General features: G+C 70.7%; 54 protein-coding genes and 1 pseudogene (1 of these 55 only partly in view). 34 read left to right on the top strand and 21 right to left on the bottom strand.

What is annotated here, in order from left to right:
- The 5 genes from ASE01_RS04170 to ASE01_RS04150 form a co-directional block, all read left to right on the top strand.
- On the top strand, window positions 1–1696 hold the 3' portion of the coding sequence (locus tag ASE01_RS04170; RefSeq protein WP_056748775.1) for an LpqB family beta-propeller domain-containing protein. Its footprint begins 50 nt before the window's first position; the window shows 1696 of its 1746 coding nt (coding positions 51–1746); the start codon falls outside the window, past its left edge; it ends in the stop codon at window positions 1694–1696.
- 85 nt (window positions 1697–1781) lie between these two features.
- Entirely contained in the window at window positions 1782–2513 is a 732-nt protein-coding gene (locus ASE01_RS04165; protein WP_056748774.1) for a ComF family protein, read from the top strand.
- A gap of 467 nt (window positions 2514–2980) precedes the next feature.
- Window positions 2981–3610 (top strand): ribosome hibernation-promoting factor, HPF/YfiA family, encoded by a 630-nt coding sequence (gene hpf, locus ASE01_RS04160; protein WP_056748773.1) that lies wholly within the window; start codon window positions 2981–2983, stop codon window positions 3608–3610.
- Between the two features lie 98 nt (window positions 3611–3708).
- Entirely contained in the window at window positions 3709–4413 is a 705-nt protein-coding gene (locus ASE01_RS04155) for a response regulator (RefSeq protein WP_056748772.1), read from the top strand.
- A 162-nt stretch (window positions 4414–4575) separates the two neighbouring features.
- A complete protein-coding gene (locus ASE01_RS04150; protein WP_056748771.1) occupies window positions 4576–5790 on the top strand; it encodes a winged helix-turn-helix domain-containing protein in 1215 nt (404 codons plus the stop codon).
- Here ASE01_RS04150 and ASE01_RS04145 read toward each other — a convergent pair.
- From ASE01_RS04145 to ASE01_RS04100, 10 genes are all read right to left on the bottom strand, one after another.
- Window positions 5768–7384 (bottom strand): succinic semialdehyde dehydrogenase, encoded by a 1617-nt coding sequence (locus tag ASE01_RS04145; RefSeq protein WP_056748770.1) that lies wholly within the window; start codon window positions 7382–7384, stop codon window positions 5768–5770. The two genes, ASE01_RS04150 and ASE01_RS04145, sit on opposite strands and share 23 nt — an antisense overlap.
- Window positions 7381–9252: an AMP-dependent synthetase/ligase gene (locus ASE01_RS04140; RefSeq protein WP_056748769.1), complete on the bottom strand. Its 1872-nt coding sequence runs from the start codon at window positions 9250–9252 to the stop codon at window positions 7381–7383. Before ASE01_RS04140 ends, ASE01_RS04145 begins: the two co-directional genes overlap by 4 nt.
- A 90-nt stretch (window positions 9253–9342) precedes the next feature.
- Window positions 9343–10491 (bottom strand): MlaD family protein, encoded by a 1149-nt coding sequence (locus ASE01_RS04135; protein WP_056748768.1) that lies wholly within the window; start codon window positions 10489–10491, stop codon window positions 9343–9345.
- Window positions 10488–11528 carry an MCE family protein gene (locus ASE01_RS04130; RefSeq protein WP_056748767.1) on the bottom strand — a complete coding sequence of 347 codons (1041 nt, stop codon included), beginning with the start codon at window positions 11526–11528 and terminating at the stop codon, window positions 10488–10490. Before ASE01_RS04130 ends, ASE01_RS04135 begins: the two co-directional genes overlap by 4 nt.
- The gene (locus tag ASE01_RS04125) at window positions 11525–12661 is read right to left on the bottom strand and encodes an MCE family protein (RefSeq protein WP_157537080.1); all 1137 of its coding nucleotides are present in this window, start codon (window positions 12659–12661) and stop codon (window positions 11525–11527) included. The genes ASE01_RS04130 and ASE01_RS04125 overlap by 4 nt, the downstream gene beginning before the upstream one ends.
- Window positions 12658–13650, bottom strand: a complete 993-nt coding sequence (locus ASE01_RS04120; protein WP_056748765.1) for an MCE family protein — start codon at window positions 13648–13650, stop codon at window positions 12658–12660. Before ASE01_RS04120 ends, ASE01_RS04125 begins: the two co-directional genes overlap by 4 nt.
- Entirely contained in the window at window positions 13650–14705 is a 1056-nt protein-coding gene (locus tag ASE01_RS04115) for an MCE family protein (protein ID WP_056748764.1), read from the bottom strand. Before ASE01_RS04115 ends, ASE01_RS04120 begins: the two co-directional genes overlap by 1 nt.
- Window positions 14702–15844, bottom strand: coding sequence for an MlaD family protein (locus ASE01_RS04110; RefSeq protein ID WP_056748763.1), 1143 nt, complete (start codon window positions 15842–15844; stop codon window positions 14702–14704). Before ASE01_RS04110 ends, ASE01_RS04115 begins: the two co-directional genes overlap by 4 nt.
- Before the next feature lie 4 nt (window positions 15845–15848).
- Window positions 15849–16697, bottom strand: a complete 849-nt coding sequence (locus tag ASE01_RS04105; RefSeq protein ID WP_082605811.1) for an MlaE family ABC transporter permease — start codon at window positions 16695–16697, stop codon at window positions 15849–15851.
- Window positions 16694–17494, bottom strand: coding sequence for an MlaE family ABC transporter permease (locus ASE01_RS04100; RefSeq protein WP_082605810.1), 801 nt, complete (start codon window positions 17492–17494; stop codon window positions 16694–16696). Before ASE01_RS04100 ends, ASE01_RS04105 begins: the two co-directional genes overlap by 4 nt.
- Before the next feature lie 202 nt (window positions 17495–17696).
- Here ASE01_RS04100 and ASE01_RS24915 point away from each other — a divergent pair, with 202 nt between their 5' ends.
- The 8 genes from ASE01_RS24915 (at window position 17697) to ASE01_RS04060 (ending at window position 25554) form a co-directional block, all read left to right on the top strand.
- A complete protein-coding gene (locus ASE01_RS24915) occupies window positions 17697–18458 on the top strand; it encodes a MerR family transcriptional regulator (RefSeq protein WP_056748762.1) in 762 nt (253 codons plus the stop codon).
- Between the two features lie 32 nt (window positions 18459–18490).
- Window positions 18491–18901 carry a nucleoside-diphosphate kinase gene (gene ndk / locus ASE01_RS04090; RefSeq protein WP_056748761.1) on the top strand — a complete coding sequence of 137 codons (411 nt, stop codon included), beginning with the start codon at window positions 18491–18493 and terminating at the stop codon, window positions 18899–18901.
- 178 nt (window positions 18902–19079) lie between these two features.
- Window positions 19080–20165 carry a rod shape-determining protein gene (locus tag ASE01_RS04085; RefSeq protein ID WP_200958752.1) on the top strand — a complete coding sequence of 362 codons (1086 nt, stop codon included), beginning with the start codon at window positions 19080–19082 and terminating at the stop codon, window positions 20163–20165.
- 6 nt (window positions 20166–20171) lie between these two features.
- Entirely contained in the window at window positions 20172–21134 is a 963-nt protein-coding gene (gene mreC, locus ASE01_RS04080) for a rod shape-determining protein MreC (RefSeq protein ID WP_082605809.1), read from the top strand.
- Window positions 21131–21721, top strand: a complete 591-nt coding sequence (mreD, locus tag ASE01_RS04075) for a rod shape-determining protein MreD (protein ID WP_056748760.1) — start codon at window positions 21131–21133, stop codon at window positions 21719–21721. Before mreC ends, mreD begins: the two co-directional genes overlap by 4 nt.
- The gene (mrdA, locus tag ASE01_RS04070) at window positions 21718–23835 is read left to right on the top strand and encodes a penicillin-binding protein 2 (RefSeq protein ID WP_157537079.1); all 2118 of its coding nucleotides are present in this window, start codon (window positions 21718–21720) and stop codon (window positions 23833–23835) included. Before mreD ends, mrdA begins: the two co-directional genes overlap by 4 nt.
- A 7-nt stretch (window positions 23836–23842) precedes the next feature.
- Window positions 23843–25066, top strand: a complete 1224-nt coding sequence (gene rodA / locus ASE01_RS04065; protein WP_056748758.1) for a rod shape-determining protein RodA — start codon at window positions 23843–23845, stop codon at window positions 25064–25066.
- A complete protein-coding gene (locus tag ASE01_RS04060; RefSeq protein ID WP_056748757.1) occupies window positions 25063–25554 on the top strand; it encodes a hypothetical protein in 492 nt (163 codons plus the stop codon). The genes rodA and ASE01_RS04060 overlap by 4 nt, the downstream gene beginning before the upstream one ends.
- On the opposite strand, the gene ASE01_RS04055 is transcribed toward ASE01_RS04060, so the two are convergent.
- Window positions 25535–26098 carry a GrpB family protein gene (locus ASE01_RS04055; RefSeq protein WP_056748756.1) on the bottom strand — a complete coding sequence of 188 codons (564 nt, stop codon included), beginning with the start codon at window positions 26096–26098 and terminating at the stop codon, window positions 25535–25537. The genes ASE01_RS04060 and ASE01_RS04055 overlap by 20 nt on opposite strands.
- A 103-nt stretch (window positions 26099–26201) precedes the next feature.
- On the opposite strand from ASE01_RS04055, the gene ASE01_RS04050 reads away from it, so the two are divergent.
- Window positions 26202–27095, top strand: coding sequence for a GNAT family N-acetyltransferase (locus ASE01_RS04050; protein WP_056748755.1), 894 nt, complete (start codon window positions 26202–26204; stop codon window positions 27093–27095).
- 9 nt (window positions 27096–27104) lie between these two features.
- Window positions 27105–27998, top strand: a complete 894-nt coding sequence (locus tag ASE01_RS04045) for an alpha/beta hydrolase (RefSeq protein WP_056748754.1) — start codon at window positions 27105–27107, stop codon at window positions 27996–27998.
- A gap of 2 nt (window positions 27999–28000) precedes the next feature.
- On the opposite strand, the gene ASE01_RS04040 is transcribed toward ASE01_RS04045, so the two are convergent.
- Window positions 28001–29212, bottom strand: a complete 1212-nt coding sequence (locus ASE01_RS04040; protein ID WP_082605808.1) for a glycoside hydrolase family 43 protein — start codon at window positions 29210–29212, stop codon at window positions 28001–28003.
- Window positions 29213–29339: 127 nt separating this feature from the next.
- Between ASE01_RS04040 and ASE01_RS04035 the strand changes: the two genes are divergently transcribed.
- Genes ASE01_RS04035 through secA form a run of 7 tightly spaced genes read left to right on the top strand, consistent with a single transcriptional unit; the run spans window position 29340 to window position 37673 of the window.
- Window positions 29340–30431 (top strand): FecCD family ABC transporter permease, encoded by a 1092-nt coding sequence (locus ASE01_RS04035; RefSeq protein ID WP_056748752.1) that lies wholly within the window; start codon window positions 29340–29342, stop codon window positions 30429–30431.
- A 22-nt stretch (window positions 30432–30453) separates the two neighbouring features.
- Entirely contained in the window at window positions 30454–31449 is a 996-nt protein-coding gene (locus ASE01_RS04030) for an ABC transporter substrate-binding protein (RefSeq protein ID WP_056748751.1), read from the top strand.
- A complete protein-coding gene (locus ASE01_RS04025) occupies window positions 31446–32234 on the top strand; it encodes an ABC transporter ATP-binding protein (protein WP_056748750.1) in 789 nt (262 codons plus the stop codon). Before ASE01_RS04030 ends, ASE01_RS04025 begins: the two co-directional genes overlap by 4 nt.
- Window positions 32231–32974 (top strand): class I SAM-dependent methyltransferase, encoded by a 744-nt coding sequence (locus ASE01_RS04020; protein ID WP_056748749.1) that lies wholly within the window; start codon window positions 32231–32233, stop codon window positions 32972–32974. Before ASE01_RS04025 ends, ASE01_RS04020 begins: the two co-directional genes overlap by 4 nt.
- Window positions 32975–33013: 39 nt before the next feature.
- Complete coding sequence (gene folC / locus ASE01_RS04015) at window positions 33014–34366, top strand: bifunctional tetrahydrofolate synthase/dihydrofolate synthase (RefSeq protein ID WP_056748748.1); 1353 nt, start codon at window positions 33014–33016, stop codon at window positions 34364–34366.
- Window positions 34363–34776: a DUF4233 domain-containing protein gene (locus tag ASE01_RS04010; RefSeq protein WP_235535855.1), complete on the top strand. Its 414-nt coding sequence runs from the start codon at window positions 34363–34365 to the stop codon at window positions 34774–34776. Before folC ends, ASE01_RS04010 begins: the two co-directional genes overlap by 4 nt.
- Before the next feature lie 23 nt (window positions 34777–34799).
- Window positions 34800–37673, top strand: coding sequence for a preprotein translocase subunit SecA (gene secA, locus ASE01_RS04005; RefSeq protein WP_056748747.1), 2874 nt, complete (start codon window positions 34800–34802; stop codon window positions 37671–37673).
- A gap of 79 nt (window positions 37674–37752) precedes the next feature.
- Here the strand turns inward: secA and ASE01_RS04000 are convergent, their stop codons facing one another.
- The 3 genes from ASE01_RS04000 to ASE01_RS24250 are packed head-to-tail and all read right to left on the bottom strand — an operon-like array spanning window position 37753 to window position 40210.
- Window positions 37753–38952 (bottom strand): hypothetical protein, encoded by a 1200-nt coding sequence (locus tag ASE01_RS04000; protein WP_056748746.1) that lies wholly within the window; start codon window positions 38950–38952, stop codon window positions 37753–37755.
- Window positions 38953–38997: 45 nt separating this feature from the next.
- Window positions 38998–39516, bottom strand: a complete 519-nt coding sequence (locus tag ASE01_RS03995; RefSeq protein WP_056748745.1) for an Rv3235 family protein — start codon at window positions 39514–39516, stop codon at window positions 38998–39000.
- A 43-nt stretch (window positions 39517–39559) separates the two neighbouring features.
- Window positions 39560–40210: a LysM peptidoglycan-binding domain-containing protein gene (locus ASE01_RS24250; RefSeq protein ID WP_056748744.1), complete on the bottom strand. Its 651-nt coding sequence runs from the start codon at window positions 40208–40210 to the stop codon at window positions 39560–39562.
- 137 nt (window positions 40211–40347) lie between these two features.
- On the opposite strand from ASE01_RS24250, the gene ASE01_RS03985 reads away from it, so the two are divergent.
- The gene (locus tag ASE01_RS03985; RefSeq protein ID WP_056748743.1) at window positions 40348–40884 is read left to right on the top strand and encodes a hypothetical protein; all 537 of its coding nucleotides are present in this window, start codon (window positions 40348–40350) and stop codon (window positions 40882–40884) included.
- Between the two features lie 36 nt (window positions 40885–40920).
- Here ASE01_RS03985 and ASE01_RS03980 read toward each other — a convergent pair whose 3' ends face one another.
- The 4 genes from ASE01_RS03980 to ASE01_RS03965 are packed head-to-tail and all read right to left on the bottom strand — an operon-like array spanning window position 40921 to window position 44303.
- Window positions 40921–41271 carry a sec-independent translocase gene (locus ASE01_RS03980; RefSeq protein ID WP_056748742.1) on the bottom strand — a complete coding sequence of 117 codons (351 nt, stop codon included), beginning with the start codon at window positions 41269–41271 and terminating at the stop codon, window positions 40921–40923.
- 19 nt (window positions 41272–41290) lie between these two features.
- Window positions 41291–42436, bottom strand: coding sequence for an Mrp/NBP35 family ATP-binding protein (locus ASE01_RS03975; RefSeq protein WP_056748741.1), 1146 nt, complete (start codon window positions 42434–42436; stop codon window positions 41291–41293).
- Window positions 42437–42486: 50 nt separating this feature from the next.
- Window positions 42487–43044, bottom strand: a complete 558-nt coding sequence (locus ASE01_RS03970) for a DUF1003 domain-containing protein (protein ID WP_056748740.1) — start codon at window positions 43042–43044, stop codon at window positions 42487–42489.
- A complete protein-coding gene (locus tag ASE01_RS03965) occupies window positions 43041–44303 on the bottom strand; it encodes a magnesium transporter MgtE N-terminal domain-containing protein (protein WP_056748739.1) in 1263 nt (420 codons plus the stop codon). The genes ASE01_RS03970 and ASE01_RS03965 overlap by 4 nt, the downstream gene beginning before the upstream one ends.
- A gap of 104 nt (window positions 44304–44407) precedes the next feature.
- On the opposite strand from ASE01_RS03965, the gene ASE01_RS03960 reads away from it, so the two are divergent.
- The 5 genes from ASE01_RS03960 to ASE01_RS03940 all read left to right on the top strand — a co-directional run bounded on the left by ASE01_RS03960 (window position 44408) and on the right by ASE01_RS03940 (window position 49232).
- Window positions 44408–44800 carry a hypothetical protein gene (locus tag ASE01_RS03960; protein ID WP_056748738.1) on the top strand — a complete coding sequence of 131 codons (393 nt, stop codon included), beginning with the start codon at window positions 44408–44410 and terminating at the stop codon, window positions 44798–44800.
- A gap of 160 nt (window positions 44801–44960) precedes the next feature.
- Window positions 44961–46331, top strand: coding sequence for a phospholipase D-like domain-containing protein (locus ASE01_RS03955; RefSeq protein WP_056748737.1), 1371 nt, complete (start codon window positions 44961–44963; stop codon window positions 46329–46331).
- Between the two features lie 80 nt (window positions 46332–46411).
- Complete coding sequence (locus ASE01_RS03950; protein ID WP_157537078.1) at window positions 46412–47920, top strand: class I SAM-dependent methyltransferase; 1509 nt, start codon at window positions 46412–46414, stop codon at window positions 47918–47920.
- Window positions 47917–48120, top strand: coding sequence for a DUF6752 domain-containing protein (locus tag ASE01_RS03945; protein WP_157537077.1), 204 nt, complete (start codon window positions 47917–47919; stop codon window positions 48118–48120). The genes ASE01_RS03950 and ASE01_RS03945 overlap by 4 nt, the downstream gene beginning before the upstream one ends.
- 14 nt (window positions 48121–48134) lie before the next feature.
- Window positions 48135–49232, top strand: coding sequence for a hypothetical protein (locus ASE01_RS03940; protein WP_056748734.1), 1098 nt, complete (start codon window positions 48135–48137; stop codon window positions 49230–49232).
- Here the strand turns inward: ASE01_RS03940 and ASE01_RS24770 are convergent.
- Window positions 49180–50253, bottom strand: a complete 1074-nt coding sequence (locus ASE01_RS24770; protein WP_056748733.1) for an endonuclease/exonuclease/phosphatase family protein — start codon at window positions 50251–50253, stop codon at window positions 49180–49182. The genes ASE01_RS03940 and ASE01_RS24770 overlap by 53 nt on opposite strands.
- Before the next feature lie 81 nt (window positions 50254–50334).
- Between ASE01_RS24770 and ASE01_RS24765 the strand changes: the two genes are divergently transcribed.
- The 3 genes from ASE01_RS24765 (at window position 50335) to ASE01_RS03920 (ending at window position 55132) form a co-directional block, all read left to right on the top strand.
- Window positions 50335–52407 (top strand): acyltransferase family protein, encoded by a 2073-nt coding sequence (locus ASE01_RS24765; protein WP_056748732.1) that lies wholly within the window; start codon window positions 50335–50337, stop codon window positions 52405–52407.
- A gap of 207 nt (window positions 52408–52614) precedes the next feature.
- Window positions 52615–54006 (top strand): endonuclease/exonuclease/phosphatase family protein, encoded by a 1392-nt coding sequence (locus tag ASE01_RS03925; RefSeq protein ID WP_082605805.1) that lies wholly within the window; start codon window positions 52615–52617, stop codon window positions 54004–54006.
- A 10-nt stretch (window positions 54007–54016) separates the two neighbouring features.
- The gene (locus ASE01_RS03920) at window positions 54017–55132 is read left to right on the top strand and encodes a hypothetical protein (RefSeq protein WP_056748730.1); all 1116 of its coding nucleotides are present in this window, start codon (window positions 54017–54019) and stop codon (window positions 55130–55132) included.
- Here ASE01_RS03920 and ASE01_RS24245 read toward each other — a convergent pair.
- On the bottom strand, window positions 55104–55478 hold the full coding sequence (locus ASE01_RS24245; protein ID WP_056748729.1) for a hypothetical protein: 375 nt from the start codon (window positions 55476–55478) through the stop codon (window positions 55104–55106). The two genes, ASE01_RS03920 and ASE01_RS24245, sit on opposite strands and share 29 nt — an antisense overlap.
- On the opposite strand from ASE01_RS24245, the gene ASE01_RS25545 reads away from it, so the two are divergent.
- The 3 genes and pseudogenes from ASE01_RS25545 to ASE01_RS25170 all read left to right on the top strand — a co-directional run.
- On the top strand, window positions 55477–55917 hold the full coding sequence (locus tag ASE01_RS25545) for an acyl-CoA dehydrogenase family protein (protein ID WP_157537076.1): 441 nt from the start codon (window positions 55477–55479) through the stop codon (window positions 55915–55917). The genes ASE01_RS24245 and ASE01_RS25545 overlap by 2 nt on opposite strands.
- 40 nt (window positions 55918–55957) lie before the next feature.
- A pseudogene (locus tag ASE01_RS25540) lies at window positions 55958–56199 on the top strand (acyl-CoA dehydrogenase family protein); the annotation flags it as partial.
- Between the two features lies 1 nt (window position 56200).
- Window positions 56201–56724: acyl-CoA dehydrogenase family protein (locus ASE01_RS25170; protein WP_235535854.1), on the top strand; the 524-nt coding region annotated here is incomplete at both ends.

The following is a 56724-nucleotide window of genomic DNA, read 5'->3' as shown; positions in this document are numbered from 1 at the left end:
TCTGCTCGGGGGATGCGTCTCGCTCCCCACGGACGGCCCGGTGGTCGACGGCCGGGTGAGCGACGCCGACGACACCCGGCGGGCCAGTGACATCGACGCCCGCCCGCCGGCCAGCGGCGCGTCCCGCACCGAGGTCGTCACCGGCTTCCTCGACGCCATGACGGCCTGGCCGATCCAGACCAACGTCGCCAAGAAGTACCTCACCGACGAAGCAGCCGCCGGCTGGAACCCCGAGCAGGAGACGGTCGTCTACAGCGACTCCCTGCCCGCCCGGGAGTCCGGAGGATCGGTCGACGTGCAGCTCAACGGCGCCGACAGCCTCGACGCCGTCGGGGGCTGGCGCGGATCCGTCCCGGGCGACGAGCTCGTCATGTCCTTCCGGGTCACCGTCGAGGACGGCGAGTACCGCATCACCGACCCCCGCGACGCCCTGGTCGTGCCCGCCACCTGGTTCCAGCAGCGCTACCGCCAGGTCTCGCTCTACTACTTCGACCCGATCGCGCAGATCCTCGTGCCCGAGCCGGTCTTCGTGCCCCAGGGCGACCAGCTCGCCACCAGCCTGGTCTCCAGCCTGCTGGCCGGGCCTCCTCCCCGGGCCAGCGGCGTGGTCCGCTCCTTCATCCCGCCGGGGTTGTCGGTCGGCCTGTCCGTCCCGGTCAACGACGCCGGTGTCGCCGACGTCGACCTGGTCGGCGACGCGCCACGCCTGACGGCCGAGGAGGCCGAGCTGATGCTCGCGCAGCTGGCGTGGACGCTGCGCCAGGACGGCAGCATCACTGCCATCCGCGTGACCGTCGGCGGTGCCGACCTCCCGATCCCGGGCGGGGCCTCCCAGTACCCCGTCGAGGCGGCCCAGGAGTTCGACCCCGCGGGCGACAAGACGACGACCCTCCTCTTCGGACTCAGCGCCGGGCGCCTGGTGTGGGGCGGTCCGGGCAAGCTCGTGGCGGCCTCCGGAGCGTTCGGCGCCCCGGACGCGGGCCTCGAGGCGGTCGCGGCCCGGCCCGACGCCGAGCTTGTCGCCGCCGTCGACCGCGACGGCGGGCGGGTCCGGATCGGACCGATCCGGGACGATCCCGACGCGGACCCGACGCCGCGCACGGTTCTCAGCGGGGGCAGCTATGCCCGACCCACCTGGGACGTCGCCGGGCGGCTGTGGGTGCTCGAGCGACGTACGGCGGGAGCGCGGGTCTGGTTGGTCGAGGGGGAGCAGGTCCGGGAGATCGAGGTCCCCGGGATCAGCGGCACGGGCGCCCAGCAACTGGTCGTGTCCCGCGACGGGACCCGCCTGGTGGCCGTCGTCCGCACGATCGCGGGTGACGAGGTCCTCGGCGCCCGGGTCGCGATCAACGGCCGCGGCCGGGTCGACCAGGTGCGTGCGCCGTTCCTCGTCCGTGCGGCCGAGGCCGCCCGCATCGACGACATCGTGTGGACCAGCCCCATCCGGATCGGCATCCTCACCCCGACCGCACCCGGCAAGCTGTACGAGGTGGACGTCGTGGCCGCCGACGGCGCCTCCTTCGGCATCGACGTGCTGTCCACGATCGTGACCGGTCGCCTGGTCGGGCTCGCCGCCGCCCCGACCGCTGAGTCACCGATGTTCGCCGTGTACGCCGACCACTACGTCGACCTCGTCGACCAGCGCGAGTACCGCAGCGGCACCACGGTCCTGACCCAGCTGCACTTCGCCGGCTGATTCCGGCTGGCTGATTCACTGCGGGTTCTCCACAGCCCCGGTCCCGACCGTTGCGTCGGGCAGCCCGGGTTGCTGGAGTGGAGCGGTGCCCCTGCTCGCCGACCTCGCCGACGGCTTCGTCGACCTCGTGCTCGGCTCCTCCTGCGTCGTGTGCGGACGTCCGGGCCGGGCGCTGTGCGTCCGGTGCTGCCACGAGCTGCCTGTCGAGGCCGGGCTGCGTCGACCGACGCCGTGCCCGCCGGGCCTCGCGCCGTCGTACTCCGCCGGGCCGTACGATGGGGTGCTGCGCGCCCTCGTCCTGGCCCACAAGGAGCACGGGGTGCACGCGCTGGCCGGCCCCCTCGGCACGGTCCTCGCCGTCGTGGCGGACGCCGCCCTGAGCGGGGCCGGGATCGGCCCGGACGAGGCGGTCGTGCTCGTCCCCGTGCCCTCCCGACCCGCCGCCGTCCGCGCCCGGGGACACGACCCGACCACCGCCATGACCCGCGCCGCCGCGTCCGGGCTGCGCAGTCGCGGCCACCCGGTCGGGGTCGCCGGCCTGCTCCGGGTGCGGCCCGGTGTCGTGGACCAGGCCGGGCTCGACGCCGCCAGCCGGGCCGCCAACCTCGCCGGTTCGATGGCGACCTCGACGAGCGCCGTACGCCGCCTGGCGCGCCGCCGTCCCACCGCCCACGTCCTGCTCTGCGACGACGTCCTGACCACCGGAGCGACCCTGCGGGAGGCGCAGCGCGCCCTCGAGTCCGTCGGCATCCGGGTGCTCGCCGCAGCCACCGTGGCCGCGACCCGGCGCAAGATCGACCCGCCGAACTTGGGATGAAGGCTTTCGTCGTCACCGGCGACGGACTAACGTCTCTGCATGGAGTCCGCCCGGGTCCGTGGTTGCGCTGTACAGGCTGGGCAGAAGCCCGGCCAGGTGCGGCAAGCCGATGCCAGTCGCAGGCGAAACGGTCCACGTAAGTCGACCTCCGGGTCGACGATCACGGTGCGGCTTAGTCGTCAGTCCTGCCTCGAACCGGACGTCAGATGCGTCCGACTTCGGGAGAAGGTCAGTAGTGGCACCAAGCTGCGGGAGCCTCAGCAGGCGGGTGTGGGGGAGAAGACCAGGTCGGCCGGGCGGATTCCACCCTTCCACGGCGGCCGTAGGTCGAGGAGGTCGCGCAGCGACCGTCTCGAGACCTCGGCACCCGCGCACCCACCGTTCCCTGCTGGTCGAGCAACGTGCCAGCCCCAGACGTCCCGCCTCGCGCGGGAGAACCCATCACCGAAACCCCTTGGAGGTAACTGATGGATGTTGTGGTCACCGGACGGCACTGCGAGATCTCGGACAGGTTCCGAGAGCACGCCACCGAGAAGCTCGCGAAGCTGGAGAAGCACGATCACCACATCATGCGTGTGCATGTGGAGGTCGATTCCGAACCCAATCCGCGCCAGCACGACCAGGGCGTCCACGTCGAGCTCACCGCCTACTCCAAGGGCCCGGTGATCCGCGCCGAGGCCGCGGCCGGCGACAAGATGGGCGCGCTCGACCTCGCTCTCGACAAGATGGCCTCCCAGATGCGCAAGGCCGCTGACCGGCGGCGCGTGCACCGCGGCCGCCGTGCCCCCGTGTCCGTCGGACGTGCGCTCTCCGACATCCCCCTCGACGACCTCGAGACGCCCACCGAGCAGGAGGAGTCGATCGAGCGCAAGGTCGGTCCGATCACGGTGACCGGCGACGGCCCGCTCGTCGTACGCGAGAAGACGCACCCGGCCAGCCCGATGACCCTCGACCAGGCCCTCTACGAGATGGAGCTGGTCGGCCACGACTTCTACCTGTACGTCGACAAGGAGAGCGAGCGCCCTGCGGTCGTCTACCGCCGCCGTGGCTACGACTACGGCGTCATCTCGCTCGACGTCGACACCCAGGGAGGGTGAGGACCTGATGGGTGGGCAGCCGCTCGGGCGGCTGGCCGACACCACCGGCATCTGGTCGCTGCCGACACTCCGACCTCGGGCCATGCCATGATGCGCATGTGGCGACTGGGAATTCGCCGGCGGCCGCAGGGACTGGACAGCCTGTGAGCGAACCGGTTCGTGTGGTGGTGGTCGATGACCAGGAGCTCTTTCGACGCGGCATGACGATGCTGCTCGGGATCGAGCAGGGCATCGAGGTCGTCGGTGAGGCGAGCAACGGCGCCGAGGGCGTCGACCTCGTCGTCAGCGCCGCCCCCGACGTCGTCCTCCTCGACGTGCGGATGCCGAAGCAGTCCGGCATCGAGGCCTGCGTCGCGATCAAGGAAGCGGTCCCGACCACCAAGATCATCATGCTGACCGTCTCCGACGACGAGGCCGACCTGTACGAAGCGGTCAAGAGCGGCGCCTCGGGCTACCTCCTCAAGGACTCCTCCATCGAGGAGGTGGCCCAGGGCATCCGCGTCGTCGCCGACGGGCAGTCGCTGATCAGTCCGTCGATGGCGGCCAAGCTGATCGACGAGTTCAAGACGATGTCGAAGCCGGACCGCAACTCGGGGACGGCGCTCAAGTTGACCGAGCGCGAGCTCGAGGTCCTGCGCCTCGTCGCGCGCGGCCTCAGCAACCGTGACGTCGCCGGCCACCTCGCGATCAGCGAGAACACGGTGAAGAACCACGTCCGCAACATCCTGGAGAAGCTGCAGCTGCACTCCCGGATGGAAGCGGTGATGTACGCCGTGCGCGCCAAGCTCGTGCAGCTCGACTGATCGGTGGTCGAGGAGGTCGCCCAGCGACCGTCTCGAGACCCGGTGCGACGGTGCCGGAACTGTCCGTGGAGAGTCCCGGCACCGGAGCGGGAGGTCTCGAGACGGCCGCGGACGGCCCTCCTCGACCAACGGCGTGTCGGTCCGGGTGTCTAGCCTGACGGCGTGAGCAGCACCCAGACCCTGTCGCGCGCCCAGGCACGCCGGATCGCGCTGGCGGCCCAGGGCTTCCTGGACCCGGTGCACGCCGTCCCGACGCTGCGCACCTTCGACCGCACGCTGGCGCGCACCGGACTGCTCCAGGTCGACAGCGTCAACGTGCTCCAGCGCGCCCACTACATGCCGCTCTACTCGCGCATGGGTGCCTACGACGTCGACCTGCTCCGGCGGGCGTCCGCGGGGCGCCAGCGACGCGTGGTGGAGTACTGGGCGCACGTCCAGGCGTTCATGCCGGTTGAGCTGTGGCCGGCGATGAGGCACCGGATGGACCACCACCGCAGCCGCCGCGGCAAGTGGTTCAGCGTGGCCGAGGACGATGCCCTGGAGGCCGCTCTGCTGGCGGAGATCGCCGACCGCGGGCCGAGCACGGCCCGTGAGCTGGACGACGGCCTGCCCAGGTCCAGGGACCACTGGGGCTGGAACTGGTCGCGGACGCGGCAGATGCTCGACTTCCTCTTCACGACAGGTGACCTGGCGATCGAGGGGCGCAACAGCCAGTTCGAGATCCGGTACGACCTGGCCGAGCGGGTGGTGGGCAGCGAGCTCGCCCATGCCCCGGCGCTGTCCGCGACCGATGCCCACGTCGAGCTGGTGCGCCGGGCCGCCCGTTCCCACGGTGTCGCCAGCGCCCACTGCCTGGCCGACTACTACCGCCTCAACATCCACCAGGCCCGAACGGCGATCGAGGTGCTCCTCGAGGCGGGCGAGCTCGAACCGGTCCAGGTGGAGGGATGGGCACGCCCGGCCTACCTGCACCACGAGGCGCGGGTGCCACGCCGGGTCGCGGCCCGGACGTTGCTGAGCCCGTTCGACCCGGTCGTGTGGGAGCGTGCCCGTGCGGAGGCGATCTTCGACTTCCGCTACCGCATCGAGATCTACGTCCCGGCGGCGCAGCGGGTGCACGGCTACTACGTGCTGCCGTTCCTGCTGGGAGACCGGATCGTGGCGCGGGTCGACCTCAAGGCCGACCGTCCCACCCGACGGCTGCTCGTGCAGGGAGTCTTCGCCGAGCCCGGCGCACCTGCCGCGACGGCGGCGGAGCTCGCCGTGGAGCTGTGGCGGCTCGCCGGCTGGCTGGGCCTGGACGAGATCGAGGTCGCCCCGAAGGGCGACCTCGCTCCCGCGTTGGTGGCCGAGATCAGCGCACGCGCAGCTTCCTGAGCAGCTTCAGCTGGGCGTTGCCGAGTCCGACGAACTTCTCCAGCGCCATCCCGGACGGCGGTCCGAGCGGCACCAGGCGCTGCGTCGCGACGGTCTGGGACTCGGTGTACTTCCGCATCCCCTCCGCACCGTGGCGCCGGCCGAGACCGCTGTCGCCCATGCCGCCCATGCCGGCCTCGATGGAGCCGGCCGCGGCTGCGGCGCCGTCGTTGATGTTGACCGAGCCCGCCCGGACCTGCTGGGCGAGCGCCTCGGCGGCGCGGGTGTTGCGGGACCACACGCTCGCCGACAGGCCGTAGCGACCTTCGTTGGCCTTCGCGACGGCTTCGCTCTCGGAGCCCACCTTGTAGAGCGAGATCACCGGACCGAAGGTCTCCTCGAGGCAGACCGGCATGTCGGCGTCCACGCCCTCCAGGACGGTCGGCTCGTAGACGAGCGGCCCGAGGTCGGGGCGGTGCCGTCCACCGGCGAGCACCGTTGCGCCGCGGGCGACCGCGTCGTCCACGTGGCTGCGAACGGTCTCCAGCTGTGACTCGGAGGCGAGCGACCCGACGTCGACGGAGTAGTCGAACGTCTGGCCCAGCGTGAGCGCCTCGGTCGCTGCCACCACGGCATCCCGGAAGGCGTCGTACACGTCCTCGTGCACGATCACCCGCTCGATGTGGATGCACATCTGACCGGTGTTCGCGAACGCGGCGGCGACGCAGCCGGCGGCCGCCTTCGACACGTCGGCGTCGTCGAGCACGACGAGCGGGTTCTTGCCGCCGAGCTCCAGGGAGGCCGCGATGAGCATCTCGCCGGCACGACGGCCGACGCTGCGGCCGGTGGGCGTCGAGCCGGTGAAGCAGATGTGGTCGACACCCGGGCCGCCGTCGACGGACCCGATCAGGGCGTCGCCGATGATCGCGCCGGGACCGACCACGACGTGCCAGATGTCCGTGGGCAGCCCGGCCTCGGCCATCAGCTCACGCGTCCAGAGCAGCGTCAGCGGAGTCTGCGAGTCGGCCTTGCTGACCACGCCGTTGCCGGCGAGCAGCGCCGGGATCACGTCGCCGACCGCAAGGTAGAGCGGATAGTTCCACGGCGAGATCATCCCGATCACACCCTTGGGGACGCGCACCTCGCGCACCTTGGTGAGGCCGGGCATCGCGCCGCGGACCTTGTTGTCGCCGACGTAGTGGCGACCGTGGCGGGCGTAGTGGCGCGCGATCGTGGCGACCTGCAGGATCTCCTGCCAGGCACTGAACCGGGCCTTGCCCATCTCCCACTGGATCAGGTCGATGACCTCGTCCTGGCGCTCCACCAGCAGGTCGTGGAAGCGCAGGACCATCGCGGAGCGCGTTGCCCACGGCAGCAGCGCCCAGGTGACCTGTGCCGTGCGGGCGCGGGCGATCGCGTCGACGACGTCGCTCGCGCTGCTGACCGGCACGCTGGCCGTCGCGAGTCCGTCGTACGGCGCGGTCGCGGTGCTCGTCTCCGTGCTGGTCGCCGTGCCGGCCGGGTCGCGGGCGACCCAGCCGCTCCAGGCGGCGATCCGCTCGGCGGTGACCCAGGCGGGCTGGACGCTGTTCGTGGTGGTGGTCGTGGCGGTCACGAGTAGAGCCTCTCCAGGACGTCGGCGTACTTGGCGTGGACGACGCGGCGCTTCAGCTTCAGCGTCGGCGTGAGCTCCTCGGACTCGGCGGTCCACTCGACCGGGAGGAGCTCCCACGACTTCACCTGCTCGGGCCGCGAGAGCCGCTCGTTGGCGGCGTCGACGGACTGCTGGGCGACCGCGAGCATCGCCGGGTGCTGGGCCAGCTCCGCGAGCGAGGTCCCGGCGGGGATGCCCAGCTGCTGCGCCACGAGGGGAGCGATCTCCGCGTCGAGGGTGAGCACCGCGACGACGTACGGCTTGCCCTCGCCGAACACCAGGGCGTGCCCGACGATCGGGCTCTCCTTGAGGTAGTTCTCGATGTTGGACGGGGCGATGTTCTTGCCCGAGGAGGTGATGATCATTTCCTTCTTGCGGTCCACGACCTTGAGGAAGCCGTCCTCGTCGAGCTCACCGATGTCGCCGGTGTGGACCCAGCCGTCGACGTCGATCAGCTCGGCGGTCGCCTCGTCCTGCTTGTAGTAGCCCTGCGAGGTGACGGGACCGCGCGCGAGGATCTCCCCGTCCTCGGCGAGCGCGATCTCGATGCCCGGCAGCGCACGCCCGACGGTGCCGAGCCGGAACTGCTCGGGTCCGCAGGCGGTGACGGCCGCGCAGGTCTCGGTCATGCCGTAGACGTCGTAGATCCGCATGCCGAGGCCGGCGAAGAACTTCGCGACCTCCAGCGGCATCGGCGCGGCGGCCGAGGCGGCCCACTCGCAGCGGTCGAGGCCGAGCAGTGCGCGGAGGAAGGAGAGCAGTCCGGCGTCGGCCGCCTGGTACCTCGCCTCGAGCTCGGGGGAGACGGTGCCGCCCTGCTGCAGCGCCTCGACGTACTCCAGGCCGATGGCGAAGGCACCCTCGATCTGGGCCTTCTTCTCGGGGTCGGTCTCGGCGGAGAGCTTGGCGGTGATGCCGGTCTTGATCTTCTCCCAGACCCGCGGCACACCGAAGAAGCGCGTCGGGTGGACCTCGCCGAGAGCGCCGAGGAGCAGCGAGGGATCGGCGATGAGGTGGATGTGGGCACCGTTGACCTGCGGGATGTACATGCCGAGCGTGCGTTCGGCGATGTGGGCGAACGGCAGGTAGGAGATGAAGTCGTTGTGCAGTGTGGGCGCGGAGACCCGCAGCGAGCAGGCGCACTCGTAGAGCACGGCGTGGTGGGTCAGGACCACGCCCTTCGGGTTCCCGGTGGTGCCGGACGTGTAGAGGATGGTCAGCGGGTCCTCGGGGGTGACCTCCGCGGTCCGGCCCTCGAGCTCGGCACCGTGGCCGGCACGCCAGGCGGCACCGGCGGCGAGGAAGGCGTCCCAGGTGATGAAGCGGTCGTCACCCTCGGGGGCGGTCGCGTCGATCAGGACGACCTGGCGGATCGTGTCGCTCTCGGCGAGGGCCTTGGCCCACCGCGCGAGGTGGTCGGCGGACTCCAGGATGACGACGGCCGGCTCGGCATGCCCGGCGACGTAGGCGACCTGCTCGGCCGACAGGGTGTTGTAGACCGACATCGAGACCCCTGCGGCGTGGACGACACCGAGGTCGGCCACGACGTGCTCGATGCGGTTGCTGGCCATCAGCGCGACGCGGTCGCCGTGCACAACGCCGGCCTCGACCAGGGCACCGGCGGCGTCGAGGGCACGCTCGCGCAGGTCGGTCCAGGAGACGGTGCGCCAGCCGGCCGCATAGCCGGCCGACAGGTCGATGCCGACCTTGTCCGAGTACGCCGGCTTGTCGGCCTCGGACGCAACGGTGCGGGCGAAGGCGATCGGCAGGGTCAGCCCGGCGATCTCGGCCTCGATCTCGGCGCGTACGGCCAGGGTGTCGGTGCTCATGGGGACATTCCTTTCGGGGGATGGGTCATGCGGGGAGGAGGTCTGGTGCGACCGGGGCGATCGGCCGGGTCACTGCCGGGTCACTGCCGGTCACTGCTGCGGGACGGTGGCGGAGCCACGTCCCTGGGTGCCGGCCGGCGGGTCGATGCAGCGGACGTCGGTCACCGGAGTGCGGGCCTCGAGGTCCTGGATGTCGCGCTGGACCGACTTGTCGTAGACGCAGTTCTTGAGGATGCGGGGCACGAGGAGCACCCGTCCGCTGCCCTCGCGGGTGCTCCCGGCCATCACGTCGGCCTGGAGGGGGACCCAGTCGAGCCAGTGGTGCAGCCCGCGGAGGTGACCGGCCGCCATCTCGGTGAGAGGGACGCCCGAGCGGAGCAGGCTCCTCAGCTCGGGGGCGAGCTCACGCCACCACCGATCGAGCCGGGGGAGCAGGTCGAGCGAGGTCGTGACCGCGCGCCGGATGTCGGGTGTCGCCTTCGCGAGGGATCGGGCGATCGCCTCCAGGTCGCCGGACATGCTGCGCAGCTGCGGGGCGAGGTCGTCGATCGTCGTCAATGGCGTCTCGGCCGTGGTGACCAGGCGGGTGAGGGTCGGCTCCAGGCGGCGCAGCATGGCGAAGGCGGTCTCCATCTCGATCGCCAGCGCCCGGAGGTCGACGTCCTCGTCGGCGTTGCCGAAGATGGTCGCCGTCTCGTCGGCGATGGTCGCGATGTCGTCGACGTCCAGGGAGGACATCAGTCCCTGCGCATGGGCCAGGACCTCGGGCACGGTGAGCGGGATCGTGGTCTCCGAGACCGGGACGGTGGCGCCGTCGGCCAGGTAGGGGCCGTCGGCCACGCGCGGGCGGATGTCGAGGTACTGCTCGCCGACGGCGGAGAGGTTGCGGACCTCCATCGCGCTGTCGACCGGGATCTCGACGTGCTCCTCGATCTCGAGCTCGGCCAGGGCACCGACCCCGGCCTCGTCGCCCAGCCGGACGTCGATGACCTCGCCGACCCGCTGGCCGCGGTAGGTCACGACGGATCCCACGTGGAGCCCGCCGGCCTGGGGGAGCTGCACCGTGAGGTGGTACGGATCGCGGAACAGCGAGCCCCCGACCACGGTGTCGGTGACGTAGACGACCCCACCGATGAGGATGAGGATGATCAGAGCCTGCGCGGTGCGGATCCGTCGCCGCCACACCTGCGCGCTCGACTCCGTGTTGAAGGGGACCTGGTCCCCGGTCTCCGTCGTCATTCGAGTCCCACTCCCAGCTCGGGAAGGTCCTGCACGTCGTCGTCCGGTCCCTCGAAGTTGAGCAGTGCCTCCGGGTCGAGCAGGAACGTCAGGTCGAAGTTGGCGTAGTCGCCGGGAGCGGCCTCGTCGCTGCCGCCGGCGAAGTCGATCAGGCCCTGCATGACACCGTCGACGTTCGCCCGCTCGTCGAGCAGCGTGCGTACGACGGGACGCATGTCCTTGAGCTGTTCGAGGAGGTCGTCGCGCACCGTCCGGGTCAGCGGCGTCGCGACGGCGTCGAACTGGGTGAGCGACTCCATCGCCAGCACGAGGTCCGAGCGCTGCCGGTCCAGGCTGGTCACCAGGTCGGTCAGGTCCGTGAGCGAGTCGGTGATCTCCGGCAGGTCGTCGACCAGGCGGGTGGTCAGGGTGTCCAGCGCTGCAGTGAGCCTGTCGATCCTGGGGAACTGGCTGTTCAGGTCGGTCACGGCGGTGTCCAGCCTGGCGAACAGGCGTCGTACGTCGCCGGAGTTGCCGGTCAGCGCGACGTTGAGCTGCTTGATGATCGTCGAGATGTCACCGAAGGTGCCGCCGGTCACGACGGTGGACAGGGAGGACAGCAGGTCGGTGACGTCAGGGGCAGTGCCCGTCGCGGCGACCGGCAGCATGCCGCCCTCCGCCAGGAGCTCGCCCTTGCCCCCGGGGAAGAGCTGGACGAACGCGGTGCCCATCGGCGAGGTGAGCCGGATCTCGGCACGCGAGGTGGCGGGCAGCTCGACGGTCGTCGAGAGGGCCAGGTGCACCTCGGCCACGTAGTCGCCCGGCTCGACGGCCGTCACCTGTCCCACGGTCGCGCCCTCGAGCTTGACCGGGGCGTCGACGGGGAGGTTGAGGGCGTCGGTGAACTCGATCGTCACGGCGTACGTCTCACCGTCCACCAGGCTCGGCATGGGGATGTCCTCGAGCTGGAGTCCGCACCCCGAGCCGGCGACCAGGGTGCCCAGTGAGAAGGCCAGGCCTGCAGCAGCGCGCCTCAGCGTGCGCGACCCGGCCGTCACGGGAAGCCTCCGGGCAGGCCGTCGTAGATGCCGTCGAAGAGGCCGTCGAGGGCGCCGGTGCCCTCGGAGTTGAACAGCGCGCCGCAGAGCTTGCCGCCCATCTCGCCGGCCAGGGACTCGGCGAGCACCCGGCAGGTGTGGTCGCGGAACGCCGAGGAGAAGGGGCCGACCGAGAAGGCGAACTGGACCCGCAGCCGGCCGAGCTTCCAGTCGTAGGCGCGGGCGAAGTTCTCGGCCATGGTCGGCATCACGTCGAAGGCCTCCTCGAGCGAGTCCTGGTGGCCGCGGATCACGCCGACGACATCGGCGAGACCCTTGAGGTCATCACCGATCACCTCACCGTTGTCCTTGAGGAACTGGTTGGTCAGGCCGGTCAGCTCGTCCAGGCCCTCCAGCGCGGCGACGAGCTCGTCGCGCTGGTCGTCGATCACGGCGGTGGTGTCGGCGGCCGCGTCGGTGAAGGTCCGGATCCGCCGGTCCCGGGTCGCCAGCACCTTAGTGAGCGTGAGCAGGTTGTCGGTCACAGCCGTGATGTCGGCGTCCTTGGAGTTGATCATCGCGAGGGCGTCGCGGCTCTCGGCGAGCGCCCGGCGCAGGTGGGGGCCGTTGCCGTCGAGGGTTCGCGCGGTGACCTCGAGTGCCTCGCCGAGACCCTTGCGGCCATCGGCGCCACCGAGGTCGGCGTCGAGTGCCAGGACGAGGTCGTCGATGGAGCGCGCGATCTCGTCGACGGTCGCGGGGGAGCGGGTGTGGTCGGCGGCGATGTTCGCCCCGTCGCGGAGCCGGGGACCGCCGGTGTAGGCGGGACCGACCTCGACGAAGCGGTCGGTCACGAGCGAGCCCTGGAGGATCTGGGCGCCGGCGTCCTCGGGGAGCTCGGTGTCCCCTTCCAGCTGCATGACGATCCGCATGGTCGTGCCGTGTGGCTCGACCTCCACGATCTCGCCGACCTTGACGCCGAGATAGGTGACGTCGTTGCCGACGTACACCCCGGTCGTGTCGGCGAAGTCCGCGGTGACGACCAGCGCGTCGTCGTCCTCACCGCCGAGCCAACCGAGCAGACGAACGCCGGAGACGGCCAGGACCAGGGCCAGCACACCGACTGCCGCGAGGACGAGATGGCGGCGGTTCATCGGCACTTCTCCGGGGTGATCGAGCAGAAGAGGTCATCGGGGAGGATCGCCCACGGTGCGTTGACACCGAGCCACGGACCGTCGCCGGTGGCGTTGGTGAACACCCGCATGGTCGGTCCGGCGAGGCGCATCGTCTCGTCGAGGTCGTCCTGGTGGTCGTTGAGGGTCCGGAGCACCGCGCGCAGGTCGCGCAGGGCAGGCTTGAGCTGGGGTGCCGTGGTCCGCACCAGCCCGGTGAGCCCGGTGACGAATCGCTCCGCGTTGACGAGCAGCGAGCGGAGGGTCTCCTTGCGCTGCTGGACCATCGTCATCACCAGCGTGCCGTTGGACATGACCTCGTCGATCTTGTCGGTCTGGCTGAGCACGAGGTCGGTGACCTGCCGGGTGGCGGTCAGCAGGGAGTCGATCTGCTGCTCGCGGTCGTTCGCGATCGCCGAGACACCAGCGATGCCGTCGAGGGCGTCGCGCAGCTGTTCGGGTGCGATGGCCAGGTCGGTGGCGAGCACGTCCACGGCTCCCTGGATCTTCTCCAGGTCGAGGGCCTGCACCTGGGGCGTGGCCTCCAGCCAGAAGCGCTCGATGGTGTACGAGTCACGTGAGTGCTCGACGCCGATGGTCGCGCCGCTCGCGAGGGTCTTCCCGCGGCCGGGAGTGAGGGACAGGAAGCGCTGCCCGAGGATCGAGAGGATCTTGACCTCGGCCGGGCTGTCCGCGGTGAGGCCGAGCTCCTCGGGCGCCTGGTCGAGAGTGAAGGCGACGTCGACCTCGTCGCGGTCCGCCTCCACGCTGGTGACCTTGCCGACCTTGAGACCGGCCACCCGGACGTCGTCACCGGCCTTGATGCCGGCTGCGTGCCGCAGCCGGGCGTGGTACGACGAGTCGCCACTGATCGTCTGGAGGCCGATCACGACCATCCCGACCAGCAGGGCGCCGATCACGACCCGCAGCGGCCAGGCCAGACGTCGCCAGGTGCCCGTCACGGTGCCCATCAGCGACACCTCTCCGTGTGCTTGTTGCCGGTCACGCCGAGGTCGACCTTGGCCGGGACGCCCTTGAACTGGCCGTAGAGGTTGCAGACGTAGACGTTGAGGTAGCTGCCGTAGCCCAGGGTGCGGAGATAGACGCGCAGCTGCTGGGGCAGCGCGGCGCCGGTGTCGGCGAGCAGGTCGGTGCGCGAGCCGAGGTACCTCAGCCACGGCTGGCTCAGGGCCGACACGTCCTCGACGAGGGGACGAGCGTCCTCGACCAGGTCGGCGGTCGTGCGGCTCAACCGGTCGATCCCGTCCAGGCTGGTGGCGATCCGGTCGCGGTCCTTGGCCAGTCCTCTGGTGAGCGAGTCCAGGCCGTCCACGAGGGCGGTGACCTCGTCGCGGTGCTCGTTGGTGGTGTCCATCACGAGCGTCACGTTCTCGACGACGCGGGTGAGGGTGTCCTCGCGATCGACCAGGCCTGAGGTCAGCTCGGCGGTCTGGTCGAGCAGGTGGCGGATGGTCGGTCCCTGGCCCTGCAGGACCTGCACGATGTTGCTCGCGAGCTGGTTGACGTCGCCCGGCTCGAGCAGGTCGAAGATCGGCTCGAAGGCGTTGAACATGGCCGTCAGGTCGAGCGCCGAGCGGGTCCGGGCGAGCGGGATCCGGGCGCCGTCGGCGAGGTCGCCCGCCTCGGCCGCGCGGTCGGGGCGCGAGATGGCGACGTACCGCTGGCCCATGAGGTTGAGGTAGTCCACCGAGGCGGTGATGTCGTCGTGGAGACCCTGGTCGCGGTCGACCCGGAGGGTGACGACGGCGAGCCCGGCGTCCTTGCCCTGGCCCACGTGGGTCTCACCGACCCGACCGATGCGGACCCCGGCAAGGCGTACGTCGTCGCCGGGCCGCAGGCCCGTGGCGTCGCGGAAGACGGCGGTGACGGTGATGGTGTCCGCGCCCGAGCTGCGGGAGAGGGTGCCGGCGACCATCGAGGTCAGGAGGATGGCGACGAGGCTGAACACGGCGACCCCGAGCACGGCGCCCTTGTTGCGGCGCAGCTCGCTGAGCTGGCGACTCATCGGCCACCTCCGGTGCAACGGCCCGTGGCGCCGTAGTACTCGGGGCAGTCCTGCGGGCCGTACTCGCCCACGAAGGTCGGCCCGAGGACACCTTCCATCTGGATGTTGCCGCCCTGGACGGCCTTGGCGCCGTTGCGGAGCAGCTGCGGGACCTTCTGGAGCACGCGGGCGAAGGAGGGGTACCGCGCGGCGAAGACCTCGAGGTTGGCGGCGGTCGCGTTGAGCAGGCGAGCGGTCTCGTCGCCGTGCTCGAGGAGGAACGGGATGACGCCCTCCTTGCCCTCGAGGAGCGTGGTGATCCCCCGGAGCAGGGTGGTCGTGCCCTCCTGCTGCCGCACGAGGGTGCGGGCCAGGGGGCGGGTGTCCCGGAGGGTGCGGACGAGCTGCGGCTCGATGTCGGCGAGCAGGTCGGCGTTGGCCGTCAGCAGGTCGACGTCGCGGCGTACGGTCGGTTGCAGGTCCTCCCACCGACCGAGCACGCCGTTGGCGTCAGCGACCATCGTGGCGATCGTCGCGCCGCGTCCGTCGAGCGAGTCGGCGAGCTGGGAGAGCGCGACGTCCCACTGGGCGGGGTCGATCGAGACGAGCAGGCGCTGGGTGGCCGAGAGCGTGTCCATCAGGCGCAGGGTCTGCTCGGAGGTGTCGGCCTCCACCACGTCGCCGTCGGCGAGGTGGCCGCCGGCCGCGGAGACGGTGGTGCTGGCGGCGGCCGTGGTCTCGGCCTGCCCGGGGCTCGTGGCTGCGACCAGGTCGACGAAGTCGTTGCCGAACAGGGTGCCCGGCAGGACCCGGGCCCGGACGGAGGCCGGGATCAGCTCGGCGTGCTCGGTCTCGACGAGCACGGTCGCCGTCGGACCGTCCCAGCCGGTCTCGGCGGCGCGGACGACCGGGTCGACCTCGATCACGCGACCGACCCGCAGGCCGTTGTACTTCACGTCGGAGTTGATCGCGAGCGTGTCGCCGACGGTCGGGAGCTGGACGGTCACCCGCGCCGCGTCGCTGAGGACACCGAGCGTCTGCAGCCCGAGGACGCCGAGGACGGCAGCGACCATGAGGCCGCCGGCCAGGCCGATCGCGGCCAGACGCAGGCGCAGGGTCCGCGGATCGACCTTGCTGTGCGGGAAGAGGAACTCGCTCATCGGCTCACCCTGAGATCTGGACCTGTGCATCGGCGCCCCAGAGGAGCAGCGTCAAGATGATGTCGACGATCGTGAGCGAGATGATGCTGGCCCGGATCGCGCGGCCCGTCGCGCGGCCCACGCCTTCGGGGCCGCCGCTCGCGGTGAAACCGTGGTAGCAGTGGATCAGGGTGACGACGGTCGTCAGGACCACGACCTTGATCGCGGAGTAGAAGACGTCGATCGGGGCGACGAAGGTGCGGAAGTAGTGGTCGTAGGTGCCGGCGGACTGACCGTAGAACGTCGTCACCATGAAGTCGGTGGCGACGTAGGTGCCGACCAGGCCGATCAGGAACAGCGGCAGGACGATGATCCACGAGGCCACCAGACGGGTGCTGATGAGGTACGGGATCGGGCGGATCGCCATCGCCTCGAGGGCGTCGATCTCCTCGCTGATCCGCATCGCGCCGATCCGTGAGGTGAAGCCGCAGCCGATCCGGGCCGCGAAGCCCAGGGCTGCCACCATCGGGGCGAGCTCGCGGGTGTTGGCGTAGCCGGAGATGAAGCCGGTCAGGGGAGCGAGACCGATGACGTCGAGTCCCTGGTAGCCCTCGAGGCCCACCTCGGTGCCGGTCAGTGTCGAGAGGAGCAGCACGACCCCCACCACGCCGCCGCCGACGAGGAAGATGCCGGAGCCGAGGGTCACCTCCGCGAGGATGCGCGCGATCTCGCCGCGGTAGCGGGTCACGGCGATCGGGAGACCGGCGACGGCACGCCAGGCGAGCACGATCTGCAGGCCGACACCGGCCCACGGACCGACGACGGCACGGTCGACGATCTCGATGGGGTCGATGGCCGAGGAGGACTGGCTCATCCGATCGGCCCCCCGGCGAACGTGCTGTGGATCTGGGAGATCGCGAAGTTGGCGGCGAAGAGGAGGACGAAGTTGGTGACGACCGCGCTGGTGACGGCCTCGCCGACCCCGGTCGGGCCGCGCGCGGCGCCCAGGCCCTTGTACGACGCCACCACCGCGCAGATGATCGCGAAGACCGCGGCCTTGGTGAGCGAGAGCCACAGGTCCGAGACCTGGGCGAGCGTGGTCACCGAGGCGAGGTAGCTGCCGGGCGGGAGGTCCTGGAGCACGACGCTGATCGAGAGGGTGGTCATGATCGTGAAGAACATGACGATGCCGTTGAGGAACACCGCGACGACGACGATCGCGATCAGCCGCGGCACCACCAGTCGCTCCATGACCGAGATCCCCATGACCTCCATCGCGTCGATCTCCTCGCGGATCTTGCGGGAGCCGAGGTCCGCACAGATCGCCGATCCGGCGACGCCGGAGAGCATGAGGGCGGTGATGATGGGCGATGCCTGACGCACGACGGCGAGCGTGTTGCCCGCGCCGGTGAACGCGACGGCGCCGACCTCCTGGGCCAGCACGCCGACCTGCAGCGCGAGGATGATCCCGAACGGGATCGACACGGCGAGCGCCGGCAGTGTGCAGACCCGGATGGCGTACCAGGTCTGGACGACGGCCTCGGCCAGCGGGAAGCGTCGTGCACTGAGGGACCGGCCCATCGCGACGAAGACGCGTCGACCGAAGTCGAGGGTCGCCAGCGTCTCGGCGATCGGTCGGCGCAGAGCCGGCAGGACGCTGCTCGACGCCATCGGCCCTCCTGCGGTCAGTGGTGTCGTGCTGGCACGACGATTTGAGAATGACAGTGACACTGTCACACCCGTACTGTCCACTCACGTGTGACGTACGTCAAGCCCGAACTTCGACGGGCTCGCGACGGCGGCCCATTCCAGCCTGAGATCGGGTGATGCCCCGGCGTTGCGTGATCGAGATGACAGTCGTACTGTGACAGTCATGACCGCCGCAGTGGGAGTTGATCCGGGCAACGATGCTGAAGGCGAGACCCTTCGCACGGTCGACGAGCTCGCCTCGGCGGCGGGGCTGACCGTTCGCACCACGCGCTACTACGCCAGCCTCGGGCTGCTGCCGCCGCCGGCGCGCCGTGGGCGGATGGCGTGGTACGACGACACGCACCTGGCCCGGCTGGAGATGATCCGCGCCCTGCAGGAGCACGGCTTCACCCTGCAGGCCATCGAGAAGTACCTCGCCTCGGTCCCGGTCGACGCGGGCGTCGAGGACCTCGCGGTGCAGCGCGCGATGCTCACCTCGTGGACCGTCGGCGAGCCGCAGGAGCTCACCCGGCGCCAGCTCGACCAGCACGCAGGTCGCAAGCTCACCGACGACGAGGTCACGCTCATCGAGGACTTCGGCCTGCTGCGCCGCGCCGAGGGTGAGGGCGGCGGCGTCCGCTACACGCCCGTCCACGGTTTCGACGTCGCCGTCGAGCTGCTGCAGGTCGACATCCCGGTCGAGGGCATGCGCGCCGCGGGCGAGGCGATCGAGCGTCACATGGCCGCACTCGCCGAGGAGCTCACCCGGGTGCTGCACCACGAGGTCGTCGAGCCGTGGCGCCGTGATCGAAGCCACGGCCGCGAGGACGCCGCCCAGCTGGAGGTCACGATCGGCACCCTGCGCCGGCTCACCCTCGAGGCGATCGTGCGCGGCTTCCAGCGCTCCGCCAACAAGGTCATCACCCGCTCGCTCGACCGCGGCTGACCCGGCGCGGACGGGCCGATAGGGTCAGTCGCGTGACCCAACGCACTCTCGTCCTGCTCAAGCCCGACGCGGTCCGCCGTGGCCTGGTCGGCAACGTGCTCGCCCGGTTCGAGGCGAAGGGGCTGAGCATCGTCGCCCTGGAGCACCGCCACATCGACGGCGCCCAGGCCGACGCGCACTACGCCGAGCACGTCGAGCGCGACTTCTACCCGCCGCTGCGTGCCTTCGTGACCAGCGGTCCGCTCGTCGCGCTCGTCCTCGAGGGCGACGAGGCGATCGAGGTCGTCCGCGCGATCAACGGCTCCACCGACGGTCGCAAGGCCGCCCCCGGCACCATTCGCGGTGACCTGTCGCTCTCCAACCGCGAGAACCTCGTGCACGGCTCCGACTCCCCGGAGTCGGCCGCGCGGGAGATCGCGTTGTGGTTCCCCGCGCTGGGCTGAGCGCAGGAACCACCCTCCGCTGTGACGGATGTGACTGCTGAGGCGCGCCGTACCGGCGTGCCTGCGCGGTTGAGCGACGATTTCTCCTTACGCTCGCAAGCGGAGGTCGTCGGATCGTGCGCCCGGTGGTCTCCCCGACGCACTCCCTGCAGGTAGGGGGAGCGGGTCGGCTTCCCCGATGCGTACGAACGGAGCGGCCGTCAGGCTCTCCGGCGACGCGTTGCGAGGAAGCGTGAGGGCGAACTCCATCATCGGCCGCGACATGGCCGTCGACCTCGGCACCGCCAACACCCTCGTCTACGTGCGCCGTCGAGGGGTGTTGCTGGACGAGCCGAGCGTCGTCGCGCTCAACGACACGACCGGCGAGGTCATCGCCGTCGGCCACCAGGCCAAGCAGATGCTGGGCCGTACGCCGGACAACATCACCGCCCTGCGCCCGCTGCGCGACGGTGTGATCGCCGACTTCGAGGCGACCGAGCAGATGCTGCGCCACTTCATCGCGCGGGTGCACCGGCGCCGCTACTTCGCCAAGCCCCGCATGGTCATCTGCGTCCCGAGCTCCATCACTCCGGTCGAGCAGCGCGCCGTCAAGGAGGCCGGCTACCAGGCCGGTGCCCGACGTGTGTACGTCGTGGAGGAGCCGATGGCGGCCGCGATCGGTGCCGGCCTGCCCGTCCACGAGGCCACGGGCAACATGATCGTCGACGTCGGGGGTGGCACCACCGAGGTCGCCGTGATCTCGCTCGGCGGCATCGTGACCTCGCTGTCGGTGCGCACCGCGGGCGACGACCTCGACACCGCGATCATCGCCTGGATGAAGAAGGAACACGGCGTGATGCTCGGTGAGCGCACGGCCGAGGAGGTCAAGATCGCGCTCGGTTCCGCCTTCCCACGCCCCGGCGAGCCGGAGGGGGAGGTCCGGGGTCGCGACATGGTCACCGGACTGCCCCGCACCATCACCGTGACCAGTGCCGACATCAGGCACGCGCTCGAGGAGCCGCTGCACGCGATCGTCGACGCGGTGCGGGTGACCCTCGACCAGACCCCGCCCGAGCTCGCCGGCGACATCATGGACCGCGGCATCGTGCTGACCGGCGGGGGAGCGCTGATGCGTGGCCTCGACGAGCGGATCCGGCACGAGACCGGGATGCCCGTCCACGTCGCCGACCAGCCGCTGGTGTCGGTCGCCATGGGCGCCGGTCGTTGCGTGGAGGAGTTCGAAGCACTCCAGCAGGTCCTCGTCTCCAACCCGCGGCGGTTCTGAGCGCAGATGGCCATCGACACCCGTCCGGTCCGCTCCCCGAAGCCGGCCTCCACCACGCGTCGTACGCCCGTGCGCCGCGACGGCGACGACCCCGGCGGGCGCCCGCCGAGGGCGCTGGTGGTCGCGCTCGTGCTGGCCTGCGCCTCGCTGATGGTCCTCGACAAGGCCGGCGGCGAGAGCTCCCCGATCGAGCCGGTCCGCCAGGTGATCGGCGAGGTCGTCGGTCCGATCCAGGCCGGTGTGGCCGCCGTCGTACGCCCCGTCGCCGACCTGCCGGGTGCCCTGCGCACCAACGACGCGCTCCGCGACGACATCACGGCGCTCGAGGACGAGAACTCCCGCCTGCGGGCACTCGCCGACAACAACGGGTACGACGCCGCGCGGCTCGAGCAGCTCGACGGACTTCGCCGCGTGGCCGGTGACATCGGCTACGCCCTGCTGCCGGCCCGGGTGATCGCGATCGGCTCCGCCCAGACGTTCTCCAGCACGGTGACCCTGGACGCGGGCTCCGACGACGGCCTCCACGCCGACATGACCGTCGTCGCCGCCGACGGACTGGTCGGCCGGATCACCTCCGTCACCGCGCACACCGCCACCGTCCTGCTGATCGTCGACGAGACCTCGGCGGTCGGTGGCCGCATCGGTGACAGCCTCGAGCTCGGATTCGTCCGCGGCCACGGCACCCTCGGCTCCGACGACCGGCTGGAGATGGAGCTCGCCGACCGCAACGTCGTGCCCAAGGTCGGCCAGCAGATCGTGACGTGGGGCAGCGACAACGGGGTGCCCTACCTCGCGGGCGTGCCGATCGGCAAGGTCGCCAAGGTCTACGAGTCGCTGCGCGAGACCACCTACCGCGCGGTGATCACGCCCGCCGTCGACTTCACCCGGCTCGACCTGGTCGGTGTCGCCATTCCATCGGGCAGCAGCTCGCGCGCCATCGAGGCCGACGGGAGCGTGATCGTGCCGTGAGGACCAGCTCCAGTGGCCGTCTGGTCACCGTGTTCATCGCCGTGCTCACCGCGCTGCTCCTCCAGGTGACCGTCCTGCCGCACTTCGCGTGGCGGGTCGGTGGGCTCGGTGTCGTCCCCGACCTCGTGCTGCTCGTCGTGGTGGCGACGGCGCTGGTGACCGACACCCGCTACGGCATGCTGACCGGTTTCTTCGCCGGTCTCCTGCTCGACCTCGCGCCCCCGGCCGACCACGTCGCCGGTCGCTGGGCGCTGGCGCTGATGGCCGTCGGCTACGTCATCGGGCGCCTCGCGCACGACAACACCGCCGACGTCGGACGGCTCGAACCCGATGGCGTACGACGCCCGCCGATCGGGCTCGTGCTCGTCGCGGCCGCCGGCGGATCCTTCGTCGGGACCTCGGTCTTCGCGCTCAGCGGGATCTTCCTCGCCGACTCCGCGGCCTCGGTGGGCGAGCTGCTGCCGGTCGCACTGATCGCGCTCCTCCTCGACACGGTGGCCGCCCTGGTCGTCGTACCCGCCTCGTTGTGGGTCTTCCGCCGCGTCGGCGGCGAACGCACTCCGCAGGGCCTGTGGGCGCGCACGTGACGGCCGCTGCCTCGCACCGCAGCCGGTTGCGGCTGATCGTCATCCAGACGCTGGTCTTCTCCCTGCTCGCGACGCTCGGTGCGCGGCTCTACTACCTGCAGGTCGTCTCCGGCGAGCAGTACCAGGGCCAGGCGGCCTCCCAGTCGGTCCGCGAGATCGTCGTGCAGCCGCAACGAGGCCTCATCGTCGACGCGATGGGGCGCCCGCTCGTCACCAACCGGCTCACCTGGGTGGTCTCGCTGGACCGCACCCTGCTCGGCAAGATGGCTCCCGAGGTCCGCGCCGAGGTGCTTGCGCGCACCAGCGCGGCGATCGGGATGAAGGTCCCCGCGATCGAGGCGAAGCTGCTGCTGTGCGGCGATGCCGACGCCGTGGCAGGGGAGTGCTGGAACGGCTCGCCCTACCAGGCCGTGCCGGTCGCACTCGACGTCGAGGAGGCAGCCGCGCTGCGCATCCTCGAGCAGCCCGAGGACTACCCCGGCCTGGTCGTGGACCGGCAGAGCGTGCGGCAGTACCCCTCGCCGTACGGCATCAACGCGGCCCACCTGCTCGGCTACCTCAGCCCGATCACCTCCGAGGAGCTCGAGGACGCCGAGGGTTCGGGCGACAGCTCGGTCAACGGTGCCTCGGTCGTCGGGCGCGCCGGCGTGGAGAAGCAGTACGACGAGTGGTTGCGCGGGCAGCCCGGCTACCAGCAGGTCGCGGTGGACTCGAAGGGTCGGGTCCGCCAGGACGTCTCGGACCTCGCGGCGCAGCCGGGCGACACGCTGGTCACCTCGATCGACGCGCGGGTGCAGGGCGTGGTCGAGGCGCAGCTGGCCAGGATGATCAGGACCCAGCGCGCGACGCGGGACCCGGTCACCAAGCGCAACTTCGAGGCGGACTCCGGAGCCGCCGTGGTGCTCGAGGCGAAGACCGGCCGGATCATCGCGATGGCCAGCCAGCCGACGTACGACCCCTCGGTCTGGGTGGGCGGCATCACCGACAAGCAGCTCGACCGGCTCTACTCGGAGGCTGCCGGCACGCCGCTGCTCGCGCGCTCCTTCCAGGGACAGTTCGCACCGGGATCGACGTGGAAGCCGTTCATGACGGCGGGCGCGCTCACCCACGGCTACTCGCGGGACACGATCCTCAGCTGCCCCTCGGCCGTGCAGATCGGCAACCGCCCCTTCCGCAACCACGAGTCCGGCGCCTACGGCTCGATCGGGTTCGCCCGTGCCCTCGAGGTCTCCTGCAACACCTTCTTCTTCCAGGTGGGGATGCACTTCTGGCAGAAGTCGGGCTCGGACGCCGACGACGTCAACGCCAAGGACCCGCTCGTCGAGGAGGCCGAGGCCTTCGGCTTCGGCGACCAGACCGGCGTCGACCTGCCGGGCGAGGCCTCGGGCCGGGTGGCGGACCGCAAGTGGAAGCTCGACTACTACGAGTCGATGAAGGACTACTACTGCGGCATCGCCGACAAGCCGCAGGACAAGAAGACCTCCGACTTCGTCTACAAGTTCTCCCGCGAGTTCTGCATCGAGGGCTGGAAGTACAAGATCTCGGACGCTGCGAACTTCTCCATCGGGCAGGGCGACACGATCGTCACGCCGCTGCAGCTCGCCCGCGCCTACGGCGCGATCGCCAACGGCGGCACCTTGTGGGAGCCGCGGGTGGGCAAGGCGATCGTGTCTCCCGACGGCGAGGTGATCCGCGAGATCGAGCCGACCGTGGGCAGCGAGCTGACGCTGCCCGCGAAGGTGCTGCGCTACATCGACGAGGCACTCCAGGGCGTCGCCTCGCGCGGCACGATGGCCTGGAAGCTCGGCGGGTTCCCGATCGAGGACGTCCGGATCCGGGCGAAGACCGGCTCGGCCGAGGTCTACGGCAAGCAGTCGACCGGCTGGGTCGCGTCGTACACCAAGGACTACGTGGTCGTGATGATGATGAGCCAGGGCGGCACCGGATCCGGCTCGACCGGTGACGGCGTCCGGGCGATCTGGGAGTCGTTGTACGGCGTGGACGGCGACAAGGTTCGTCCTGCCAGGGCCGCGATCCCCGGCATCACCCCGCCCGCGTCGTTGCCGAGCTTCGGCGACGACGGATCGATCCTGCCGCCCGCCCGCGAGGAGTGATGAGCCGATGAGCAACCGGATCCAGGCGTCGCGCGTCACCCGCCGCACGACCGCGTCCCGACGGGTCTCGCTGCTCCACTGGGGCGACATCGACCGGATCCTGCTGGCCGCCGTCGTGGCGCTCTCGCTGATCGGATGCGTCCTGATCTGGTCGGCCACCCTCGAGCGCGATGACCTCACCGGCGGCGACGACCGCGCGTTCCTCGTCAAGCAGGTCATCAACCTGGTGATCGGGCTGGGCCTGATGGCGATGGTGGTGATGACCGATCACCGCTGGGTGCGGATCCTCGCGCCGGTCGCCTACCTGATGGCGATCGGCGGGCTGGTGCTCGTGCTCGTGATGGGCTCCACGATCAACGGCTCCCGCTCGTGGTTGATCATCGGCGGAATGTCCTTCCAGCCCTCCGAGCTGGCCAAGCTCGCCGTCGTCGTCGGCATGGCCCTGGTGGTCGCCGAACGGAGCGAGGGCCGCTGGCGTGACCGGGTGGGCACCACCGACGTGCTCCTGATGCTGGTCGTGGCCGCCGTGCCCGCCGTCCTGATCCTGACCCAGCCGGACCTCGGCACGATGCTCGTCCTGACCGCCACCGTCTTCGGCGTGATCGCGGCCTCGGGCGCCGATCGCCGCTGGCTGGGGCTGCTCGCTGGAGGAGGCGTCTCGCTCGCGGTGTTCGCCGTGGTCAGCGGCTTCCTCAAGGAGTACCAGGTCGATCGCTTCCTCGCGTTCACCAACCCCGACCTCGACCCGAAGGGTGCCGGCTACAACGTCGAGCAGGCCAGGATCGCGGTCGGCAACGGCGGCATCTTCGGGCAGGGGCTCTTCGAGGGATCCCAGACCCAGTCCGGCTTCGTGCCCGAGCAGCACACCGACTTCGTGTTCACCGTCGCCGGCGAGGAGCTGGGTCTGGCCGGCGCGGCGCTGGTCGTCGCCCTGCTCGGCATCGTCCTGTGGCGGACGCTGCTGATCGCGACCCGCACCGATGACGTCTTCGGCCGCATCGCCGCCGCCGGCATCGCCTGCTGGTTCGGCTTCCAGGCCTTCCAGAACATCGGCATGTGCCTGGGCATCATGCCCGTCACCGGCGTCCCGCTGCCGTTCGTGTCGTACGGCGGTTCGTCGATGTTCGCCGGCATGCTCGCCGTCGGACTCCTGCAGAACATCCACCTGCGCACGCTCTCGGCGCCTGCGTCCCGGCTGGCCCCGCAGAAGCGGGTCCTGGTCCGCGGGTGAGCGAGGACTTCCGGCGCGACCGGGTCGGCTCGGCGCTCGCCGGGACCAACCCGACGGTGCTGCGTCGACTGGACGCCGGGTTCGCCGTGATCGGCGACGTGCAGCACCTGCCCGGCTACTGCGTCCTCATCACCGACGACCCGGATGCCGATCAGTTGATCGATCTCCCGACGGAGCGCCAGGAGGCGTTCCTCTCGGACATGGCCCTGCTCGGCCGTGCTGTCGCGGCGGTCTGCGCCCGCCGCGACCCGGCCTTCCGTCGGATCAACCTGGAGATCCAGGGCAACACCGACGCCTTCCTGCACGCCCACGTCACGCCCCGCTACCAGTGGGAACCCGACGACCTCGTCCGATGGCCGGCGGCACTGCACCACTGGGAGCAGCGCGTGGACCTCGCCCGGCACGGGCTCGGCCCCTCCCACGAGGAGCTCCGCGCCGATCTCGTCGCCGAGATCGACCGCGAGGTCGCTATGCGGGCTTCTGGTTGACGGCCAGGATCTGGCCGAGGTCGTCCGGCGAGATCCCCGCAGCGGCGAGGATCCGCTGGAGGACGTCGTTCTTGCCCTCGATGTAGTCCTCGATGCCGTCGAGCTCCTGCGTCGCGAGGTCGAGCTTCACTGCGGCGTAGGCGTCGCGCAGCTGCGCGTCGCCGCGCAGGGTGTCCCTCACGGCGAGGTGGTTGCGCAGCGACAGGGCGCCGTCGACGCAGACGTACACGTGGCGGGTCGCCTCGGCGAGGTCGTCGTCAGGGGAGTGGCGCAGGAAGTGCCGGTCGGGCACGCCCTTGTCGCCCTCGTGGGTGTAGCCGGCGGAGACCAGCGCTGCGATGGCGTCCCCGAGGTGCTCGCGTTGCACCACGACGTCGACGTCGAGGACCGGCTTGGCTGCCAGGCCCGGCACCGACGTGCTGCCGACGTGCTCGATCGCCAGGTGGGGGACGGCGCTGGCGTCGAGCGCGTGGGCGAGGTGGGTCCGGATGGACTCGAAGGTCCGCGGCCACTGGGGGTCGTAGGGCAGGACGGTCACGCGCATGAGCTCATCCTCTCGCGCGTCGTGGGTGCTCCTCGCGCCCGACCGGCGAGGGTGCGGGCGATATCGGCTTGAGTCCACCAGCGGTCGCGCGCGAGGATCGATCATGAGCAGTGAGTACGACGTCTGGTTCACCGACGACGCAGGCGCGTTCCTCGCCGTGGCGGGGGAGCGGCTCGGGGCCGACCCGGTGACGGGCACCGTCGTGGCGACGCTGGCCCGCAGGGCGGCGACGAGCGGGATGCCCGAGGGGGTGCCGGATCCGTGGTTCGCGGTCGTGCGCGACAGTGCCGGGGAGGTCGCGGGCATCGCGATGCGGACCGCGCCGTTCGAGCCGTGGCCGCCGTACCTGCTGGCGATGCCGGACGCGGCCGCGCGGGCACTGGCCGACGCGGTGATCGCGCGGGGGGCGGCCGTCGGTGGCGTCAACGGACTTCGCCCGGCGACGGACGTGTTCGCCGCGACGCTCTCGGCCGCGACGGGACAGGAGGCCGATGTGCAGCTGCACCTGCGCCTGTTCGAGCTCGGCACCCTCGTCGACCCGCGCCCCGTGCCCGGCCGGCTGCGCGCCGTACGTCCTGAGGAGGCGAGGACCGCGCTGGCCTGGATTCGGCAGTTCTTCCTCGACGCCGACGAGCAGGCCGGCCGCGAGGCCGGTCACCTCGACCAGGGCGCCGCCTTCACGCTGCTCGACGTGCAGCGCAAGGTGGAGGAGGGGGTCCTGTGGTTCTGGGTCGACCGGGACGACCGCCCGGTCCACCTGACGGGAGCGAACCCACCGGCGTTCGGCGTGACGCGCATCGGTCCCGTCTACACGCCGAAGCACGAGCGGGGCAACGGATGGGCCGGGGCGGCAGTCGCGGAGGTGTCGCGCCTGCTGCAGGCCCGTGGCGAGCGGGCGATCCTGTTCACCGACCAGGCCAACCCGACGTCCAACGCGCTCTACGTCGCGTTGGGCTACGAACCGGTCGTCGACACGGTGCAGCTCTCCATCTCCTAGGGTTCACGCATGGCGCTCCACCCCCAGGCCCGTCGTGCCCTCGCGAATGCGGCCAAGGCGATGGCGGTCACCGACCCCGAGTTCGACATCGCTGCCACGCGCGCAGCGGACCGCGTGCGTGCGGCCGCGCAGCCGAAGGTGCCGGTCGCCGAGGTCCTCGACGTCGACGCGTACGGCGTGCCGGCGCGGCTCTACCTGCCGGAGGGGTACGACGCCGTCGTGCTCCACGCCCATGGGGGCGGGTTCGTCCTCAACGACGTCGAGGTGCACGACGCCGCCGTGCGGCAGTTCGCCACGATCGCCGGAGCGGCCGTGCTCAGCGTCGACTACCGGCGCCCGCCCGAGCACCGGTTCCCCGCAGCGCCCGACGACATGACCACGGCGACCCGCTGGCTGGGCGACCAGCCGCAGCTGGCCGAGCTCCCCACCTTCGCGCACGGCGACAGTGCCGGTGGCAACCTGGCGCTGGTCACCGCGCTGCGGCACCCGGGCCGGTTCGCCGGGGTGGTGTTGCTCTATCCGTTCCTGGACCCGACGGCGGCGTACGACTCCTACCGGACGGCCGCCGAGGGCTTCGACCTGAGCGAGGCCGCCTGGTACTGGGAGCAGTACGCCGCGACACCGGCCGACCTCGAGCACCCGGACCTCGCCCCGCTGCGTTCGGACCGGCTCGCGACACTGCCGGCGACGCTGGTGACGACGGCCGAGAACGACCCGTTGCGCGACGAGGGGGAGCACCTCGTCGAGCTGCTGGCCGAGGCCGGCGTCGAGGTCGTCGGCACCCGCTACGTCGGTCAGATCCACGGCTACTGGCGGCACGCGTCGGTGTTCGACGCCGCGGAGCCGACCATGCGGCAGGTCGCGGGCTGGATGCGGATGATCGTCGAGCGTCCGCGCCCCTGACCTCAGCCGGGGTCGACGACCTCGAGGGTGCCGTCCTCGCGCTGCCACAGGCCGGCGACGTGCAGGCGGCGCAGGTGACCGACCCGGTCCCATGCGTGGTAGATCAAGCGCAGTGAGGAGCCGTCGACGAAGGCGGTCGCGCCACCGGGGCCGGGATGTCCCGTCGAGGCGGTGGTGAGGAACGGGGCACCGCGGTTCTGGCGCACGCACGGGCCGGTGGGGCCGGCGCAGATCGCGTAGCCGGTCGCGTAGCTCGCGTTCTCCCAGGAGTTGCCGGAGAAGAAGAGGTAGGTGACGCCGCGGAACTGGACCATGCTGGGGTTCTCGATGGTGTCGCCCTCCCAGCTCTCGGCGAGGGTCAGCAGCTCGCGCGTCTCCGAGCCGTCGGCGAACCCGTCGCCGTTGCGGCTGAGCTGCCGGATGAACACGCCGGCCGGCCTCCGGTTCACGACTCCCGAGAACTTCCACAGCAGCCACGGGACGCCCGCGTCGTCGACGAACACGTCGGGATCGATCACGCCGAGCTGGGCCTGGCCGTAGCAGAGCGGCTCACCGACGGGCCGGAACGGACCCGCCGGTGACGCGCCACGGGACAGGCCGATGCAGTTGTGTCGCTCCCCGCCACTCGTGCCGGCCGGAGCGGAGTACGCCGCCGTCCAGCCGTCGCCGACCTTCGCGACCCCGGGGGCCCAGAGGTTCTGGCCACCGCCGCGACCCTGCACCCAGCCCGCGGGCTGGAGCGGGTCGACCTTGCGGCCGGTGCCGTCGGTGAGGGGGGTCCAGGTCCGCAGGTCGCGGGAGACCAGCGTGGGCAGCCGCAGGTGCGAGGTGTTGGTCGCGTAGGCGTACCAGCGCCCGCCGTGGCGCACGATGTCCGGATCGGCGAAGTAGCCGCGGTACGCCGCACCGACCTGCCACTGCTCGCTGCCCGGTGCGACGGCGATCGGCGTCGGTCGGCGTTGAGCGGGCAGCTCCTGGGAGAGGCGCTCGGCGAGCTTGGCGAGGTCCTGCATCTCGCCGGCGAGGACGTCGCTGGGCAACGCGGTGGGGAGCTCGGTCTCCTCGGGAATCAGTGGCGCCGCCGAGGTGGCCACCGCATCGGGCGCGGGCTCCTCGCCACTGCTGCCACTGCCGCCGCCGCTGCAGGCCGACGTCGCGAGCGCCAGCGCAGCAACAGCGCCCATCCAGGCGCGCCACCGTCGTCCCCGAGTCATGTCCGTGTCCCCTCCTGCCCTGAACTCTAGGAGGGTCCGCTCTCTCAGGAGGGTGGGTTCCGACCTCCGGATCAAGGGCGATAGGTTCGCTGTTGCAAGTCATTCGCAACAAGACGGAAGGGGTGACATGGTCACGGTCGCCCCTGAGGTCCGTGCCGAGCGCCCCCGATCGGGAGACGGGGCGGCGCAGGCCCGAGCTCGCCGCTGGATCGCTGGGCTGCTGGTCGGCCTGCTCGTCTCCCTGCTCGCCGGGATCGCCCTCGGCGCCGTCCACGTGCCCCTCGACAGCATCGTGGAGGTCCTCGGGCACCACCTCTTCCTCGTCCCGGGCGAGCAGACGTGGACCGGGCCTCGGGACGCCATCGTCTGGAAGGTCCGGCTGCCGCGTGTGCTGCTGGCCGCACTCGTCGGCGCCGGTCTTGCCGTCTGCGGAATGGCACTGCAGGCGATGGTGCGCAACCTGCTGGCCGACCCCTACCTGCTCGGCGTGAACTCGGGTGCCTCCACCGGTGCTGCTGCCGCGATCCTGTTCGGGGTCACGTTCGGACTCGGCGAGCACGCCCTGTCGGGCAGCGCCTTCCTCGGCGCGGTCGCCGCATCGCTCCTCGTGTACGCCGTCGCCCGCTCTGCCGGTCGAGTCACCTCGACCCGCCTCCTGCTGGCCGGCGTGGCGGTCGGCTACGCGCTCCAGGCGGTCACCAGCTTCCTCATCTTCGCCTCGGACTCCGCGGAGGGCGCCCGGTCGGTGATGTTCTGGCTGCTCGGCTCGCTGGCCCTCGCCGAGTGGGGCCAGCCGCTGGCCCTCGCCGCGGTCGTCGTCCTCCTGACGATCACCGTGCTCGCCGTGCTCGGCCGTCAGCTCGATGCGCTCGCGGTCGGCGACGAGACGGCCCTGGCCCTCGGCGTGCGGCCGGAGCGGCTCCGCACCGCCCTGCTGGTGCTCGTCGCCCTGTGCGTCGCGGTCCTCGTCTCGGCGGCGGGCAGCATCGGCTTCGTCGGTCTCGTCGTCCCCCACCTGGCCCGCCGCGCGGTGGGCGCGGCCCACGTGCGCGCAGTCCCGGTCGCGGCCCTGATGGGCGCGATCCTGCTCGTCTGGGCCGACGTCCTCGCCCGCGTCGTCCTCGCGCCCCAGGAGATCCCGATCGGGATCATCACCTCCGTGGTCGGCGCCCCGTTCCTGCTCGTCCTCGTTCGCCGGCTCCAGGCCGGCGCAGCCTGACCCTCACCGCGAAAGGCCTCCGATGCCCCACGTCCTCTTCCGTCCGATCGCCGCGTCCGGCGTCCTGGCCACCCTGGCTCTCGCCTCCTGCGGCCTTGCGGCCCAGGAGGGCGAGAGCTCCGGTCAGTCCCGTGGCGCCTACCCGCTGACGATCACGAACTGTGGCGCCGAGGTGAGGTTCGACGCTGCGCCCGAGGACGTCGTCCTGCTCAAGAGCTCGGCCGTTCCGTTCCTCGCGACGCTCGGCGTCCTGGACCGGGTGAGCGCCCGGGCCGGCGAGTACCCCCGCGCCTACTACGACGACGCGACCTGGGAGACGCTGGAGAAGATCCCCGCGCTGACTGGCAGGACGGACACCTCCGGTCACCTGCTGATCTCCAAGGAGGTCGTGATCAACCAGGAGCCGGACCTGGTGCTGGGCGAGGTCGACAACCTCAGCCGCGACACCCTCGACGGCGTGGACATCCCGCTCATCGAGGAGCCGGCGATGTGTGCCGAGGGCCTCGACGAGCCCGGCTTCGACGACATCGAGGACCAGCTGACGGCGTACGGCGAGGTCTTCGACCGCCGCGACGAGGCGGCGGCGGCCGTGACGGCCCTCCGGGAGCGGGAGGCCGGGCTCACGGCGACGCCCACCGGCAGGAAGCGCACCGCTGCGGTGCTCTACCCGACCGTCGGCGGTGGCGTGACCTATGCCTACGGCACCCGCAGCATGGCGCACCCGCTCCTGGAGGCGGCCGGCTTCGAGAACGTCTTCGCCGACACCGACGAGCGGGTCTTCGAGGTCACCGCGGAGACCCTGCTGGGCCGCGATCCCGACGTCCTCGTGCTGCTGTACGGCTCGGGTGACACGGAGGCGATCGTCGACGCCGTCGCGTCCCTGCCCGGTGCCGAGACGCTGACCGCGTTGAAGGATGACAACGTGCTGCCCCTGCTCTTCAATTATGTCGAGCCGCCGACGCCGCTGGCGCTCGACGGACTGGAGCAGATCCGTGAGCGTTTCGGGGACGGATCGTGATCGTCGCGGAGGGTCTCCACTTCGGGTACGGCGACCAGTCGGTCCTGCGTGGTCTGGACCTGACGGCGCGACCGGGCCGCGTGCTGGGGTTGCTCGGTCCGAACGGCAGCGGCAAGACCACGGCGCTGCGGATGCTCTACGGCTCGCTGCGCCCGCACGCGGGTCGGGTCAGTCTCGACGGGCGTCCCCTGGCGAGCCTGGGCCCGCGCCAGGTCTCCCGGCGCGTCGCGGTGGTGGTCCAGGAGAACGACGCGGACTCCCTGCTCACGGTGCGCGAGATGGTGACCCTGGGCCGCCTCCCGCGGCTCTCGACCTTCCAGCGCACCGGCGTCGCCGACCATCGGGCCGTCGACCTCGCCCTCGAACGGGTCGGTGCGAGTCACCTGGTCCGGCGCCGCTTCGCCGAGCTGTCCGGAGGCGAGCGGCAGCGGGTGCTCGTGGCCCGTGCGCTCGCCCAGGAGTCCGACTTCCTGCTGCTCGACGAACCGACCAACCACCTCGACGTCCGCTACCAGCACGAGGTGCTCGACCTCGTGCGCACCGTCGCGGGCAGCGCGGTGATCGTGCTGCACGACCTGAACCTGGCCGCCCGCTACTGCGACGACCTGGTGCTGCTCGACCAGGGACGGGTCGTGCGCGCCGGCTCACCCGACCACGTCCTCGACCCGGCGACGGTCGAGTCCGTCTACGGCATCGGTGTCAGCCGCACCGAGCTCGCCGGCCCTCCGCAGCTGCTCTTCCACCCCCTCGCCCCCGCCCGCACCACCGAAAGGCTGCCCGCATGAGCACGACCTCCTCCCCGGTCCAGCGCAACATCGACACCTACTGGACGGGCCGTGCGCCGGAGTACGACGCCTACCAGCAGCGCCCGGAGCGCTTCGCCGCCGACCAGCAGGTGTGGGGCGAGGCCTTCTCCGCCGCCCTGCCGGCCGCCCCTGCCGCTGTGCTCGACGTCGGAACGGGGCCGGGCTACATCGCCCTCCTGCTCGCCTCCCTGGGGTACGACGTCACCGCGACCGACCTCTCCGAGGGCATGCTCGAGCGGGCCCGCGAGCACGCCCGCCAGCACGCCAGCCAGGTTGCCTCACCCCATCCGCCGCCGCGGTTCGAGCTCGGCGACGCCGTTGCTCCCGACGTCGCTCCGGAGTCCTTCGACGCGATCACCAACCGCTACCTCATGTGGACCCTGCGCGAACCGCACCAGGCCCTGTCGGCCTGGCGCAGGACGCTCCGTCCCGGCGGGGTCCTCGCCGTCGTCGACTCGACCTGGTTCCCCGGCGGCCTGGACCGCGACACCTCCACCGACTTCGTCGAGCTGTACGACGACGACGTCCGCCGGGCGCTCCCGCTCGCTGCTGCGGCCTCGATCGAGGCGACCCGGGACCTGGTCGTCGCTGCCGGCTTCGAGGACGTCTCGGTCACCGCACTCACTGGCGTGCTGGAGCTGGATCGTCTCCATGGCGTCGCACCGGACCACGAGGTCCAGCTCCAGTTCCTGGTCCGTGGCGTGCGTCCGGGCTCCTGATTCATCCACGGCCGCACGGGTCCGTAGACTCGGGGAGCCATGAATGAACCCGCAGCGCGCCCTGCCGAGTCCTACGCCGAGGTCGAGGACGCCCTCCTGTCCCGGTGGCCCGAGACCCGTCTGGAGCCGTCGCTGGACCGGATCCTGGCCTTCACCGAGCTCCTCGGTGATCCGCAGCGGTCCTTCCGGTCGATCCACCTGACCGGGACCAACGGCAAGACCTCCACCTCGCGGATGATCGACGCGCTGCTGCGCGCCCTCGACCTGCGCACGGGCCGCTTCACCAGCCCGCACGTGGAGAAGATGAGCGAGCGGATCAGCATCGACAACGAACCCCTCGACGACGAGGCGTTCGTCCGGGCGTTCAACGAGATCGCGCCGTACACCCACCTCGTCGACAGCGCCGAGGCCCACCCGCTGAGCTTCTTCGAGACGGTCGTCGGCATGGCCTACGCGGCGTTCGCGGACGCGCCCGTCGACGTCGCGGTCGTCGAGGTCGGGATGGGTGGCTCGTGGGACGCCACCAACGTCATCGACGCCGACGTCGCCGTGCTCACCCCCATCGCGGTCGACCACGCCTCCTTCCTGGGGACGACGGCTGCCGAGATCGCCCGCGAGAAGGTCGGCATCATCAAGCCCGGTGCCGTCGTGGTCGTGGCGCAGCAGAGCGTCGAGGTCGCCGCGGTGATCCTCGAGCGGGCCAGCGAGGTCGGCGCCACCATCGTGCGCGAGGGCCTCGAGTTCGGTGTCATCACCCGGGCTCCGGCGATCGGCGGCCAGATGCTGGACCTGCAGGGCCTGCGCGGGCGCTACGACGAGATCTTCCTGCCCCTGTACGGCGCCCACCAGGCCCAGAACGCCGTCGCCGCGCTCGCCGCGGTGGAGGCCTTCCTCGGCGGGGAGACGCCGTTGGGCGACGACGTGGTGCGCGCGGCCTTCGCCGAGATCACCTCGCCCGGTCGCCTCGAGATCGTGCGCCGCAGTCCCACAATCGTGCTCGACGCGGCCCACAACCCGCACGGTGCCGAAGCTGTCGCCACCGCGCTGGACGACTCGTTCCAGTTCGACCCCCTCATCGGTGTCATCGGGCTGATGGGGGACAAGGACGCCGAAGGGCTCCTGTCCGCGCTGGAGCCGCACCTCGCCCACGTCGTGATCACCCAGAACTCCACCGCCCGTGCCATGCCCGCCCAGGACCTGGCCGTCACCGCCCGTGAGGTCTTCGGTGAGGACCGCGTCTCGGTGGTCACCTCCCTGGCCGACGCCATCGACGAGGCCGCCGGGCGCGCCGAGTCCGCCGGTTCCGACGCGCTCAGCTCGGGCGCCGTGCTGGTCACCGGGTCGGTCGTGACCGTCGGCGAGGCACGATCCCTGCTGGGGGGCCGCAAGTGACCGATCAGCCCGACCAGCTCGACCAGCTCGATCCCGAGCGCGGCAGGTCACCGCGGCGCGCGATGTGCGCCGCCGTCCTGTCGCTGGAGGCGATCACCCTCGGCCTGACCACGCCGGTCATGATCACGATGTCCGACATCCGGCCGGCCGTTGCCCTGTCCGTGGGCCTGGGGCTCGCCGCGGCCTGCATCCTTCTCGCCGGGATGCTCCGCAAGGAGTCGGCCTACTTCCTGGGCCACCTCATCCAGGTCGCCGCCGTCCTCCTCGGCCTGGTGGTGCCGGTGATGTGGGCCCTCGGGGCGATCTTCGCCCTGTTGTGGGCCACTGCCTACGGCCTCGGACGCAAGATCGAGCGGGAGCGCGAAGCCGCCTTTGCCGACTTCGACCGCCGCCGCGAATCGGGCGCCTAGATCCCGCTGGGTAGAGTGGCGCCGTGCCAGTGATCATCGACAAGCTCCTCCGCATCGGAGAGGGCAAGATCCTCCGCCAGCTCGAGACGATCGCGAAGGCCGTCAACGCCATCGAGGACGACTTCAAGGCGATGTCCGACGACGAGCTGCGGGGCATGACGGACGAGTTCCGCACCCGCCTCACCGAGGGCGAGGACCTCGACGACATCATGCCCGAGGCGTTCGCCACGGTGCGTGAGGCCGCTCGACGCGTTCTCGGCCAGCGCCACTTCGACGTCCAAATCATGGGTGGTGCCGCGCTCCACCTCGGCAACATCGCCGAGATGAAGACCGGTGAGGGCAAGACCCTCGTCTCGACGCTGCCGGCCTACCTCAACGCCCTCGAGGGCAAGGGCGTCCACGTCGTCACGGTCAACGACTACCTCGCCAAGTTCCAGTCCGAGATGATGGGCCGGGTCCACCACTTCCTCGGTCTGTCGGTGGGCGTGATCATGCCGTCCATGCGTCCCGCGGAGCGGCGTGTCGCCTACAACTGCGACATCACCTACGCGACGAACAACGAGCTCGGCTTCGACTACCTGCGCGACAACATGGCCTCCTCGCTCGAGGAGTGCGTCCAGCGCGGTCACAACTACTGCGTGGTCGACGAGGTCGACTCGATCCTCATCGACGAGGCGCGGACCCCGCTGATCATCAGCGGTCCGACCCAGGACGAGGTCAAGTGGTACGGCGAGTTCGCCAAGATCGCCCAGAAGCTGACCAAGGACACCGACTACGAGGTCGATGAGAAGAAGCGCACGATCTCGGTCCTCGAGGCCGGCATCACGCGGGTCGAGGACCACCTCGGCATCGAGAACCTCTACGAGTCGGCGAACACCCCGCTGATCTCGTTCCTGCACAACTCGATCAAGGCCAAGGAGCTCTTCCGCAACGACAAGGAGTACGTCGTCATGGAGGGCGAGGTGCTCATCGTCGACGAGCACACCGGCCGCATGCTCGCGGGACGTCGCTACAACGACGGCCTGCACCAGGCGATCGAGGCCAAGGAAGGAGTGAAGGTCCGCGAGGAGTACCAGACGCTCGCCACCGTCACCCTCCAGAACTACTTCCGCCTCTACTCCAAGCTGTCCGGCATGACCGGTACGGCCATGACCGAGGCCTCCGAGTTCGACAAGATCTACAAGCTCGGCGTGACCCCGATCCCGACGAACAAGCCGATGCTCCGCAAGGACCAGGCCGACCTCGTCTACCGGACCGAAGAGGCGAAGTACGACGCCGTGGTCGAGGACATCGTCGAGCGCAACAAGCTGGGCCAGCCGGTCCTCGTCGGCACCGTCTCGGTCGAGAAGTCCGAGTACCTCTCCAAGGCGCTGACCAAGAAGGGCGTCCCCCACTCCGTCCTCAACGCGAAGGTCCACGCCGAAGAGGCCAAGATCGTCGCGATGGCGGGCCACAAGGGCGCTGTCACCGTCGCCACCAACATGGCCGGTCGAGGCACCGACATCATGCTCGGTGGCTCGGTCGAGTTCCTCGCCGACGCCGAGCTGCGCAAGCAGGGTCTCGAGCCCACCGGTGAGACGGCCGAGGAGTACGACGCCGCCTGGCCCGCGATGGTCGAGCGCTTCAAGGCCGAGGTCACCAAGGAGCACGACGAGGTCCGCGACCTCGGCGGCCTCTACGTCATCGGCACCGAGCGTCACGAGTCGCGACGCATCGACAACCAGCTCCGCGGTCGTTCCGGCCGCCAGGGCGACCCGGGCGAGAGCCGCTTCTACCTCTCCCTGCAGGACGAGCTCATGCGGCTCTTCAAGTCCGACTGGGTCGACCGTGTCCTCCTGCTGCTCAAGATCCCGGACGACGTCCCGATCGAGAACAAGCGGGTCACCAGCGCGATCGCCAACGCCCAGGGCCAGGTCGAGTCGCAGAACTTCGAGTCCCGCAAGAACGTCCTCAAGTACGACGACGTGATGGACCGGCAGCGCAAGGTCATCTACGGCGAGCGGCGCGAGGTCCTCGAGGGCGTCGACCTCGAGGAGCAGGTCCGCACCTTCATCGACGACGTCGTCACCGGCTTCGTCGGCGGATCCCTCGACGAGTTCTCCGAGGAGTGGGACCTCGAGCAGCTGTGGACCGACCTCAAGCAGTTCTGGCCGGTGTCGCTGTCCTGGAAGGACCTCGTCGAGGAGGCCGGCTCCCAGGCGGCCATCGAGAAGTCCGAGCTCATCGAGAAGCTCAAGGAGGACGCCAACAGCGCCTACGACCGCCGCGAGGAGGAGGTCGGCGAGGAGGTCGCCCGCGAGCTCGAGCGTCGCGTGCTCCTCTCCGTGCTCGACCGCAAGTGGCGCGAGCACCTCTACGAGATGGACTACCTCCGCGAGGGCATCTACCTGCGGGCCTACTCCCAGCGCGACCCGCTGGTCGAGTACCAGCGCGAGGGCTTCGACATGTTCGCCGCCATGATGGACGGCATCAAGGAGGAGACGGTCGGCTTCCTGTTCAACCTGGAGGTCCAGGTCGAGGAGGAGCAGGAGTTCCACTACCACGCTGACGGCACCCGTCACGCCGGCCCGATGCACGAGGGTGCACTGGCCGAGCCGCCGGTGGGCGTCGTCCAGGGCGGTCTGAGCCTCGACAAGATCTCGAGCGAGCTGAAGGCGAGCACGCCCAAGGTGACCGCGAAGGGCCTGGACGCTCCCAAGCAGCCGCAGAACCTGTCCTACTCCGCGCCGGACGAGACCGGTCACGAAGAGGTCCGGGGACCGGGCGCCGCCTCCAGCCGCGACGACGAGTTCGCCGGCACCGGTCGCAACTCCCTGTGCCCCTGCGGCTCGGGCGAGAAGTACAAGCGCTGCCACGGCGCGCCCGGCGGCCCGACCGGAGTCGCGCTGCGCGGCTGAGCCCGCACGACACCACGACGCCCCTCCCGGGATGGCCGATCCGGGAGGGGCGTCGTCGTCGTTCGAGGTCAGTGCCGCGTCACTGGAGCGTCATCCGGGGCTCGCCACCGATCAGGCCGGTGCCGGTGCGCACGCAGGCGCCCCCGCGCGGCACCCCGCCGTTCCAGGCCTGGCGCACGCAGTTGCGGACGGCGAGCTGGCCCCAGTGGTTCGGGTGCAGGGACTCCTGGATGTAGTACGGGCTGTCGCCGGCGGTCGTGACGGTGCGGATCTGGTTGACCCACTCGGTGCGGTCGACGGCACCGGCGGAGGTCCAGTTGGCGATCCCGACCTCCTCGTAGAGCCCGACGCCCGTCTCGCAGAGGCGGCGGCCGTTGAAGGAGCTGGCGAGGTTGAGCACCTTGCTGTTGGTGATCCCGGCCTGGGTGATCGCTCCGGTCACCGTGCTGTTGATGGTCGGCAGGGCGGAGTTGTTGGCCCAGTCGGCGTCGGCGTTCCAGAATCCACAGCCGCCCGTGTTCTGGCGGGTGTAGCCGCTCTGGCTGTAGCGGAAGCCGGAGCCTCCGGGGACCGGCGAGGGGTAGGTCTGCACCAGCATCGTCCACTGGCCGTCGGCATAGCCGGCGTTGCGCATCGCGGTGCGGACGTTGGTGAGTGCACCTGCGATCCGCGACTTCACGGCGGCGACGTTGCCGGAGGTGAAGTTGCTGGTCACGCTGCTGTCGTCGTAGCAGTAGTCCTTCCACCACGACGGTGACAGCAGGAAGTCCTGGACGCACTGCTGGACGACACCGGCGAAGTTGAAGTCGTTGCCGCCGATCGAGACCACGACCATCCGGACGTTGCGGGTGCCGGCGAAGTTCTGGAGTGCTCGGGCCTGACCCACACCCTGGCTCCCGCTGTAGAAGTCGAGACCCGGCTTGAACTCCGACCCGGTCGCCGTGGCGGCCTTGGCGCCCGAGCAGGCCAGGTTGAGGCTGCTCACGCCGCCGCCGATGTGGATCTCGGCGCTCTTGGACCGGTGGCAGCGGTTGATCGCCTCCCCGTTGCCCGCGGCGTTGTCGAAGTAGGCGCTCCCGCCGAGGGCATCGGCGCGGGCGCTGCTGCTGTTGGAGGAGCCGGCCCACCGGCCAGCCTCTCCCGAGATGTAGGAGTCGCCGACCGAGACCACCCATGGCGTCCCGGAGCCCGGACCGTCGGCGTACGCGGGGGCAGCGGAGAGGGGAGCGACCAGGGTCGCGCTGACGACGGCGAGGCTCGCCGCGAGTGCTCGGATCATGAAGGCAACGTAGTGACCTGCGTCACAGATGAACAGGGGTCAGGTTCAGGCGAAGTCCAGGGCCGTGCAGATCCAGCGCTGGCCGCGCCGCTCGAAGCGCACCGCCACGGCCCGCGAACGCTCGCCGTGGCGCACGTGCACGCCGCACTCGACGACCTGCTCGGTGACGAAGCACGCATGCACGCTCAGCACGCGGGGGCGAACCGGCTGCACCCGGGCCAGTCCCGGCTGGTGCCCGCCGGCACGAGCCACCAGGTGGGCACGGAGCCGGAGGTCGGCGTACACGTCCGGCGAGGTCCAGCGGACCAGCTGGGTCACCGGCCGGTCGCCGCCCACGATCTCGACGGCGGCCTGGGTGAAGCGGTGGGTCCACTCCTCGATCGTGCGGCGCAGTCGACGATCGATCGGCACGACCGCGGCGCCCGGCCGGGTCGCTCCCGACGAGCGGGGCGGGGTGGCGGGCGGACCCTGTCGGGGGAGCAGGGCCAGGGCGAGGGTGCCCTGGGTGGGTGCGACCGGGACGGACAGGCGCAGGCCGACGAGCTCGGGCGATGAGGCGGACATGGTGGCTCCTGCGGGGTGTGGGTGGGGTGTGGGTGGGGGTGGCTCAGCTCGGTGGCAGCCGGATCAGCTGGCCGGGACGGATCAGGTCGGGGTCCGCGCCGGGGGTGGCGGTGTGGAGTGCCACGACGCGGCGCCAGTACGCCGTCAGGTCGGCCTCGCCGGCGTCCTCGCCCACCGCCGTGGCGGCGATCGACCAGAGGTTGTCGCCCTCCCGAGCGCGCACCACGGCCGTCGTGCGGGAGGGAGCAGGAGCGCCGTCGGCGCGGTCGGGCAACGGCAGTCCGTCGAGGGCGTGGCGGACCTCGGTGCCGGTGGGCGGCTCGTGGCCGTCCGGGGAGGCGGCCAGGGCGGGGGAGGTGCTGGTGAGCACTGCGACGCCGCAGGCGGCCAGCAGCAGGCTCCTGAGGGGTCCTGCAGGCCCGGTCCGTCGAGCCGGCCGTGCCGGGGATCGCCACGCGCCGAGGGCGACCTCGGTGGTCGTGAGCCACAGCAGTGCCGTCGCGGCGAGGGCGGCCGCGGCGCAGCAGGCCACCAACAGGTCGTCGAAGGTCGTGGCCGGGGCGCTCGACCCGGGGCCGGCCAGGGGCGCGAGGAACGGCGCGGCGAGCGTGAGCAGCGTGCCGGCGGCCGCGCTGACGGCCAGCCAGAGCAGTGCTGCGCGTGAGCGGACGGCAGCAGAAGGAGCGTGATTCATCCCGAGAACCTTTGCGTTTGCTTCTGTTTGCCTCAGGATGATGCCGTTCGGGACCGTAGTCAACCGTTTCTCCCCAGGGCGTCGACCGGGACCTGCCCGCTGGCGGGCGCGGCCGGTGAGCGTGCGAGGGTGGAGCCATGGGCTGGGAGCACGACCTGTTTGCGCTGTTCGACGATCTCGAGGGTCAGGCCAGTGCGCTCCACGCGGCGGAGCGGACGGCCGAGGTGGCCGACCGCAGCCGGGCGGAGTACCAGCAGGTCACCCTGGCCGGTCGGCTGATGGCCTCGACCGGCACGACGGTGACGCTCACGATCCGTGGCATCGGACCGGTGGCAGGCGTCATCGAGCGCGTCGCGGACGGCTGGTTGCTCCTCGCGAGCGGTGAGCACGACTGGGTGGTCAGCCTCGGTGCGGTGACGACCGCCGAGGGGGCCTCGATCCGTTCGGTGCCCGAGGTGGCGTGGTCACCGCTGACCCGCCTGGGCCTGGCCTCGGCCCTGCGACGCATCGCCGAGGCCGGCGAGGAGTGCGTCGTGCACCTGGTCGACGGCAGCCGTCACGACGGCGCCCTGCGCCGGGTCGGGGCCGACTTCTGCGAGCTGGTGGAGGGTGAGGACCGGCGCACCGTGCTGATCGCGTTCAGCGCCCTGGCGGCCGCGCAGTCGCGCTCCTAGGGAGCGACGCTCCTCCCCAGGGCTGTCTCGAGCGGGTCAGGTCGCGTCGACGTCGTACGGCGGGCGCTCGCCCAGCTCCAGCGGCTTCTGGGCGGCCGGCTCCGGCACGTCGCCGCGGATGGTGTCCTCGAGCTCGTCCAGCTCGGCCATCGCCTCGGCGATGTGCTTGCGCACGATGGCTCGCGGGTCGAGGTCGGCGAGCTCCAGGTCGGCGAACTCCGGCCCGAGCTCGGAGCGCAGCTCGTCGCGGGCGTTCAGGGCGAACCGGCGCAGCTGACGCACGAAGCGTCCGGCCTGCTGGGCGAGCTCGGGCAGGCGATCGGGCCCGAAGACGAGCACGGCGAGGAAGGCGATGACCACCAGCTCGCCGAAGCCGATCCCGAACACGTCGTCTCCTGCCCGGCGCCTAGAACTTGTTGCTGGGGGTGAGGCCGAGCTGCAGGCCGGCCAGGCCGCGTCCCCGGCCGTCGAGCCGGTCGGCGATGGACGAGAGGGCCTGGGCCGAGAGCGACGTCGGGTCGGACTCGACGATCGGCTTCCCTGCGTCGCCGCCCTCGCGCAGGGACACGTCGAGCGGGATCCGGCCCAGGATCGGGACGTCGTACCCGAACCGCTGGGAGAGCGTCTGGGCGACCCGGTCGCCGCCGCCCGACCCGAAGACCTCGATGCGGTGGTCCTTGCCCTCGGGAGTGCAGTGCGGGCAGGGGAGGTAGCTCATGTTCTCCACGACGCCGACGACGCGCTGGTGCATCATCGAGGCCATCGTGCCGGCGCGCTCGGCGACCTCGGCGGCCGCCTCCTGCGGCGTGGTCACGACAACGACCTCGGCGCCCGGGAGGTGCTGGCCCATCGAGATGGCGACGTCACCGGTGCCCGGCGGCAGGTCGAGCAGGAGGACGTCCAGGTCGCCCCAGTAGACGTCGGCGAGCATCTGGACCAGCGCTCGGTCGAGCATCGGTCCACGCCAGGCCACGACCTGGTCGCGACGGGGCTTGAGCATGCCGATCGAGATGACCGAGACGCCGGAGGCGGTCGGCACCGGCATGATCAGGTCCTCGACCTGGGTCGGCCGGGAGTCGGCGACGCCCAGCATGGCGGGCACGGAGTGGCCGTAGACGTCGGCGTCGACCAGGCCGACCTTGCGGCCCGCCCTGGCCAGCGCGATCGCCAGGTTGACGGTCACCGAGGACTTGCCCACGCCGCCCTTGCCGGAGGCGATCGCGAAGACCTTGGTGAGCGAACCGGGCTGCGCGAACGGGATCTCCCGCTGCGCCTGACCGCCGCGCAGGGTCTCGTGGAGGCCGCCACGCTGCTCGGCCGACATCACGCCGAGCTCGACCTCGACCTGGGTGACGCCGGCCAGGGCGACCACGGCGGCCGTCACGTCGCGGGTGATGGTCTCCTTGAGCGGACAACCGGCCACGGTCAGCAGTGCCTTCACCGTCACGACGGATCCACCGTCGCCGGGAGCGATCACCACTTCGTCGACCATGCCGAGCTCGGTGATGGGGCGCTTGATCTCCGGGTCGTTGACCCGGCTCAGAGCCGTCATGACCTGCTCGACGGACGGGGCCTGCTGCGTACTGCTCACAACAGATGAGTCTAGGCAGTGCCCGGTCGCTCGCCGTCGTCGCCGTCCGCGTGAGACGTCGCACGTCCCTCGGACCACTCCTCGGCGCGGTCGTCCAGCTCGGACAACAGGGTCCGCAGCTCGGAGCGGAGGTAGTCGCGGGTCGCGACCTCGCCGACGGCCATCCGCAGCGATGCCATCTCCCGGGCGAGGAACTCCATGTCGGCGTGGGCCCGGGCATCGGCCTGCCGGTCCTGCTCCGCGATGACGCGGTCGCGTGCCTCCTGACGGTTCTGCGCGAGCAGGATCAGGGGCGCGGCGTACGACGCCTGGAGGCTCAGGATCAGGGTCAGGAAGATGAACGGGTAGTCGTCCCAGCGGGAGCTGTCCGGAGCCAGCAGGTTCCAGCCGATCCACACCAGGACGAACAGCGTCATGTAGATCAGGAAGGTCGCGGTGCCCATGAACCGGGCGAACTGCTCGGCGAAGACACCGAACGCGTCCTTGTTGAGGGTGGGGCGTCGGACCAGCTGGCGTCGCTCCTCGCGCGGGGAGTCGAGGCGGTCGCGGGTGCGCCGGGTGTCGCTCATCGCGGTTCCCCGCCCCGGGCCGCCCGGGCGACGTCACGCCAGTTGGAGGGCAGCATGTGGTCGAGCAGGTCGTCGACGGTGACCGCGCCGAGCAGCCGGCGGTCCTCGTCCACGACCGGAGCGGCGACCAGGTTGTAGGTGGCCAGGTGCGCGGCGACCTCGTCGATGGACGCCTCGGGCCGCAACGGCTCCAGCGAGTCGTCCAGCGCGCCGGCGACCAGTGTCGAGGGCGGCTCCCGCAGCAGGCGCTGGATGTGGGCGACGCCGATGAGCTTCCCGGTCGGTGCCTCGAGCGGAGGGCGGCAGATGTAGACCAGTGCTGCCAGCGCGGGGGTCAGGTCGGGGTTGCGGACGTGCGCGAGGGCGTCGGCGATGGTGGCGTCGGTGCCCAGGATGACCGGCTCGGGCGTCATCATGGCGCCGGCGGTGTCCTCGACGTAGTTGAGGAGTCGCCGCACGTCCTCGGCCTCGTCGGGCTCCATCAGGTCGAGCAGGATCTCGGCGGTCTCGGGCGGGAGGTCGCGCACCAGGTCGGCGGCGTCGTCCGGCGACATCTCCTCGAGCACGTCCGCCGCGCGCTCCGAGTCCAGGCCCTTGAGGATCTCGACCTGGTCGCTGTCGGGCATCTCCTCGAGCACGTCGGCCAGGCGCTCGTCGTCGAGGGCCAGTGCGACGGCGGCCCGTCGGTCGGGCGGCAGGTCGTGGAGCAGGTTGGCCGCATCGGCCGGGCGCATCTCGTTGATCGCCGCGATCAGGTGGGCGGCGCCCTGGGTCTCGTCGCGCCGGGACAGGCCGATCACGTCGCGCCACTCCACGACATGGGTCTGGCCGCGGCGGCGGAAGCCCTTGGAGGCCTCGCGGATGGCGACCCGGCTCAGCACCCAGTCGCGGTTGCGCGCCGGCTCCATGGCGACGTCGTACACGGAGCCGGTGACGTCGGAGCCCGTGATGGTGACGGTGCGGTCGAGCATCTGGCCGATGACGAGGGTCTCGGTCGAGCGCTGCTCGAAGCGGCGCATGTTGAGCAGCCCGGTCGTGTAGACGTGGGCGCTGTCGATGTTGGTCACCCGGGTCATCGGTACGAAGATCCGGCGTCGTCCGAACACCTCGGCGACCATGCCGAGGACCCGGGGCTGGGTGCCTTCGATGCGCATCGCCACGACCAGGTCGCGGACCTTCCCGACCTGATCGCCCTGCGGGTCGAAGATCGGGAGCCCGACCAGCCTGGCCGCGAACACGCGGGACGGGGTGGAGCTCACGATGGGCAACGCTACCGCCGTACGGCTGCCCCGGCCCTCCGACGCCCCGCTGGCACGCCGCCGATCGCAGGACCCGGGGGACCGCGCGGGCCTATCATGACCGCATGAGCCCTCGAAGCCTCCTCGCGCTCGGTGCGCCGGTCCTGTCCGTCGTGCTGCTCGCCGGGTGCGGGTCGGACTCCGGCGACACGGCCGCCGACGACACCGACACCAGCTCGTCCACCTCGACTCCGACGGCCGAGGAGTCCTACGACGGTGGCTTCCCCACCTGCGAGGAGGTCTGGCAGGAGGGCGAGACGCTCGCCGAGGACTACCTGGGGTGCATGGACGGTGCCACGCCCGTGGACCTCGACGGCATCGAGTGCGAGTCGGGCCAGTTCATCATCACCTTCGACGACCGCTTCTGGGCCGTCGCGGACGGCCCGATCGCGGAGGCCGATGGTGCACTGCTGGACGACGCGGACTACCAGGACGTGCTCGCCAGCTGCCGCGGCTGACCGGGCGTCTCGGCGCCACTGACAGGTCCCACCTGTCGCTGATGACGGAATCGACGGGTTCGGTATGTAAAGTGTCCGGACGTCGTGGGGGCCGGTCCGCCCTCGTGGCCGTGGCGAAGACGCCGCTCGGACCCGATCGGACCGAAGGGGTTGTTCTGCCGTGCGTCGAATCCTGCTCTTCCTGCTGGCGCTCGTGTGCTCGCTGTCGGTGTCACAGGTCGTTCCTGCGACCGCCACTGCGCCCGCACCCGCACCCGCGCTCGCCTCGGCCGAGGTGAGGGTCCAGCACTCGGTGCGCTCCGCCGCGCCGCTCAGCTGCTGGCTGTCCTCGAAGCCGACGTGCCGCCTGTCGAACGCCATCACGTTCAACTCCGCCTACGGCTCCAAGGCCGACAAGTTCCGCATCGTCAACAAGATCGTCGGCGCGATCAAGCGGACGCCCCGCGGCGCCCTGATCCAGATCATGTCGTGGAACCTCATGTCCCGCGGCGCGGTCACCGCGCTGCTCGAGGCCCAGCGTCGCGGCGTGAAGATCTACGTCCTCATGGACGCCACCAACCAGAGCCGTGAGGTGCCCAACCCCCACTTCGCGCGCCTGCTCACCGGCCTGAAGCGCTACAACAAGGTGCTGCCGTCGGCCAAGCGCAGCTACGCCAAGAAGTGCCAGGGCGCCTGCCGCCGCGGCAACTCGGCCTCCGCGCACGCCAAGTTCTTCCTGTTTTCCCAGGTCGGCGCGTCCAAGAACGTCGTCATCCAGGGCTCGGCCAACCTGACCCAGGCCTCCGCCGGCAACCAGTGGAACGACATCTACACCTACGTCGACAAGCCGGGCCTCTACAACTTCGCCCGCGGCATCTACACCCAGATGTGGCAGGACAAGGCGGCCTACCCGACCTGGCGCAGCTATGTCGCGCCGACCTACGAGCTCCACTTCTCGCCGCGCATCGCGAACCCGTACGACGCCCACCCGGCGACTCCCAAGGACCCGCTCCTGGAGACGCTGAAGAAGGTCGAGTGCAAGGACCCGACGAACACCTGGACCGGTCGCACCGTGATCCGCTCGGCTCCCGACGTGATCCGTGGCGCGTGGGGCGATGACGTCGCCGTCTGGCTCAAGAGGCTCTGGGACCAGGGCTGCGACATCAAGATGGGCTACACCATCCTCGGTGCCAGCACGGGCGCGATCCTCAAGCGCAAGTCCGGTCGCGGACCGATGCCGGTGCGCCAGCTCGCCGCCGACGTCGACGGCGACAAGGTGCTCGACAAGTACTTCCACCTCAAGGCCTGGACGATCAACGGCATGATCGACGGCAAGCGGTCGTACTGGATGATGAACGGCTCCTCCAACATCTCCGACCTCTCCCGCGTCTCGGACGAGAACATCGGGATCTTCAAGTGGTCGACGCCGGTCCTCGCCTACCAGCGCCACATCGACTACTGGTTCCGCAACCCGCCGCGCAGCCGCGCCGTGGTCCCGAGCCTGGTCCCGAAGAACCTCGACCCCTACGCCAACATGGAGAAGGACTACTGACGGTGGCGGGTGTGGCCTTGCGGGCCGTTGGCGCGGCTCGCTGGGTCTCCGCTCGGATGGGTCGCACGCGGGTCGTGTCCGTGGACGACCGCCAGATCCACCTCATCGTGCACGGCGAGGACCGGGTCGTCGACGTCCTGTTCGACGGTCGCCGGATCTGGTCGTTCTGGTTGATGCGTGACACCGAGCGGGTTCCGCGCCGTCTGGACCACCGCACCGTCGCCTGGCCGGACCGGATGCGGCCCTACTTCAAGGGACGCACCGAGCTGGTCCTCCGCGAGCACGTCGCCGACCGGGACCTGCACCGCGAGGAACGCCAGTTCGGTGAGGCGACCTCCCGGGTCGCCTTCGTCAATGCGCAGGGCCTGGAGATCAGCCTCGACAAGTCCGGCCGGTTCAGCCCGACCTTCGGTGGTCGCACCGAGGAGCAGCTGACCCCGCTCCTCGACGCGATGGATGCCGTGATCGCGATGATGGCCGAGCTCGGGGTCGACGCCTTCCCGGCGTACGGCACGCTGCTCGGCGCGGTCCGTGAGGGCCAGTTCCTCGGGCACGACTCCGACGCCGACCTCGGCTACGTGTCGCGCCACACCACGCCGGCCGACGTGATCACCGAGTCCTACCGGCTCCAGCGGGCCGTCATCGCGCGCGGTTTCGAGACCTACCGCTACAGCGGCGCCGCCTTCCGCATCGACGTGCGTGAGAGCGACGGCTCGGTGCGGGGCCTCGACCTGTTCGGCGGCTTCCTCGACCAGGGCCGCCTCTACCTCATGGGTGAGGTCGGCACGGAGTACGACGAGGCCTGGCTCTTCCCGTTCACGACCTGCACCCTCGCCGGCCGGGAGTACCCCGCCCCGGCGCGCCCCGAGAAGCTGCTCGAGGCGATGTACGGCGCGTCGTGGAAGGTGCCGGACCCGGCCTTCAAGTTCGAGACGCCCAGGTCGACCACCCGGCGCCTCAACGACTGGTTCCGCGGCATGACGGTCTACCGACGCGACTGGGAGCGCCGCCTGATCGGCATGGGTGGGCGCACCCCCAAGGGCGGCCCCTCCGACCTCGCCCGACGTGTCGCTGCCGAGGTGCCCGCGGACGCAGCCGTCCTCGACGTCGGCGCGGGCATCGGCGGGGACTCCCTGTGGCTCGCGGGGGAGGGGCGGGCGGTCATCGCCTACGACTACGTGCCGCGCGGGAGCAGGGGAGCCCTCGCCGCCGCCAGCAAGCGCGGCCTCGACCTGGAGTCGCGCCCGCTGAACCTGACCGACCTGCGCTCTGTGCTCTCCGAGGGTGCCCGTGTCGTGCGGCAGCCGGGGGACCGGGTGATCCTCGCGCGCCACGTCTTCGACGCCACCAACCGCACCGGACGCGAGGGGCTGCTGAGGTTCGCCTCCCTCGCGCTGCGTGGCGGGGGAACGCTCTATGCTGACGTCTGGACGGGCGGCTCCAAGCCGCCCTTCGGCGTTCGGCCACTCGCCGTCGACCGGCTGGTCGAGCTCACCGAACGCCACGGCGGGACCATCCTGTCCGTGGAGGCCGTCGAGGGTGGCGGTCCGGACCAACAGATCCAACGAATGGTGGCGCAGTGGGCATGAGGGGCAACCGGGCGAGTGCGGAGCTCCGGGAGCTGCGCGAGCAGGTCGAGGGCATCGAGGCCTCCATCGCGGAGCTGCGACGTCATCACCTGCGTCTCGCGGAGCTGGCCGACCTGGTCCAGGAGCTGCTCGTGCCGATGGCAGAGCGTGACGAGGACCGGGTCGCCGAGGCGATCACCAAGTTCCAGCACGGTCTCTGAGCCGGGTCCCAGCGATGGCACGCCGGGTCTTCCTCCACATCGGTCTGCCCAAGACCGCGACCAGCTATCTCCAGACCATCCTGTGGTCCTCCCGCGACCAGCTGCGCGCCGAGGGCCTGCTGGTCCCGGGCAGCGAGCGCCGCGACCACCTCTGGGCGAGCCGCGTGGTCCGCGAGGGCGAGGCGATCCTCAAGCGTCCCGAGCGTGAGCAGACCTCGTGGGACCGGATCCGTGCCGAGCTCGCGGACTGGGACGGCGACGGCCTGATCAGCCACGAGTTCTTCGCGGCCGCCAGCAGCGAGCAGGCAGCGGAGATGATCGCGGCCCTGGCCCCTGCCCGGGTCGAGGTGATCGTGACCGCCCGCGAGCCCCTCGGGCTGTTCACCGCGAGCTGGCAGGAGAGCCTGAAGAACAAGGCGACCGCGCCGATGGCCGACTACTCGCGCTCGGTCTCCACCAGCCCCACCTCCATCTGGAACTGGCGCACGCTCGACCTGCGCCTCGTGCTGGAGCGCTGGTCCCGGGCCGTGCCCCACGACCAGATCCACGTGCTCCCGCTCGACCGGACCGCACCCCGAGACGAGATCTGGCACCGGTTCGGCGGTCTGCTCGGCATCACGCCGTCGGCCTACGACCTCTCGCAGTCGTTCCCGAACGAGTCCATGGGTGTGGTGGAGGCCGAGCTGCTGCGCCGCGTCAACGCCCATCTCGGCTCGTTCTCCAAGGCGTTCGACCGGGGCGTCTACATCCGCACCTTCCTGGCCGACGAGCGGCTGGTCCCGCGTCGCGGCGAGCCGTTCTGGCCCTATCCCGACCAGGTCGAGGACTGCCGCGAGCGGTCCCGTGCGGCGATCGAGTACGTCGCCGAGCACGGCGTCGACGTCATCGGCGACATCGAGCACCTCCGGGTGCCCGACGAGCTGCCCGAGCGTCGTACGCCGGACTCCGTGACCGACAGCGAGGTGGCGGCCGCCGCCACCGAGCTGGTCGCCGTGCTCCTGGGCGACGTGCGTGAGCTCCGCCAGAAGGCCGCCGGCAACGGCGGCAGGGGTGGCGGGGTCAGCGGGTCGCGCGGATGGTCGCGGTTGCTGCGACGAAGTGGTGGTCGCTGACCTTGCGCGACACCGGCGACTTGTCGTTGACGAAGTTGCTGAAGTCGATCTGCGAGGTCCCGACGACCCAGTCGACGGGCATGCCGCCCGGCGGACGGCAGCCGCCCGCGGTCGATCCACCGACGGCGGCGACCATGCCGGTCGGCGGCATCACCCGGCAGAAGAACGCTTCGCGGTCGTTCATGTCACCGGTCAGGAAGATCGGGATGCCGTCCTTCTTGAGACGGTTGACCGTCGCCACGGCCGTGTTGTGCCCGGCGGCCCGGCTGCCGGCGTACTTCCCGCCGCCTGCGGACGCGTGCATGTTGAGGAAGTAGAACTCGAGCTTCGTGGCCTTGTGCCGAAGCCGCAGGATCGTCTGCGGACGGACGGAGTTCATGAAGGTGATGTGGAAGGAGTCGCCGGAGACGAAGTCGAAGACCTTCGGGTCCCAGATGATCGAGTTGTCCGGGTCGCCACCACCGGGCCAGGCGCGGAAGCCGGTGCCGGCCGTGATGCCGCTCAGCTGTCCGGACTTCACCTCCTGCAACCCGACCACGTCGACGTCGTGGTTGCGGATGTAGCCGACGGTCTGCGGCGTGCGCCAGCCCGAGCTGGGCCAGGAGCCGTGCTGGCCACCGGCGTCGGTGTGCTGGCTGGCCAGGACGTTGAAGGTCGCCACACGGAACGTCACCTTCGACACCCGGGTGGTCGTGGTCTCGGCTGCGGCACGCAGCTCCGGGTCGACGCCCTGGGTGTCCTGGTCCGCCGACTCGGAGAGCGGCTCGATGATCTCGCCGCTCACCTCGCGCTCGTCCGCGTCGTGGCGCGGACGCGAGGAGTCGCTGGCCTGCTGGATGCTCGTACCGGCCTTGGTGGGGTCGCTCGCAGCCTCGGGGACGCCGCCGTCCCACAGCGTCGCGACGCCCAGCAGGATGGCGCCGAGCACGATCACGGCGATGACCGGAAGGAAGTCCGACCGCGAGGTCCGAAGGGACGTCGCCCCCGCGGCGTGCCGGCGGCGGCCGGAGTGGTCGGACATGGCGGGTATCGTACGCGACGCCCGGGCACCCGCCCGGATCGACGCAGCAGTGGACAGCAGTGGGCAGGAGGAGGATCGCCGGTGGGTGAACCGCGATCCTTCCGCTCCGACATCCAGGGGCTGCGAGCCCTCGCCGTGGGCCTGGTGATCCTGGCGCACGCCGGGTTCCGGACCGCCTCGGGCGGCTTCGTCGGCGTCGACGTCTTCTTCGTGATCTCCGGGTTCCTGATCATCGGACTGCTCCTGCGCGAGGCAGGCGAGACCCGGCGGATCTCGATCCTCGACTTCTACGCCCGCCGCGCCCGCAGGGTCATCCCGGCAGCGACCGTGGTCCTCGTCGTGACGGCGGTCGCCGCCGCGTGGATCCTCCCGCTGGTGCGTGGGGTCGAGGTCATCAAGGACTCGGTCTGGGCCGCGTTCTTCGCCGCCAACATCCGCTTCAGCCTCGTCGAGACCGACTACTTCTCCCAGGGCGAGCCACCCTCGCCGGTGCAGCACTACTGGTCGCTGTCGGTCGAGGAGCAGTTCTACATCGTCATCCCGCTGGTCCTGCTCGCCATCGCGCTGCTGGTGCGTCGCCGGGCACCCTCCGCCGAGGCGCAGGAACGCCAGCGTGCCCTGCGCTCAGCGGTGCTGATCGCGCTCGGCGCGATCACGCTGGCCTCGCTCGCGTGGTCGATCCACGTCACGGTCACGAGCCCGACCGGCGCCTACTTCTCGACCGCGGCACGCGCGTGGGAGCTCGGGATCGGTGGACTCGCCGCGACGCTCGTCTGGGGTCGAGCGCCCCGGCTGGGCCGGTGGGCGACCGAGGCCGCGCTGGCCGTCGGCCTCGCGCTGATCGCCTGGGCGACGTTCCGTTTCGACGAGCAGACCGCGATCCCGGGCAGCCTGGCACTGGTGCCGGTGCTGGGTGCTGCGCTGATGCTCGGTGCGGGCAGCTCGGCGGCCGCGCCGTCGACGTACCTCTACCGGCTGTTCTCCCTCCGCCCGGCGCGAGTGGTGGGGGACTGGTCCTACTCGCTCTACCTCTGGCACTTCCCGGTGTTCCGACTGTGCCAGGAGTACTGGGACGAGCCGCGCCTGTCGCGTCCGCACCTGCTGTTCGCCCTGGTGCTCGTGTTCGTGCTGAGCGCCGCCACCTACCACCTGGTCGAGCAGCCGTTCCGCAAGGGAGTCCGGTGGCGTCCCCGGGCGCGTGCCATCGCGCTCTACCCCGCCAGCCTGGCCCTGGTCGTCGTCACCGCGGTCGGGGCGCACGCCTGGGTGGACGGCCAGCTCGCCGCGCTGGAGGACAACCCGGACATCTCCGTGTCGGACTACGCCGGCGACGACCTCAGCAACGATCCGACCGTCGCCCTCGTGCAGGCCTCCGTGCTGGCCGCCGAGCGGGGCCGCCCCGTGCCCGGTGGCCTGGAGCCGGCGCTGGGCTCGGTCAGGGAGTCGGTGGCGCCCCTGGGGGACTGCGACTACCGGACCGGGACCACCGAGCTGTGCCCCTTCGGTGACCCGGACGCCCAACGCTCCATCGTGATCATGGGGGACTCCCACGCGCGACACTGGAGCGCGGCCGTCTCCGAGATCGGCGAGCGCTACGGCTATGCCGTCTATGTCTTCGTCTACAGCGGATGTCCCGCGATCACCGCGACCCGGGCGACCGACAGCGGCCGTGAGTGGAGCGAGTGCGCCGACTTCAAGGCGTGGGCCATGGACCAGGTCCGCGAGCTCCACCCCGACCTGGTGCTGGTCGCCAACAACGCCTACCGCTCGCCGTTCATGAAGGCCAACCAGGTCCCCGGCCTCAAGGCACAGCTGGAGCTGCTCGCTCCGCTGGCCGGCCGGGTGGCGATGATCGGGAACAGCCCCAAGCTCCCACGCGCCCCCGGCACCTGCCTGTCCTCGCGCGGGGTCGACCTCGGTGACTGCCTCCAGCGTGCCGAGGCGCCCGACGAGCGGATCCAGGGGGAGTTCCGCGACACCGTGGAGTCCCTGGACATGACCTTCGTCGACGTCCAGCGGTGGTTCTGCGCCGCCGGCGGTTGCCCGGCGGTGATCGGCAAGATCGTGCCGTTGCGCGACCGTGAGCACGTGACGGTGGAGTACGCCCGGGCGCTCGCCGACCCGATCGCCACCGCGCTCGGGCTCACTCGCTGAAGGCTGCTCTGCTCAGTTCTGTCGCTGTCGTGCCGATCGGCACGACGGATATTCCTCTGCGCTGAATTCTGCATTGTGAATGACACCGTTGTGATTATCGAATTACACCTTTGTAGTTAATGGAAAGGCCTTGTGTGGCCTCGAGTTACTGATGAGAATCATGTGACTTTTGTTGTTGAAGGTGAATGTGTCGCGAGGGGAAACAACATGACCGACGGGTCGATCAACGGTTCTGGCCGAGTGGGGGTCAGGAGGTTGCGGCGACTCGTGTCGGGCATCGCGCTGGCCGGACTGGTGCTGGCCGTGGCGCCTGCACTCGAGGTCGGTGAGGGCGAGGTTCACCTGGCCGCTGCGGCGACCTGTCCGACGACGCGACCGGTCCAGATGGTCGAGGCCAACATCAAGTCGGGGATGACGAAGTCGCAGACCGCGGCCGACCTGGCCAAGGTGTTCCTCGACCGCCCGGACTTCGTGGCCTTCAACGAGGTCGCAGCTCGCGCCGACAGCGTGCTCGCGCCCAAGGGCTACGCCATCTGGCGCACTCCCGGGCGCTACACCGGGGCCAACCCGGTGGTGTGGCGCACGGACCGCTGGAACGCCGTCGCGCAGGGCACGATGTACGTCTCCAACCAGCCGGGCAAGACCGCGACGCAGACCACCGAGCTCGGCCTCCGGTACGCGAACTGGGTGACCCTGCGCTCGGTCGACGGATGCCAGCGGATCTCGGTCGTCTCCTACCACGTGGCGCCGAAGACGACGCTGACGGCGAACCTCCTGCTCCCCTCCGTGAAGCGCCTGGGCGCCCTGGCGACCTCGCTCGCGGCCGACGGCCCCGTGCTGCTGGCCGGTGACCTCAACCGGCACTACCGGTCCAAGGAGTATCCGCGGAGCACGCTGGCGGCGTACGGCATGACGCCCACCTGGGACATGACCGGCACGATGCTGCCGACCGGGGACCACCAGGGTGCGACGATCGACTTCATCTTCGTGCGCAATGCCGCACAGTTCAGCGTGACCAAGCAGGTGACCCGTGAGCTGAACTCCGACCACGACGCCGTCGTGGCGAACCTCCGGTTCGACACCCGGGTCGCCGTACCCCGCACCGCGGTCTCGTTCGTGCGGGGCCACGTCGTGAACCTCCCGGTCTCACGTCTGTCGGAGGGCCGTCGGGCCGTGATGGGACGGATCATCAAGGCCGTCCAGCTCGCTCCGAAGGGCTCGACGATGCTGATCGGCACCGCCCGGCTCGCGGACGAGACACTGCTCAAGGCACTCGTCGACGCCCACCGGCGCGGGGTCAACGTGCGGGTGGTGTCGTGGAGCGCGAAGCGGTCCTTCCCCGAGAAGGCCCTGATGCAGGCGATCGGCATGAACACCGCGAACCGGTCCTGGGCGATCCGTCGCCCGTACTCGAAGGCCGGCGCACTGCCCCCGAGCGCGCTGGTGTTCAGCACGTCCGCGGGCGTCAAGCTGCTCGCGATCCAGGTGGACCAGCCGCTCGACTACCGGATGGTCGAGCGTCCGGGACGCGGTCAGGTGACCCTGGAAGAGGCGGACTTCGTCCGGCTCCGTACCGGCATCAGCCGCCAGATCCGGTAGACATGCCTGCGTGACGCGGGTCTACCTCCACATCGGTCTCCAGAAGACGGGCACGTCCTACCTCCAGAACATCTGCTGGGGATCGGTCGACCGGCTGCGCGAGCGGGGGGTGACGCTCGTCCCGGAAGGTCGCATCGAGACCTTCTGGCTGGCGCTGGACGTGCGCGAGCGCGTCGACCCGGCGCACGACGGTGACCGGGTGGCACGCTCCCTCTCCTTGTTGCCCGGGCAGCTCGAGGCGGTCACGACGCCCCACGCCCTGATCAGCCACGAGACCCTCGCCCAGGCGAGCTCCGAACAGATCGAACGACTGCTGCAGGCCTGCGCGGGCCACGAGGTCCACGTGGTGCTGACCGTCCGCGACCTCGCCCGACAGGTGCCCTCGCTGTGGCAGGAGGCACTCAAGGCGGGACGCTCCGAGCGCCTCGACGAGTACGTCGGTGCGCTGCGGGCGGCGACCAGACGCACGGACATGGACTGGAAGCGGCTCGACCTCTCGGCGGTGCTGCACCGCTGGGCGCGCCACGTCGCACCCGAGCGGATCCACGTCGTGACCGTCCCGGGCGGCGGCGGGCCGCGCTCTGCTCTCCTCGAGCGGTACTGCGCGGTCCTGGACGTGGCCACCGACGATCTCGAGGAGGCCAGCGGTCCGGGCAACCCGGCCCTGGGCGTCGCCGAGGCCGAGGTGCTGCGCCGGGTCAACGACCTGCTGCCGCAGGCCCACCGCCGACGGGTGCCCTACGGCGAGGTCGGCAAGCGCTACTTCGCGATGGGCATCCTCGCGCGCAGCGACAGCGGGAACGCCCGCCTGGCCCGGGAGCACGCGGAGTGGTGCCGGGAGGTAGCCGAGGAGTCGGTCCGCACGATCGAGGAGCTGGGCTGCAGCGTCTCCGGCGATGTCGCCGACCTGGTTCCCGGACCTGACTCCTTCGGGGAGACGGCCCGCGTCGACGACGCCGCCGCGCTCGAGGTCGCGACCCGTGCCCTCGCGACCATGCTCGAGGAGCGGATGGTCCACCGGCTCGAGGTGCGGGCGCAGGGGAGCACTGATGGGCCGGCCGAGGTTCCCGGCGCGTGGAGGCGCGCTGTGGGTCGGATCAGGAAGGCGTTGCGGCGCGCTGGGTGAGGCCCTTGCCGGCGGCGACGCCGCGCTTGACGGCGGCGGAGGCGACCAGGCCCGCGACCTGACTGGCCGCCTTGATCTGGTCGCCCACCTGCTGCGTCGCGGCGAGCGGCGCCAGCAGTCCCTCGGCCCGACCGAGCAGGCCGTCGGCGCGACCGACGACGGTGTCGAAGTCGGTCACGGTGCCGTTGAAGCCGGCGATGTTGGCGTTGAACTGGTGCAGCGCGACAGTGAAGTCGGCCAGCAGCGCGCCGAGGGTGTCGAGCGTCTCGACGAGCCGGTCGGCGGTGGCGTCCAGGGTGGCGGGGGTCTGGGCGGCGGCCGGGGTGGCGTCGTACACGGAGGTCATGGCGCGATCGTGGCACACGACCCCGGGTGACATGTCTCACGTCCGGGTCCTGCCCCTGTCCGTGGGCCTCTGTCGATGGCTACTCACGGGTAGAGTGCCGCCGGGTACCACCAGCTCGGTACCACTTGCCGAAGGGGAGAAATCGATGTCGCGCCTGTGCCAGACCGAGGGACTCAACGAGGACCAGGTCGAGATCCTCAAGGCTGTTCGTCAGTTCACCGACGAGCAGATCATTCCGGCTGCTCAGGAGCTCGAGCACGCCGATGAGTACCCGACTGAGATCATCGAGGGTCTCAAGGAGCTCGGTGTGTTCGGGCTGACGATCCCTGTGCCAGACCGAGGGACTCAACGAGGACCAGGTCGAGATCCTCAAGGCTGTTCGTCAGTTCACCGACGAGCAGATCATTCCGGCTGCTCAGGAGCTCGAGCACGCCGATGAGTACCCGACYGAGATCATCGAGGGTCTCAAGGAGCTCGGTGTGTTCGGGCTGACGATCCCTGAGGAGTTCGGTGGGCTGGGTGAGTCGTTGCTGACCTACGCCCTGGTCGTGGAGGAGATCGCCCGCGGCTGGATGAGCGTCTCGGGTGTGATCAACACCCACTTCATCGTGGCGTACCTGTTGATGCAGCACGGCACGGACGAGCAGAAGGCCAAGTACCTCCCGCGGATGGCGACCGGTGAGGTCCGGGGCGCGTTCTCGATGTCCGAGCCCGGTCTGGGNATGCAGCACGGCACGGACGAGCAGAAGGCCAAGTACCTCCCGCGGATGGCGACCGGTGAGGTCCGGGGCGCGTTCTCGATGTCCGAGCCCGGTCTGGGTTCCGATGTCTCCGCGGTCTCCACGAAGGCCACCAAGCTCGAGGACGGTTCGTACTCCATCACGGGCCAGAAGATGTGGCTGACCAACGGTGGCACCTCGACCCTGGTCGCGACCCTGGTGAAAAACGGCGAGGGCATGGAGCAGTCAGGGAGCGTGTACAAGAACATGACGACGTTCCTGGTCGAGAAGGAGCCCGGGTTCGGCGAGACCGCCCAGGGCGTCACGGTGCCCGGCAAGATCGACAAGATGGGCTACAAGGGCGTCGAGACGACCGAGCTCATCCTCGAGGRCCACCTCATCGGTGCCGACCAGATCCTGGGTGGGGTGCCGGGCAAGGGCTTCTTCCAGATGATGGACGGTGTCGAGGTCGGCCGGGTGAACGTCGCGGCCCGTGCGTGTGGTCTGGCGTGGCRGATCGGAAGAGC

Origin of the sequence: Nocardioides sp. Root190 (assembly GCF_001428565.1) — a bacterium.
Taxonomy (GTDB): domain Bacteria; phylum Actinomycetota; class Actinomycetes; order Propionibacteriales; family Nocardioidaceae; genus Nocardioides.
This window is presented reverse-complemented; position numbering and strand designations above follow the sequence as displayed.

Coding starts and splice junctions, on each gene's coding strand:
- hpf (WP_056748773.1), top strand. CDS start 2,981: ATGGATGTTGTGGTCACCGGACGGCACTGCGAGATCTCGGACAGGTTC.
- ASE01_RS04140 (WP_056748769.1), bottom strand. CDS start 9,252: ATGAGCACCGACACCCTGGCCGTACGCGCCGAGATCGAGGCCGAGATC.
- ASE01_RS04135 (WP_056748768.1), bottom strand. CDS start 10,491: ATGACGACGGAGACCGGGGACCAGGTCCCCTTCAACACGGAGTCGAGC.
- ASE01_RS04125 (WP_157537080.1), bottom strand. CDS start 12,661: ATGAACCGCCGCCATCTCGTCCTCGCGGCAGTCGGTGTGCTGGCCCTG.
- ASE01_RS04120 (WP_056748765.1), bottom strand. CDS start 13,650: ATGGGCACCGTGACGGGCACCTGGCGACGTCTGGCCTGGCCGCTGCGG.
- ASE01_RS04115 (WP_056748764.1), bottom strand. CDS start 14,705: ATGAGTCGCCAGCTCAGCGAGCTGCGCCGCAACAAGGGCGCCGTGCTC.
- ASE01_RS04110 (WP_056748763.1), bottom strand. CDS start 15,844: ATGAGCGAGTTCCTCTTCCCGCACAGCAAGGTCGATCCGCGGACCCTG.
- ASE01_RS04105 (WP_082605811.1), bottom strand. CDS start 16,697: ATGAGCCAGTCCTCCTCGGCCATCGACCCCATCGAGATCGTCGACCGT.
- ASE01_RS04100 (WP_082605810.1), bottom strand. CDS start 17,494: ATGGCGTCGAGCAGCGTCCTGCCGGCTCTGCGCCGACCGATCGCCGAG.
- ASE01_RS24915 (WP_056748762.1), top strand. CDS start 17,697: ATGACCGCCGCAGTGGGAGTTGATCCGGGCAACGATGCTGAAGGCGAG.
- ASE01_RS04085 (WP_200958752.1), top strand. CDS start 19,080: ATGCGTACGAACGGAGCGGCCGTCAGGCTCTCCGGCGACGCGTTGCGA.
- mreC (WP_082605809.1), top strand. CDS start 20,172: ATGGCCATCGACACCCGTCCGGTCCGCTCCCCGAAGCCGGCCTCCACC.
- rodA (WP_056748758.1), top strand. CDS start 23,843: ATGAGCAACCGGATCCAGGCGTCGCGCGTCACCCGCCGCACGACCGCG.
- ASE01_RS04055 (WP_056748756.1), bottom strand. CDS start 26,098: ATGCGCGTGACCGTCCTGCCCTACGACCCCCAGTGGCCGCGGACCTTC.
- ASE01_RS04050 (WP_056748755.1), top strand. CDS start 26,202: ATGAGCAGTGAGTACGACGTCTGGTTCACCGACGACGCAGGCGCGTTC.
- ASE01_RS04045 (WP_056748754.1), top strand. CDS start 27,105: ATGGCGCTCCACCCCCAGGCCCGTCGTGCCCTCGCGAATGCGGCCAAG.
- ASE01_RS04040 (WP_082605808.1), bottom strand. CDS start 29,212: ATGACTCGGGGACGACGGTGGCGCGCCTGGATGGGCGCTGTTGCTGCG.
- ASE01_RS04035 (WP_056748752.1), top strand. CDS start 29,340: ATGGTCACGGTCGCCCCTGAGGTCCGTGCCGAGCGCCCCCGATCGGGA.
- ASE01_RS04030 (WP_056748751.1), top strand. CDS start 30,454: ATGCCCCACGTCCTCTTCCGTCCGATCGCCGCGTCCGGCGTCCTGGCC.
- ASE01_RS04020 (WP_056748749.1), top strand. CDS start 32,231: ATGAGCACGACCTCCTCCCCGGTCCAGCGCAACATCGACACCTACTGG.
- folC (WP_056748748.1), top strand. CDS start 33,014: ATGAATGAACCCGCAGCGCGCCCTGCCGAGTCCTACGCCGAGGTCGAG.
- ASE01_RS04000 (WP_056748746.1), bottom strand. CDS start 38,952: ATGATCCGAGCACTCGCGGCGAGCCTCGCCGTCGTCAGCGCGACCCTG.
- ASE01_RS03995 (WP_056748745.1), bottom strand. CDS start 39,516: ATGTCCGCCTCATCGCCCGAGCTCGTCGGCCTGCGCCTGTCCGTCCCG.
- ASE01_RS24250 (WP_056748744.1), bottom strand. CDS start 40,210: ATGAATCACGCTCCTTCTGCTGCCGTCCGCTCACGCGCAGCACTGCTC.
- ASE01_RS03985 (WP_056748743.1), top strand. CDS start 40,348: ATGGGCTGGGAGCACGACCTGTTTGCGCTGTTCGACGATCTCGAGGGT.
- ASE01_RS03975 (WP_056748741.1), bottom strand. CDS start 42,436: ATGACGGCTCTGAGCCGGGTCAACGACCCGGAGATCAAGCGCCCCATC.
- ASE01_RS03970 (WP_056748740.1), bottom strand. CDS start 43,044: ATGAGCGACACCCGGCGCACCCGCGACCGCCTCGACTCCCCGCGCGAG.
- ASE01_RS03960 (WP_056748738.1), top strand. CDS start 44,408: ATGAGCCCTCGAAGCCTCCTCGCGCTCGGTGCGCCGGTCCTGTCCGTC.
- ASE01_RS03945 (WP_157537077.1), top strand. CDS start 47,917: ATGAGGGGCAACCGGGCGAGTGCGGAGCTCCGGGAGCTGCGCGAGCAG.
- ASE01_RS03940 (WP_056748734.1), top strand. CDS start 48,135: ATGGCACGCCGGGTCTTCCTCCACATCGGTCTGCCCAAGACCGCGACC.
- ASE01_RS24770 (WP_056748733.1), bottom strand. CDS start 50,253: ATGTCCGACCACTCCGGCCGCCGCCGGCACGCCGCGGGGGCGACGTCC.
- ASE01_RS03925 (WP_082605805.1), top strand. CDS start 52,615: ATGACCGACGGGTCGATCAACGGTTCTGGCCGAGTGGGGGTCAGGAGG.
- ASE01_RS25545 (WP_157537076.1), top strand. CDS start 55,477: ATGGCGCGATCGTGGCACACGACCCCGGGTGACATGTCTCACGTCCGG.
- ASE01_RS24245 (WP_056748729.1), bottom strand. CDS start 55,478: ATGACCTCCGTGTACGACGCCACCCCGGCCGCCGCCCAGACCCCCGCC.